We start from the raw sequence: 56959 nt of genomic DNA, 5'->3' as shown, positions 1-56959 counted from the left end.
TCTATCACCTGCTGTCGCCGACGAAGAACGTCCGCATCCGCGTCAAGGTCGAGACGGACGAGGCAACGCCCGTTCCCTCCGCTACCGGGCTGTTCCAGGGGGCGCTGTGGTTCGAGCGCGAGGCCTACGACCTCTATGGCATTCTCTTCACTGGCCATCCCGACCTGCGCCGGCTGCTGACGGACTATGGTTTCGACGGTCATCCCCTCCGCAAGGACTTCCCGCTCACCGGTTTCGTCGAGGTACGCTGGGACGACGAGGCCAAGCGCGTGGTCTATGAACCGGTGCGCCTCAACCAGGAATTCCGCAACTTCGACTTCCTCTCTCCCTGGGAAGGCACCGACTACGTGCTGCCCGGTGACGAGAAGGCGAAGGCCGGCTGATTGCTTATCGTGCCGACCACGAGTTTGGCCAGTTGGACAAGTTTGGGAACGAGATGAACGACCAACCGCACCTGCGTAATTTCGCCATCAATTTCGGGCCGCAGCATCCGGCGGCCCACGGTGTGTTGCGCCTCGTCATGGAGCTGGACGGCGAAGTGGTCGAGCGCGTCGATCCGCATATCGGCCTGCTGCATCGCGGCACCGAGAAGCTGATCGAGGCCAAGACCTTCATGCAGGCGATCCCTTACTTCGATCGCCTCGACTACGTCGCCCCGATGAACCAGGAGCATGCCTATTGCCTGGCCATCGAGCGCCTGCTGGGCATCGAGGTTCCCAAGCGCGGCCAGCTCATCCGCGTGCTGTACTCGGAAATCGGCCGCCTGCTCTCGCATCTCCTGAACGTCACCACGCAGGCCATGGACGTCGGTGCGCTGACGCCGCCGCTATGGGGCTTCGAGGAACGCGAAAAGCTCATGATCTTCTATGAGCGCGCGTCCGGCAGCCGCATGCACGCCGCCTTCTTCCGCGCCGGAGGCGTCCACCAGGACCTGCCGCCTGAGCTGATCGATGACATCGAAGCCTTCTGCGATCCGTTCCTGAAGGTGTGCGACGACCTCGAGGGCCTGCTCACCGACAACCGCATCTTCAAGCAGCGCAATGTCGACATTGGCTTCGTCAGCCTGGAGGACGCGTGGTCCTGGGGCTATTCGGGTGTGATGGTGCGAGGCTCGGGCGCGGCCTGGGACCTTCGCAAGTCGCAACCCTATGAATGCTATGCCGAACTAGACTTCGATATCCCGATCGGCAAGAACGGCGATAATTTCGACCGCTACTGCATCCGCATGGAAGAGATGCGGCAGTCGATCCGCATCATGAAGCAGTGCTGCGCCCTGCTTCGCAGTACATCCGGACCGGTCTCGACGGCGGACAACAAGGTGGTGCCGCCCAAGCGCGGCGAGATGAAGCGTTCGATGGAAGCCCTCATCCACCACTTCAAGCTCTACACCGAAGGCTACCATGTCCCTGAGGGCGAGGTTTACGCCGCGGTGGAAGCACCCAAGGGCGAGTTCGGCGTCTATCTCGTCTCCGATGGCGGGAACAAACCCTATCGCTGCAAGATCCGCGCGCCGGGCTTTGCCCATCTTCAGTCGATGGACTGGCTGTGCCGGGGCTACATGCTGGCCGACGTGTCGGCCATTCTCGGCTCGCTCGATATCGTGTTCGGCGAAGTCGATCGTTGATTTGATGTGTACGTTGCGGCCGAGTCTCTTTCGGTCGCGGGACAGGAAAGAGGATAGAGCGCATGTCCGTTCGCAGGCTCGCGCCCCAGGAACTCCAGCCGGCAAGCTTTGCCTTCACGCCGGAGAACGAGGCCTGGATCGATCAGCAGATCGCCAAGTACCCGCCCGGGCGACAGGCCTCCGCCGTGATTCCGCTGCTCTGGAAGGCGCAGGAACAGGCCGGCGGCTGGGTTTCCCAGGCGGCGATCGAGGTGATTGCGGCGCGCCTCGGCATGGCCAAGATCCGGGTCCTGGAAATTGCGACCTTCTACACGATGTTCGCGCTCGAGCCGGTCGGGAAGTATTTCATCCAGCTCTGCGGAACGACGCCATGCCAATTGCGGGGCGCCGAGGCTCTCAAGGACGTTGTGCGCAAGCGCATCGGACCGCAGAGCCACGTCACGGAAGACGGCAATTTCTCATGGCTGGAAGTCGAGTGCCTGGGTGCGTGCTGCAATGCGCCGATGGTGCAGATCAATGCCGATTTCTATGAGGATCTTACCCCGGAGAGCCTCAACAGGCTCCTGGACGACCTCGCAGCCGGCAAGGAAGTGAAGCCCGGCCCGCAGAACGGCCGCTTCTCGTCCGAGCCGGAAGGCGGTGCCCGTACGCTCACCGATCCCTCGCTCTACGACGGCTCGGTCATCGGCTCCTGGAAGAAGCGCTTCGAGGAAGAGAAGGCCAAGCAGGAGGCCGCCAAGGCCGCTGCAGCCGAAGCGGCAAAGGCCGCGCCGGCTGCAGCACCTGCCGCTGCCGCTCCAGTACCTGCCGCCGCTGCGCCGGTGCCTGCCAAGCCAGCGCCCGCTCCGACCGCCGCTCCCGCTCCGACCGCCGCTCCCGCTCCGACCGCCGCTCCCGCGCCGGTCGCTGCTGCCCCGGCGAAGGCGGAGCCGGCTGCTGCGCCCGTGTCCGACGAGCACAAGCCCGCCTTTCTGACGGCGGCGCGCGAAGGCGGCCCGGACGATCTGAAACTGATCTATGGCGTTGGTCCCAAGCTGGAGGAAGTGCTGCACCAGATGGGGATCTATCACTTCGATCAGATCGCTGCCTGGAACATGAACAACCTCGCCTGGGTCGACCAGAATCTCGGTGCCTTCAAGGGCAGGGCGATCCGGGATGAGTGGATCGAACAGGCCAAGAAGCTTGCTACCGGCTGGCGGCCCGAAAAGCCGACCGGCGACAAACCGGATTGAGAGTGGGGAGGGGCGGCCTTCCGGGCCGGTCTTTCATCCAGATATTGTTATGAAGTTCCTTTACCGACAGGTTCGCCATGCTTGCTGATCGCGACCGCATCTTTACCAATCTCTACGGCCTCCAGTCGCCGGGGCTCCAGGCCGCCATCAAGCGCGGCTCATGGGACGGCACGAAGCAGATCCTGGAGATGGGCCAGGACTGGATCATCAACGAGATGAAGGCGTCCGGTTTGCGCGGGCGCGGCGGAGCAGGCTTTCCCACCGGCCTCAAGTGGTCCTTCATGCCGAAGAAGTCGGATGGCCGGCCGAGCTATCTGGTCGTCAATGCCGACGAGTCCGAACCAGGCACCTGCAAGGACCGCGAAATCATGCGGCATGACCCGCATCATCTGGTGGAAGGATGCCTGATCGCCTCCTTCGCGATGAATGCGCATGCCTGTTACATCTACATTCGCGGCGAATATATCCGCGAGCGCGAGGCCCTTCAGCGCGCAGTCGACGAAGCCTATGAGGCCGGCCTGATCGGCAAGGGCAACAAGCATGGCTGGGATTTCGATCTCTACGTGCATCACGGCGCGGGCGCCTATATCTGCGGCGAGGAAACGGCTCTGCTCGAGAGCCTCGAGGGCAAGAAGGGAATGCCGCGCATGAAGCCGCCATTCCCGGCCAATATGGGCCTCTATGGCTGCCCGACCACCGTCAACAACGTCGAATCGATCGCCGTGGCCCCCACCATCCTGCGCCGTGGCGCCGGTTGGTTCTCCTCGATCGGCAATCCGAACAATGTGGGTACCAAGCTCTTCTGCATCTCGGGCCATGTGAATACGCCCTGCAATGTCGAAGAAGCGATGGGTATCACCTTCCGGGAGCTTATCGAGCGCCATGCCGGCGGCATCCGCGGTGGGTGGGACAACCTGAAGGCCGTGATCCCCGGCGGTTCGTCGGTTCGCATGGTCCCGGCCGAGCAGATCATCGACACGCCGATGGAGTTCGACTCGCTGTCGAAGCTCCGTTCGGGTCTGGGTACCGCCGCCGTGATCGTGATGGACAAATCCACCGACGTCGTGGCGACCATTGCCCGCCTTTCCTATTTCTACAAGCACGAGAGTTGCGGCCAGTGCACCCCTTGCCGCGAGGGCACGGGATGGATGTGGCGGGTGCTGACCCGCATGGCCGAAGGCCGCGCCCAGAAGCGCGAGATCGACATGCTGCTCGATGTTACCAAGCAGGTCGAGGGGCACACCATCTGCGCCCTCGGCGACGCCGCCGCCTGGCCGATTCAGGGTCTCATCACGCATTTCCGTCATGAGATCGAAGCCAAGATCGACCAGTATGCCGCCAATCCGCATTCGGATCCGGTGCTGCAGGCGGCCGAGTAGTTTTTCCGGCGCGTGCCGGTCGAAGAAGTTTTGCCGGGAATGGTGGTCCATTTCCGGCAGGTCACAGCGCCGAATTTTCGCACCGCAACAGTTGATCGCGGCGCGGAATTTTGCGAAGTCGAGTTTGGAAAGAGTCTGGACTGCGTTCCGTGGTCCCGGCCTGATCGTCAAGGTTATCCATGGCCAAGTTGATCGTCGACGGACAGGAAATCGAGGTTCCGGCGGAGTATACGCTCCTCCAGGCCTGCGAGGTTGCGGGGGCCGAAATCCCGCGTTTCTGCTTCCATGAGCGCCTGTCCATTGCCGGCAATTGCCGCATGTGTCTGGTCGAAGTGAAGGGAGGGCCGCCCAAGCCCACCGCTTCCTGCGCCATGGCCGTGCGCGACCTGCGTCCCGGCCCGAACGGCGAGCCGCCCGTCGTGCTCACCAAGAGCCCGATGGTGAAGAAAGCGCGCGAGGGGGTGATGGAATTCCTCCTCATCAACCATCCCTTGGATTGCCCGATTTGCGATCAGGGCGGTGAGTGCGACCTGCAGGACCAGGCCATGGCCTACGGCGTCGACAAGAACCGCTACGCCGAGAACAAGCGCGCCGTCGAGGACAAGTATATCGGCCCGCTCGTAAAGACGGTGATGAACCGTTGCATCCATTGCACGCGTTGTGTCCGCTTCACGACCGAGGTGGCGGGCGTCTCCGAGCTCGGCGCGATCGGCCGTGGCGAGGATATGGAGATTACGACCTATCTCGAGAAGGCGATGACGTCGGAGCTTCAGGGCAATGTGCTCGACCTCTGCCCGGTCGGCGCGCTGACCTCCAAGCCCTACGAGTTCCATGCCCGGCCTTGGGAATTGTCGAAGACCGAGTCCGTCGATGTGATGGATGCGGTCGGATCGGCAATCCGGATCGATGCCCGCGGCCGTGAAGTCATGCGCATCATGCCGCGTACGAACGATGCGGTGAACGAAGAGTGGATCTCCGACAAGGCCCGGTTCATCTGGGACGGTCTGCGCACGCAGCGCCTCGACAGGCCGTATCTGCGCGTTGATGGCCGCCTGAAGGCTGCGACCTGGCAGGAAGCCTTCGCGGCCATCGCTGCAAGGCTCAAGGTGGCCAAGCCGGAGCGCATCGGCGCCATTGGGGGCGATCTCGCGGCCGTGGAGGAGCTCTATGCCCTCAAGGACCTGATTACCCGCCTCGGTTCGAAGAACATCGATGCTCGTCAGGACGGGGCCAGGATCGATCCCTCGCTTGGTCGCGCGAGCTATCTCTTCAATCCGACCATTGCCGGGATCGAGGAAGCCGACGCCATCCTTCTGGTCGGCACGAACCCGCGCAGGGAAGCGGCCGTGCTCAACGCCCGCATCCGCAAGCGCTGGCTGCGTGGCACCAAGGTCGCCCTGATCGGTGAACAGGCCGATCTGACCTACACCTATGACTATCTGGGCGCGGGTGCCGACACGCTGGCCGACCTTGCTGCCGGCAACGGCGCATTCGCCGAAGTTCTGAAGAATGCGGCCAAGCCGATCATCATCGTCGGTGCCGGTGCCTACGCCCGTGTCGACGGCGCCGCGCTGCTCTCGCTCGCTGCCAAGGCTGCCGGCGCGCTCGGCGTTGTCAAGGACGGCTGGAACGGTTTCGGCGTGCTGCACAATGCCGCCTCCCGTGTCGGCGCACTCGATATCGGCTTCGTGCCGGGCGAGGGCGGTCTCGACGTGGCCGGCATGACGAAGGCCGGTGTGCTCGACGTGCTGTTCCTGCTCGGTGCCGATGAGGTCACGGTCGAGCCGGGCGCCTTCGTCGTCTACCAGGGCAGCCATGGCGATCGCGGCGCCCACCGCGCCGACGTCATCCTGCCGGCCGCCGCCTATCCGGAGCGCTCGGGCCTCTACGTCAATACCGAAGGTCGCGTTCAGCTTTCCAACCGGGCGGCCTTCCCGCCCGGCGAGGCGCGCGAGGACTGGGCGATCCTGCGTGCGCTTTCCGAGGTGCTCGGCGTCAAGCTCGGCTACGACTCCCTCGGCGCGCTGCGGAAGACCCTCGTGGCTGCATTCCCGCATTTCGGTGCGGTCGATCAGGTCGTACCCGGCGATCCGGCTGCAGTCGCCAAGCTGGCCGATGTCGGCGGTACGCCCGACAAGGCTGCCTTCGCGGTGGCGATCAGCGATTTCTATCTGACCAATCCCATCGCACGCGCATCGGCGGTGATGGCGCAGTGTTCGCAGCTCGCCTCAGGCGCTCTGCCGTTGGCTGCGGAATAAGGGGCGAGCGAAAGAATGACGCTTTACAGCTTCCTCGTCACCGTGGGCCTGCCGCTGATCTACAGCCTGGTACTGCTGGTCTGTCTCCTGGTCTTCATCGCCTACTACCTGCTGGCGGACCGCAAGATCTGGGCTGCGGTGCAGCTTCGCCGCGGCCCGAACGTAGTCGGGCCCTTTGGCCTGTTCCAGTCCTTCGCCGACCTTCTGAAATTCGTGCTCAAGGAGCCGGTGGTCCCGGCCGGCGCCAACAAGGGCGTCTTCCTGCTGGCGCCGCTGGTGACCTGCGTGCTTGCGCTGTCGGCGTGGGCGGTGCTGCCGATCACTTCGGGCGTGATGATTGCCAACATCAATGTCGGCATCCTCTACGTGTTCGCCATCTCCTCGCTGGGTGTCTACGGCACCATCATGGCGGGCTGGGCCTCGAACTCGAAGTACCCCTTCCTCTCGGCTCTGCGCGCAGCCGCCCAGATGGTGTCCTACGAAGTCTCCATCGGTTTCGTGATCATCACGGTGCTGCTGTGCGCCGGTTCTCTGAACCTCACCACGATCGTCGAGGCGCAGCAGACCCGGGGTCTCGCCAGCCTGCTTGGCGTGCCGTGGCTGACCTTCCTGAACTGGTACTGGCTGCCGCTCTTCCCGATGTTCATCATCTTCTTCGTCTCGGCCCTCGCCGAAACGAACCGGCCGCCCTTCGATCTGGCCGAAGCCGAGTCCGAACTCGTGGCCGGTTTCATGGTCGAGTATGCTTCGACACCGTACCTCTTGTTCATGCTCGGCGAGTACGTGGCCATCATGACCATGTGCGCGCTCACCACCATCCTGTTCCTGGGTGGCTGGTCGGCACCGGTGTCGTTCCTGCCGTCCTGGGGCATCTTCGGCTTCGTCTGGTTCTTCCTGAAGGTGAGTTTCGTCTTCTTCATGTTCGCGATGGTGAAGGCCTTCGTGCCGCGCTATCGCTACGACCAGCTGATGCGTCTCGGCTGGAAAGTGTTCCTGCCGCTGTCGATCACCATGGTCGTGATCGTCGCCGGCTTCCTCCAGATTACCGGGTGGGCGCCATGACGACTACCAATGCGAGCCGTCCCAGGGTTGGCCTCGACCAGGCTGCCAAGTCGCTGTTCCTCAAGGAGTTCGTGTCGGCCTTCTTCCTGTCGATGCGCTATTTCTTCAAGCCGAAGGCGACGCTGAACTATCCGTTCGAGAAGGGCCGCCTTTCGCCGCGTTTCCGTGGCGAGCACGCCTTGCGTCGCTATCCCAACGGCGAGGAACGCTGCATCGCCTGCAAGCTGTGCGAGGCGATCTGCCCGGCGCAGGCCATCACAATCGAGGCCGGTCCGCGCGGCAATGACGGCACCCGCCGCACGACGCGCTACGACATCGACATGGTGAAGTGCATCTATTGCGGCTTCTGCCAGGAAGCCTGCCCGGTGGACGCCATCGTGGAAGGTCCGAACTTCGAGTTCGCGGTCGAGACGCGCGAGGAGCTCTTCTACGACAAGGAGCGCCTGCTTTCGAACGGTGACCGCTGGGAGCGGGAAATCGCCAAGAATATCGCCAAGGACGCGCCTTATCGTTGAGGGGCGTCCGGTTCCCGAGAGGGAGCCGAAGACAAATTAGGCCCCCGGCCGATCCGGGGCGGTACGATGTAGACGGCGCGGAGACGGGCCGGAGAGGGGTTTGAACATGAATGTGGCGACAGCCTTTTTTTACCTGTTCGCCTTTGTTTGCGTGGCATCGGCCTTGATGGTCATCCTGGCCCGCAACCCTGTGCATTCGGTGCTCTATCTGATCCTGGCCTTCGTCAATGCGGCGGGTCTGTTCCTGCTGGCCGGGGCGGAGTTCCTGGCGATGATGCTGATCGTCGTCTATGTCGGCGCGGTCGCCGTGCTCTTCCTCTTCGTGGTGATGATGCTCGACGTTGACTTCACCGAGCTGCGCCAGGGCTTCCTGCAATATCTGCCGATCGGCTTCTTGGTCGGCCTGATCGTGCTGATCGAGCTTCTGATGGTGGTCGTGAGCTGGGTGATCTCGCCCGGCGTGGTACCGAACCCCGCCACCAGGATCGACACGTCGGTCACCAACACCGAGGCGTTCGGCCACGTTCTCTACACGCAGTATGTCTTCTTCTTCGAAGGGGCGGGCCTGGTGCTGCTGGTCGCCATGATCGGCGCCATCGTGCTGACCCTCCGACACAAGGAAGGCGTCAAGCGGCAAAATCCGGCTCTGCAATCGGCGCGTACCAAGGCGCAGTCGGTTGAGGTCATCAAGGTTCAGCCAGGGCAGGGGATCTGACAATGGCCGTCGATCTTTCCAATTTTCTTGCCGTTGCAGCCGTTCTCTTCACCATCGGCGTGCTGGGCATTTTCATCAACCGCAAGAATGTCATCGTCATCCTGATGTCGGTGGAGCTCATTCTCCTGTCGGTGAACATCAATATGGTCGCCTTTTCGGCAGCGCTGCACGACATTACGGGCCAGGTGTTCACCCTCCTGATCCTCACCGTCGCCGCCGCCGAGGCCGCGATCGGTCTGGCTATTCTCGTGGCGTTCTACCGCAACCGCGGCTCGATCGCCGTCGAAGACATCAACGTTATGAAGGGCTGAGGGCGTGTATAACGCAATTGTCTTCCTGCCGCTCCTCGGCTTCCTGATCGCCGGCATCGCCAATATGCTCACCTGGCGGCTGGCCCCGGCCAACGCCGCCGAGACCTCGGGCCACGGCCATGACGACCATGGTCATGGCGGTGACGATCATGCCGCCGACGCGCATGGCCACGATGATCATGGCCATGACGACCATGCGGTCGAGCCGTCTCCTCACTCCGACGGCAAGATCCGCTTTGCCGAATACCTTACGACGGGCCTGCTCTTCGTCTCCTGCCTGCTCTCCTGGATCGCCTTCTTCAACGTGGGCTTCGCTGGCAATACGGCCACGGTGCCGGTACTCGACTGGATTCATGTCGGCAAGCTGCAGATCGACTGGGCGCTGCGCGTCGATACGCTCACGGCCGTGATGCTCGTCGTCGTCACCACGGTGTCCTCACTCGTCCACCTCTACTCCATTTCCTACATGGAAGAGGATCCGTTCCGGCCGCGCTTCTTCGCCTATCTGTCGCTGTTCACCTTCGCCATGCTCATGCTGGTGACCTCCGACAATCTGGTGCAGATGTTCTTCGGCTGGGAAGGCGTGGGCCTGGCTTCCTACCTGCTGATCGGTTTCTGGTTCAAGAAGCCCTCCGCCAATGCCGCGGCGATCAAGGCCTTCGTGGTCAACCGGGTCGGCGACTTCGGCTTCTCGCTCGGCATTTTTGCGGTCTTCGTGATCTTCGGCCAGGTTGGCTTCGAGGGCATTTTCCACGACGCCGCGTCCAAGGCTTCGACCACGATCCATTTTCTTGGCCATGACTTGCCGGCACTGGAAGTCGCCTGCTTCCTGCTCTTCATGGGCGCGATGGGCAAGTCGGCACAGTTTCTGCTGCATACGTGGCTGCCGGACGCCATGGAAGGCCCGACGCCGGTCTCCGCCCTCATCCATGCGGCGACCATGGTCACCGCCGGCATCGTGATGGTGGCCCGCCTCTCGCCGCTGTTCCAGCATGCGCCGGAAGCCCTAACGTTCGTCACCTTCATCGGTGGCACCACCGCCTTCTTCGCCGCCACCGTCGGCCTGGTGCAGAACGACATCAAGCGCGTCATCGCCTACTCGACGTGCTCTCAGCTCGGCTACATGTTCGTCGCGCTGGGCGTCGGCGCCTATAATGTCGGCGTCTTCCACCTCTTTACCCATGCCTTCTTCAAGGCGCTGCTGTTCCTTGGTGCCGGCTCGGTCATCCATGCCATGCATCATGAGCAGGACATGCGGAAGATGGGCGGTCTGAAGGAAAAGATCCCGCTCACTTATTGGGCGATGATCATCGGCACGCTGGCGCTGACCGGCTTCGGCATTCCCTTCACGCAGATCGGCTTTGCTGGCTTCAACTCCAAGGACGGCATCATCGAGGCTGCCTGGGCCGCCTATGCGGAGAGCGGAGGTCTCGTGCCGCTCTATGCCTTCTGCATGACGGTGATCGCCGCGCTGATGACGTCGTTCTATTCATGGCGCCTGATCTACATGACGTTCCATGGCGAAACGCGCGCCGATCGTCATGTCTATGATCATGCCCATGAATCTCCGATGCCGATGATGATCCCGCTGGCAGTGCTTTCGCTTGGCGCCGTCCTCGCCGGCATGGTCTTCCACTATTCCTTCGCCACCACGGAGGGCTTGGAAGGCTTCTGGCGCGAGGCGATCTCGGTGGGCGAGGGCGAGAAGATCCTCGAGGGCATGGAGCACGTTCCGTGGCTTGTGCATCTCGCGCCGTTCGTGATGATGGCGGTCGGCTGGGTCACCGCTTGGTACATGTATCGCGTCAACCCATCGGTGCCGGCCCGTATCGCCGAGCGCAATCCGGTGCTCTACCAGTTCCTGCTCAACAAGTGGTACTTCGACGAGATCTATGACTGGGCCTTCGTGCGCCCGGCCAAGTGGCTCGGCCGGTTCCTGTGGAAGAAGGGTGACGGCGCCACCATCGACGGCCTTGGCCCGGATGGTATCTCGGCCCGCGTCGTCGACGTCACCCGCGGTGTCGTCAAGCTGCAGTCGGGATACCTCTATCACTATGCCTTCGCCATGCTGATCGGCATCGCGGCCCTGTTCACTTGGTCCATGCTCGGAGGCACGCACTGATGTCCTGGCCGGTTCTTTCCGTCACGACGTTCCTGCCGCTGGTCGGTGTCGTCCTCATGCTGATCCTTCGGGGCGATCCCGAGGGCATCAAGCGCAACTCCCGCATCATCTCCCTGTGGACCACGCTGGCGACTTTCGTCGTCTCCTTGTTTCCGCTGTTCGCCTTCGATCCCTCGAACACCAACTTCCAGTTCGTCGAGACGGCCAACTGGCTGGGCGGCACCACCGGCGGGGCGATCAGCTACCGAATGGGTGTGGACGGCATCTCGCTGCCCTTCGTTGTGCTGACGACCTTCCTCATGCCCTTCTGCATCCTCGCCTCCTGGCGTTCGATCCAGACGCGCGTGCGTGAATACATGATCGCCTTCCTGGTGCTCGAAACGCTGATGATCGGCGTATTCTGCGCCCAGGACATCGTGCTGTTCTATCTGTTCTTCGAAGGCGGCCTGATCCCGATGTTCCTCATCATCGGCATCTGGGGTGGCCAGCGCCGCATCTACGCCAGCTTCAAGTTCTTCCTCTATACGCTGCTCGGCTCGGTGCTGATGCTCGTCGCCATCATGGCGATGTACTGGCAGGCAGGGTCTTCCGATATCGCGGTGCTGCTCAAGCACCAGTTCCCCGCGCATATGCAGACCTATCTCTGGCTGGCCTTCTTTGCCTCCTTCGCGGTAAAGATGCCGATGTGGCCGGTGCATACCTGGCTTCCGGACGCCCATGTGGAAGCGCCGACGGCAGGCTCCGTCATCCTGGCCGGCATCCTGCTGAAGATGGGCGGCTACGGTTTCATCCGCTTCTCGCTCCCGATGTTCCCGGCGGCATCCGAGTATTTCGCGCCGCTCGTCTTCACGCTCTCGGTCGTCGCCATCGTCTACACCTCGCTGGTGGCGCTGATGCAGGAGGACATCAAGAAGCTTATCGCCTATTCGTCGGTCGCCCATATGGGTTTCGTGACGATGGGTCTCTTCTCGATGAACGAGCAGGGCGTGCAGGGCGCGATCTTCCAGATGATCTCGCACGGCATCGTCTCCGGCGCACTCTTCCTGTGCGTGGGCGTGGTCTACGACCGGATGCACACCCGCGAGATCGCGGCCTATGGCGGCATCGTCAACCGCATGCCCTGGTATGCGCTGGCTCTGATGGTGTTCACGATGGCCAATGTGGGCCTGCCCGGCACTTCCGGCTTCATCGGCGAGTTCCTTACCCTGGTCGGCGCTTTCTCGACCAATACCTGGGTCGCCTTCTTCGCGACCTTCGGCGTGATCCTGTCGGCTGCCTATGCGCTCTGGCTCTACCGCCGCGTCGTCTACGGCGCGCTGGAGAAGCCGAGCCTGGCCGGCATCGCCGACCTGACGTGGCGCGAATTCGCCATTCTCACTCCGCTCGTGCTGCTCACTATCTATTTCGGCATCTACCCGAAGCCGATCCTGACGATGAGCGAGGCGGCAGTCACCAATCTCATCCAGGCGGCCAAAGCTGCCACCGTAGCGCTTAACTGATCCGAAGGTCCGCCATGTCTGCCACTGAAATCGCAACGGCCCTTCCCGAGATCGTCCTGGTTCTCGGCGCCATCGCGCTCCTGATGATCGGGGTGTTCACCGCTCCGCGCGGCTACGGCATGGTGAGCGTGCTCTCCGTGCTGGTTCTCCTAGTGGCCCTCGTCCTCACGGCGACGGGCCATGACGGCAAGGCCTTCAACGGCTCCTTCTCGGTGGATGCCTTCTCCCGCTTCACCAAGATCCTGGTGCTGATCGGTGCCGGTGCCGCCATCCTGATGTCGAGTGACTTCCTCCGGGCCAAGAACATCGAGAAGTTCGAGTATCCGGTGATGATCTTGCTGGCCACGACCGGCATGATGATGATGCTGTCGGCAAACGACCTGATCGCGCTTTACATCGGGCTCGAACTGCAGTCGCTGGCTCTCTATGTCGTGGCTTCGATCCATCGCGACGATCTGAAGTCCACCGAAGCCGGCCTGAAGTACTTCGTCCTCGGCGCTCTCTCGTCAGGCATGCTGCTGTATGGCGCCTCCCTCATCTATGGCTTTTCCGGTACGATCACCTTCGATGGCATCGCCCTGGCGGTGAAGGATCACGTTGGCCTCGGCCTGGTGTTCGGCATCGTCTTCCTGATGGCGGGGTTGGCGTTCAAGATCTCGGCCGTGCCTTTCCACATGTGGACGCCGGACGTCTATGAGGGCGCCCCGACACCCGTGACGACGCTGTTCGCGGGCGCGCCGAAGATCGCCGCCATGGGCCTGCTGGTGCGCGTGATCATTACCTCCTTTCCTTCGGCGCTGGCGCAATGGCAGCAGATCGTGGTGTTCATTTCCATCGCCTCGATGGCGCTGGGCTCCTTCGCCGCCATCGGCCAGAGCAACATCAAGCGACTGATGGCCTATTCCTCGATCGGCCACATGGGCTTCGCGCTCGTGGGGCTCGCTGCGGGGACGGTGGAAGGGGTGCAGGGCGTCCTGACCTATCTGGCGCTCTATCTGGGCATGACCCTCGGCGTCTTCGCCGTAATCCTGTCGATGAAGCGCAACGGCGTTTACGTCGAGAACATTTCCGATCTTGCCGGCCTTTCCAGTTCGCGCCCGGCTGTGGCCTATGTACTGGCCGCCCTGATGTTTTCGCTGGCGGGCATTCCCCCGCTTTCCGGCTTCTTTGCGAAGTGGTACGTCTTCGTCGCGGCGGTCCATGCCAATCTCTATTGGCTGGCCGTGCTCGGCGTGCTTTCGAGCGTGGTGGGGTGCTACTACTATCTGCGTATCGTGAAGGTGATGTTCTTCGATGCTCCGGCGCCGGATTTCGAGCCCATGCCGAACATCTTGAAGGCCGTGCTGGTGGTTGCCGCCATTTCTCTCGCCTTCGTGCTCTATCCCTCGATCGTCAACGCGCCCGCTGCCGCGGCGGCTGCTTCCCTGTGGCCGGCGGGTTGATTTCTCCGAGGCAATGAAACTAGGCTCTGGGGCACAGGCGGCAGGCTTCCGTCACCTTCATCTCGACATGGCTGGGTCAACCAATGTCGAGGCCTTGGCGCGCGGGCACGAGGACCGGCTCTGGGTCACTGCCCGCGAACAATCGGCAGGCAAGGGACGTCGCGGCCGAGCCTGGACATCCCCGCCCGGCAATCTCTATGCCTCGCTCGTGCTGGTAAACCCTGCCGAGCCCAGGCGCGCGGCAGATCTTTGCTTCGTCGCCGCGCTGGCACTCAGTGACGCCGTCTTTGCCACCGCGCCGCGTGCCGCTGTCGGCATGGCGCTCAAATGGCCCAACGATATCCTGATCGAAGGGGCCAAGGTGGCCGGTATCCTCGTTGAAGGCGCGCATGCCGGAGACCGCTTCACGGCCGTCATCGGCTGTGGCGTCAACATCGCCAGCCATCCCGGATCGACTCCCTACCCGGCCACCCATCTGGCGGCCAGCGACACGTCGCTGAATGTGGAGAACTATTTCTCCGCTTTGTCCGACGCCTTTGCGGCGCGTCTGGAGATGTGGCAACGCGGGGCGGGCTTTGCCGAGATTCGCAGGGCCTGGCTCGCGCGCGCGGCCGGGCTCGGGCGGCGTATCGTGGTCCGCCTGCCCTCGGGAGACATCCACGGTGTCTTCGAGGCGCTCGACAGCGAAGGCGCGCTGATCCTCCTGGACGATGCCGGCCATCGACGCCCGGTCTCGGCCGGCGAGATTTTCTTCCCGGGACTCGTTCCAAGTTCCATCGATTTATGAATGCGGTGGCTGCAGACCCTGCGGCGCGAAGTGAATGGCGCCTTGCGCCTTGTTAGGAGCCTGTGATGGCACGCGATACCACCGATCTCGTCTTCTGTGCCCTTGGCGGCATAGGCGAGATCGGTATGAACATGGCGCTCTATGGTTACGGACCGCCGAACAAACGCCAATGGCTCATGGTCGATTGTGGCGTCTCCTTCGCCGACGAGAACCTTCCGGGCGTCGATCTCGTGATGCCGGATACCCGTTTCATCGAGGCACAGCGCAAGAACCTCACGGGAATCGTGCTGACGCACGCGCATGAGGATCATTTCGGCGCGCTCGTCCATCTCTGGCCGAAGCTGCAGGTGCCCGTGTACGCCACGAAATTCACGGCGGCCCTGCTGGAGGCCAAGCGCCTGCATGAGCCCGATGCCCCGCAGATCGATATCCGAGTCATCCCCTCGCAAGCCCGGTTCACGCTCGGCTCGTTCGATATCGAACTCATCAACGTGGCTCATTCCATTCCCGAATCGAATGCCCTCGCTATCCGAACCCCGGCCGGAATGGTCGTGCATACGGGCGACTGGAAGATCGACGAGACACCCGTCATTCCTCCCTTGACCGATGGGGAAAAGCTGAAGGCCCTGGGTGACGAAGGCGTGCTGGCGCTGGTGTGCGATTCCACCAATGCCATCCGCGAGGGCCGTTCGCCTTCGGAGCGCGATGTCGCCAAGAGCCTTGCGGAAATCATCGCCTCGAAGAAGGGCAGGGTGGCGATCACCACCTTCGCCTCGAATGTCGGCCGCATCCGTTCGATCGCGGAGGCGGCGATGCAGAACGATCGCAGCATCGTCATCGTCGGTCGTGCCATGGAGCGCGTCTGCCAGGTCGCTCGGGAATGCGGCCTGCTGGACGGTATCCCGGATTTCCTGAGCCCGGAGAATTACGGCTTCCTGCCACGCGAAAAGGTCGTCGCCGTGCTCACCGGCAGCCAGGGCGAGCCGCGTGCGGCGCTGGCACGTATCGCCCGTGGAGAGCACCCCGAGGTGAGGCTCGCGAAGGGTGATACGGTGATCTTCTCCTCGCGCACCATTCCGGGCAACGAGAAGGCGGTCGGTAACATCATCAACGGCCTGGTCAAGCAAGGGGCCGAGATCGTGACGGACCGCAACCAGCTCGTGCATGTTTCCGGTCATCCCCGCCGGGGCGAACTCACGGACATGTATCACTGGACGCGCCCGAAGATCGCCATTCCCGTGCATGGCGAAGCCTGGCACCTGTCGGAACACGCCGAACTCGCCCGTTCGCTGGGTGTGCCCGAAGTGATCGCCGTCGGTGATGGCCAGATCATTGCACTCCGCGCCGGGGATACCAGGGTTGTCGACGAGGCACCGACGGGCCGGCTGTGCCTGGACGGCGATATTCTGGTCAACGCGGGAGAGGAGACAATCCCGCAACGCCGGCGCCTGTCCTGGTCCGGTGCGGTGACGGTGGCGCTGGCCTTGTCCGAGAAGGGCGACATCGTCAGCGAGCCGGACGTGAAGTTTTCGGGCCTGCCGCTGAAGGTTGGCGATGGCCGGTCGATGGACGACGTCATCGCAGATGCCGCGCTCCTCGTGCTCGAAGGCTTGCCCAAGCCCAAGCGCCGCGATCCCGATGCCGTGGAACTGGCGGTCGAGCGGGCTGTCCGCTCGGCCGTCAACGCGGTCTGGGGCAAAAAGCCGGTCTGCCACGTGATCGTGCTGGTGGTATAGCGCCTGCGTTCCTGAAGGGCCGTGCTCTCCAGGAACGGCTTGCCTTCCAGCCGCGAGAGGCCCATATACGGACCCTTGTCCGACTTATTTGATATATGCATAGAGAAGAACCATGCCTGCCTATCGTTCCCGCACAACCACCCACGGCCGCAACATGGCCGGTGCTCGCGGCCTCTGGCGCGCGACTGGTATGAAGGATGGGGACTTCGGCAAGCCGATTATCGCGGTCGTAAACTCTTTCACGCAATTCGTGCCAGGGCACGTCCACCTGAAGGATCTGGGCCAGCTCGTGGCGCGCGAGATCGAACAGGCGGGCGGCGTCGCCAAGGAGTTCAATACCATCGCGGTGGATGACGGCATCGCCATGGGCCATGACGGCATGCTCTATTCGCTGCCCTCGCGCGAACTCATCGCCGACAGCGTCGAGTACATGGTGAACGCCCATTGCGCCGATGCAATGGTGTGCATCTCCAATTGCGACAAGATCACTCCTGGCATGCTGATGGCGGCGCTGCGCCTCAACATTCCCGCCGTGTTCGTCTCTGGCGGCCCCATGGAGGCCGGCAAGGTTGTGCTCGGTGGCAAGCAGAAGGCCCTCGACCTGGTCGACGCCATGGTCGCCGCGGCCGACGACAAGGTTTCAGACGCCGATGTGAAGGTCATCGAGCGTTCAGCCTGCCCGACCTGCGGCTCATGCTCCGGCATGTTTACCGCGAACTCGATGAACTGCCTTACCGAGGCCCTTGGCCTGTCGCTGCCCGGCAATGGTTCGACGCTGGCCACCCATGCCGACCGCAAGCGCCTGTTCGTCGAAGCCGGCCACCTGATCGTCGACCTCGCCCGTCGCTACTACGAGCAGGATGACGAGAGCGTGCTGCCGCGCAACGTCGCGAATTTCGGTGCCTTCGAGAACGCGATGACGCTTGATATCGCCATGGGCGGCTCGACCAACACCGTGCTGCATATCCTCGCGGCGGCCAACGAAGGCGAGATCCCGTTCACGATGGACGATATCGATCGTCTCTCGCGCCGCGTGCCCGTGCTTTGCAAGGTGGCACCTGCCGTCTCCCACGTGCATATGGAGGACGTGCATCGCGCCGGCGGCATCATGGGCATCCTGGGCGAGCTCGACCGTGCCGGCCTCATCAACCGCGACCTTCCGACCGTCCATTCGGCCAGCATGGCCGAAGCACTGGACCGTTGGGATATTGCCCGCACCAAGAGCGAGAGCGTGCGCGATTTCTTTCGCGCCGCGCCGGGCGGGGTGCCGACGCAGACTGCCTTCAGCCAGGAGCGCCGCTGGGACGAGGTCGATCTCGATCGCGAGAAGGGGGTCATCCGCGACGCAGAGCACGCCTATTCCAAGGACGGCGGCCTCGCTGTGCTCAAGGGCAACCTGGCCCTCGAAGGCTGTATCGTGAAGACAGCAGGCGTGGACGAGTCGATCCTCAAATTCTCCGGCCCTGCGGTGGTGTTCGAAAGCCAGGATGCGGCTGTCGATGGAATTCTCAACGGAAAGGTGAAGGCGGGCGACGTCGTCGTCATCCGTTATGAGGGACCCCGCGGCGGGCCGGGCATGCAGGAAATGCTCTATCCCACCAGCTATCTGAAGTCGAAAGGCCTCGGCAAGGCCTGTGCGTTGATCACCGATGGCCGCTTCTCCGGCGGTACGTCGGGCCTTTCGATCGGCCATGTCTCTCCTGAAGCGGAAGAGGGCGGGACGATCGGGCTGGTGGAGCCGGGCGATTTGATCGAGATCGACATCCCCAACCGCAAGATCGTGCTGGCGGTTCCGGAGGAAGAGCTCGCCCGGCGTCGTCAGGCCAAGGGCAACGGGCCGTGGCGCCCGGCTGCGCCGCGCAAGCGCAAGGTAACGGCTGCACTTCGCGCCTATGCGTCGATGGCAACGAGCGCCGCGAAGGGTGCCGTGCGCCAGCTGCCTGAGTATTGAGCCGCGGGCACGACCGTCCGGTCTGAAATAGTCAATCCTGGATAAGGGGCGCAGCCATCGTGGCTAGCGCCCCTTCTTTTCGGAATTGTCGCCCTGCGTGGGGGGACGACGCGGCGACATTCGCGGAGCATGCCCGCGATGCCCTTTTTCGCGGCGCTCGCTGCCGAAAATATGCCCCCGTTCCACTTTGACAGCGCTTTTGAAAGCATGCGAGAAACATGAACTGCCGGTAATGTTTTCCGGCGGGCCGCATTCATTTTTCCAGTATTCACCGCGACGTCATAGGAGCGCATTCCCGTGAAAAAGACCCTGTTCGGCTTGTCCCTGGCCCTCTCCATAGGCTTGGCGGCGCCCGCCATGGCTGCGACGTCCGTCGCCATCGGCATCAGTGGCTGGACCGGCTTTGCGCCGTTGACGCTTGCCAAGGCGGCCGGCATTTTCGAGAAGCACGGGCTTGATGTCACGATCAAGAAGGTGCCGCAGGCCTCTCGCCCCCTGGCGATTGCGTCCGGGGATCTGCAGTGCGCCGCCACCACGGTCGAAACGTGGATTGTCTGGAACGCGAACGGCGTCGCCACCAAGCAGATCTTCCAGCTCGACAAATCCTATGGCGCCGACGGCATCGTGGCGCGCGGCGACATCAAGACCGTCGCCGATCTCAAGGGCAAGAAGGTGGCGAGCTCGGCACCCGGCACTTCGCCCTATTTCCTGCTCGCCTGGGTGCTGAACAAGAACGGGCTGAGCACCAAGGACGTCACCGTCGTCAATCTTGAGCCGGATGCGGCTGCGCAGGCCTTCCTGGCCGGACAGAACGATGCGGCGGTGAGCTATGAGCCCTACCTCTCCGCGGTGCGCGACAAGCCCGATCAAGGCCATATCCTGACCACGACGCTCGACTATCCCATGGTGATGGACACGCTCGGCTGCACTTCCGCTTTCCTCGATGCCAATCCCGACGCCGCGAAAGCACTGGCAGACAGCTATTTCGAGGCACTAGACATGATCAAGGCCGATCCCGGCAAGGCCAACAAGATCATGGGCGCCGATGTGAAGCAGTCTGCGGCCGAATTTGCGGATTCGGCCAAGTATCTGCGTTGGGCCGGCCGGGACGACAACAAGAAGTTCTTCAACGACGAGTTTCAGAGCTTCTCGAAGACTGCTGCCGATCTGCTCGTCCAGATGGGGCTGATCAACGCTGTGCCCGATGTCTCGACCCTTGCCGATACGCGTTTCGTGAACTGAGGGGAGTATTTTCTCCGCTCAAGGGGACCTGGCACATTCGGTCGAAGGGCGCGGGCAAGTCCTTTCCCATTGAGGGGAGGGACAGGCCTCGCTCTTTTCCGGCTGATTGAACTCGGCACGCAGCGAGGCGCGTTCGCTTTCGTTACTCCTCCATCTCGCACGGAACCCTATAATTGCGTCCACTCGAACCCATTGGAACGACACTCCGGATTATCCTGGGCATCTCGTTCTTCATCTTGTTCGTCGCCTTCTGGTCATGGCTGACCTTCGGCGGTCATGTCGCGCCGATCTTCCTTGCCAATCCGCTCAAGATGCTCGGCGACGGATGGGAACTGCTGACGCGCGAGAACTTCCTGCTCGATATCCTCATCACCGTCTGGCGCGTGGTCGGAGGCTTCCTGCTCGCCGCTGTCGTAGCCGTGCCGCTCGGCATTCTGATGGGCGCATGGAAGCCCGTGGAGGCTTTCCTTGAGCCCTTCGTCTCGTTTGCCCGGTATCTGCCAGCCTCCGCATTCCTGCCGCTGCTGATCCTCTGGGCCGGTACGGGCGAACTCGAGAAGCTGCTCGTGATCTTTCTCGGTTCGGTCTTCCAGATCATCCTCATGGTGGCCGTGTTTGTAGGCAATACGCGACGCGACCTGGTCGAAGCCGCCTATACGCTCGGGGCCGGCAGCACTAGCATCGTCAGGCGGGTGATCATTCCCGCCAATGCTCCCGATATCGCCGAGACGCTTCGCCTGGTTCTCGGCTGGGCCTGGACCTATGTCATCGTGGCCGAACTGATCGGGGCCTCCTCTGGCATCGGAAACATGATCATCTTCAGCCAGTCCAAGCTCGCTACCGGGCGTATCATTTTCGGCATCATCATCATCGGCCTGATCGGTCTCGTCTCCGACACCCTGTTCAAGTTCGTGAACCGCCGGCTCTTCGCCTGGAGGCTGGCATGAGCATGGTCAATATAAAGGGCGTCTCGCGCAGCTTCGCAGGCCGCGACGGCGGCGCGCCGGTGAAGGCGCTCCAGCCGATCGACCTCGCCATCGAACGAAATGACTTCATCACCATCCTCGGCCCATCGGGCTGCGGAAAGTCTACGCTCCTGCGCATCGTGGCCGGCCTCGATCGGCCGACGATCGGCTCAGTGGCGGTAAACGGCCATCCGGTCAAAGGGCCAGGGCGGGACCGGGGCATGGTATTCCAATCCTACACGCTCTTTCCCTGGCTGACCGTGGCAGAAAACGTCGCCTTCGGCCTTCATGAAAGCGGCATTCCCAACGAGGAGCGCCGTGCCATCGTGGCGCAGTGGCTGGAACGCGTTGGCCTTCAGAGCTTCGCGCAGCACTATCCAAAGCAGCTTTCCGGGGGCATGCAGCAGCGCACCGCAATCGCGCGCGCGCTCGCGAACAGTCCCGACATGCTGCTGCTCGACGAACCCTTCGGCGCCCTCGACAACCAGACGCGCAGCCTGATGCAGGAATTGCTGCTTGGCATATGGGAGAGAGAGGCCAAGACCATTCTCTTCGTGACGCACGACATCGAGGAAGCCATCTTCCTCGGCTCCCGCGTCGTGGTGATGTCGGCTCGGCCGGGACGCATCAAGACGATCCTGCCTGTGGATCTGCCGCATCCGCGCCACTACACGCTAAAGACGACGCCGGAGTTTTCGGAGCTGAAGCGCCGGCTTACGGAGGAAATCCGAGCCGAGGCGGTGCTGGCGGCCAACGAGCATTGACCGCCGGACGGCGGCTCTATGCGAGCGGCGCGTAGGCGATCGCCTCGATCTCCACCTTGCAGTCCACCATCATATCGGCCCGCACGCATGATCGGGCGGGCAGGGCGGCGCCAAAGTACTCGGTGTAGATCCGGTTGAAGCTCCAGAAGTCGCGAGTGTCGGCCAGCCAGGCCGTGACCTTGACCACGTGGCTGAGATCAAGTTCCGCCGTGGCAAGGGCCGCCTTCACGTTCTCGATGGTCAGGCGGGTCTGCTCGACGATTCCGCCGTCCACGATCTCGCCGTCCGGCCCCATTGGCACCTGGCCTGACACGAAGACGAAATCGCCGGCACGCACCGCCTTCACGAAAGGCAGGGCCTTGCCGCCAGCGCCGCTGCCGGCCGATCCGAAACGTTCGATACTCATCGCTGTTCTCACTTGTTGTGTAGGGGGAGGCGTTCAGTGGCGGGCGCTGCCGAGAAATTCCGCTAGCCGCTTGCTCTTGGGATTGCCGAAGATCTCGGAAGGCGGACCCTGCTCGGCGATCAATCCCTTCTCCATGAAGACGACGCGGTGAGAAACGTCGCGCGCAAAACGCATTTCGTGTGTGACGAGCAGAAGCGTGGCGCCCTCGGCAGCAAGGGCTTTCACGGTGTTCAGCACTTCCTGCACGAGTTCGGGATCGAGTGCCGAGGTGATCTCGTCGAGCAGCACGAGCTTCGGGTTCATGGCAAGGGCCCGCGCGATGGCGACACGCTGCTGCTGGCCGCCGGAAAGCTGGCTTGGATAGTTGTCCATGCGCTCTCCGAGCCCGACTCGCCGGAGCCAGGTTTCGGCGATCGAGCGAGCTTCGTCCTTCCCGAGCTTCTTCACCTTGCGCAAGCCCAGCATGACGTTTCCGGCGGCGCTCAGATGAGGGAACAGGTTGAAGTTCTGGAAGACCATGCCGGTCATCGACCGCTGGCGCGAAAGTTCCCGGTCGCCCAGACGCCGACGCTTGCCGCCGTCCTGGCGATAGCCGATCGACTCGCCATCGAGCAGTACTTCGCCCGCATCGAATTCCTCCATCAGGTTGACGCAGCGCAGAAGCGTGGTCTTGCCTGAACCGCTCGATCCGATGATCGAGACCACTTCCTTCTCATGCACGTCGAGATCGACGCCCTTGAGCACCTCGACCTTGCCGAAATGCTTGTGAAGCGCCTTGATTTGCAACAGCGGTTGCATGTTCGTCTCCTTCAACGGAATGCGACGCGGCGCTCGACGGCCTTGCCGAGACGTTCGATGGCGAAATTCAGGATGAGATAGATCCCGCCGGCTATCAGATAGAACTCCATCGTCATGGAGTTGCGGGCGATGATCTCCTGTGTCTTGAGCAGGAGTTCACCAACGCCGATGACGGAGAGAAGGGTCGATGCCTTGACGAGTTCCACGCCTGTATTGATCCAGGGCGGCAACATCGAACGCATCGCCTGGGGCAGGAGCACGTAGAGCAGTGTCTGAGGGAATGTAAGGCCGATGGAGCGGCCCGCCTCCGCTTGTCCGCGAGGGATGGCCTGCAGGGCCCCTCGCAGGATTTCTGCCACATGCGACCCGCAGAATAGCGTCAGCGCAATGATGCCGGCAACAAAGGAACCGGTCTTCAAGCCGAGCACCGCCGGCATGTAGAAGGTCGCCAGCACGAGAACGAGCACGGGCGTGCCGCGCATGATGTCGATATAGATGCGACAGAGATAGCGGATGAGCAGCGGCCCGTAGACGAGCGCAAGGCCGACGATGGTGCCCAGCAGCGTGCCGAGGACGATCGCCAGTACGGAGATCTCGATGGTGTTCGCCGCGCCCTGCAGAAGAGGAAAGCGGGCAATCCAGATTTCGTTGAGAACGGACGACATGAATGGCCCTCGCACTCAGAACTTCGGGAACCGGCGCTCCAGGCCGCGTAGCGCAGCGGCCATGAGCAGGCAGGTCGCGATGTAGAGGGCGCTGGCCACCGTCCAGGTTTCGACGATGCGAAAGCTCTCCACGTTGATCTTGCGGGCCTGGTACGTCAGTTCCGGCAGGGATATGGCCGCCGCAATCGACGTATCCTTGAACAGGGAGATGAAGGTGCTGCCGAGAGCAGGCAGGGCATTGCGGATCATGATCGGTGCCACGACGTAGGCGTTGGTCTGAAGGCGAGTGAGGCCGATGGCCCGTGCGGCCTCGACGACACCCTTCGGCACGGAGATGAGGCCGGCCCGGAAGACCTCCGCGAGATAGGCACCCGAATAGACGGTGAGAGCGGCGATGAAGCTGGGAACCTTGTCCAGCCTGATGCCGGCCTGAGGCAATGCGAAGTAGATGATGAGCACGATTACCAGGATCGGCATGTTGCGGATGATGGCGACATAGCCGGCCACCAGCCTGCGGGCGAGCGGCGAGGGGCCGACGCTTGCAAAGCCGCAGACAAGGCCGATCACCGCGCCCAGTGCGACCGACGCGATCGCGAGGCCGATGCCAAGGGCGAGGCCCCAGAGCAGCTTGTCGAAGCTGGCCCAGACCACCGAGAAGTTCAGCGTGTAACCCATTACCCGCGTCCCCAGTCCTTCCAACTGTCACGCGATGGCGTGACGGGGCGGCAGCGGAGAGCCGGAAGCGCTCCGCCGCTCATGCAATCAGCGCATCTCGGTGGGAAAGCCGGGGGCCGGAGCCGGCGGTGTGACGCCGAACCATGTCTCGAAGGACTTCTTGTAGTCGGGGAAATCGACTCCGGTCATTGCTTCACGCAGGGCCGTGTTGACGAATTGCAGCCAGTCGGCATCGCCCTGCTTGACGGCGCAGGAATAGGTCTGGGGATTCCAGGCGTAGCCGGCGTCGACATATTTGTCGGGGTTCTTCTTCATGAACCAGCGCAGGGAGGAAAGGTCTGTCGCCGCGGCGTCCGAGCGGCCGGAATTGAGAGCCTGATACATGAGGTCGAAGCTGTCATACTGGTCGACCTTGGCATCTGGCAGCGCCTGGTGGACCATGTCTTCGGCATAGACATTCTGCAGTACGGCGACCGTGATGCCCGATCCGGCCGCCTTCAACGCGGCGTAGTCGGCATACTTGCCGCCCTTCGGCAGGAGCAGGCCGACACCTTCGCGATAGTAGGGGATCGTGAACGCGACCTGCTGGGCTCGGGGAGCGGTGACCGTCATTGCCTGGCAGGTGATGTCCACCTGGCCGGTCGTGATGTTGGGGATGCGGGCATCGGAGGACTGGGTGACGAATTCCACCTTGCTGGGATCGTTGAACAGACCCTTGGCGAGGATATGGGCGATATCGATGTCGAAACCGACGAGCTCGCCCTTGTCGTCCTGGAAGTGCCAGGGAGGATTGGTGCTGCCGGTGCCGACGATGAGCTTGCCACGTGCAAGCACCTCCTGGAGTTTGCCGTCAGCCTGGGCGCCGCCGATGGCGGACAGGCAGAGTGTCGCCGCGCCAAGGCTGGCGACAAGCACTTTCATGAAGCGGTTCATCTGTTTTCCCTCTGTATGCCTGTTGGCTAGTTGTCTCGTATTTAAGACAATAGTCTTTTATGCAGGACATGGTGACGCTATACGGGCCGACGTTTTTGTGTCAAGAGGGGCTGTTGCGGAACTGGAAGAAGAGAATGGATGAGCGGGTCAGTCAGTCGAAGCCATCTCCTGCCACGCTGACGGACCGTCAGCGTGGCATCGATCGCGTCATCGATGTCCTTGAGGCGCTGCTGCGCTTGCGCCAGCCAACCAAGGTGGGGGATCTCGCCCGCAAGATCGGGGCGCCGCGCTCGACACTTTATGCCATCGTCAATCGCCTGGTGGAAGCCGAGATGCTCGAACCGGTGGGCGAGGACGGCTACATCTATTTCGGCAAGGCCATGCATCTCTACGGGCGCGCCTATGCGGAAGCCAACCCGTTGCATCGGCGCTGTCGTGCGGTGTTGGACCGGCTGGCGGCCGAAACCAGCGCCACGGCGCAGCTCTGCGCCTTGCGTGGGCATAAATATGTCGTGGTGGATTCCAGCGACGGTTCAGGTCTCTTCAGGATCACCACGGATATCGGAGTCGAAGTGCCGCTGCCCTGGACGGCCTCGGGGCGCCTCTTGCTGGATCACATGTCGGCGGGAGAGGTCCGTGCCTTCGTGCCCCCGGATGACTACAAGCTACCGGATGGGCGCCTGCTGGATCCGGAGGAGTTCGTCGCAGGCGTGGCCCAGGCGCGGCGCGAGGGGCGTTGCATGACGACGAGCCTTTCCGATCGCTTCACTTCCTGCCTCGCCGCGCCAATCAGGGACAGGCGCGGGGTTGCTGTTGCGACCATCTGCCTGGTCGTGCCGGCCGATACGGCCGAGAGCCGCAAGAGTGAACTCCTCGATCGCATCGTCGCTTCAGGTCTCGATCTTTCGGATCGCCCCTGAGCCTCAGGCCCCGTCTGCCAGCGTTTCGAGAGCCTCGCCCGTCAACCGGCAGCCGATCCATTCCTTGCGTAGGATGGCGCCGTGCTTCTCGTAGAAGCCGATGGCGGGTTCGTTCCAGTCGAGGACCGACCATTCGAGGCGGCCGAGTTTCTCCGACATGCAGTGCCTGGCGAGATGGCGCAGCAGAGCCTTGCCGATGCCATGGCTGCGGAATTTCTCGCGGACATAGAGATCTTCGAGATAGACGCCATGACGTCCTAGGAAGGTCGAATAGTTGTAGAACCACAGGGCGAAGCCGGCGGTCTCGCCGTCCCATTCGGCGATGTCGCAGAAGACGCGTGGCTGCTCGCCGAACAATGTCGTCGCGATATCCGCTTCCGTGGCGATCACCTCATGCGCCAGCTTCTCATAGACGGCGAGTTGCCGGATGAGGTCGAAAATGGCGGCCGTATCCTTCGGTTCCGCCCGGCGAATGGTTAGCGACATGGCCTCTCCAGCAAAAAGCCCGCCGGCGAGGCGGGCTTGAAACAAAGCTCCGATCCAGGTTTCAGGCAGCATCGATCTCGTTGAGGCCGAGCCGCTTGTCGAGATAGGCTGAGCAGGACGCGATGAGTTCGTCGGTCTTGTTGTCGAAGAAATGGTTGGCGCCCGAGATGACCGACTGCTCGATGACGATGCCCTTCTGCGTCTTCAGCTTGGAGACCAATGTCTCCACATCCTTGAGCGGAGCGACGCGGTCGGCATCGCCATGCACGATCAGGCCCGACGAAGGGCAGGGGGCAAGGAAGGAGAAGTCGAAGCGGTTGGCGGGCGGAGCAACCGAGATGAACCCCTCGATCTCCGGGCGGCGCATCAGGAGCTGCATGCCGATCCATGCTCCGAAGGACACGCCCGCGATCCAGCAGGACTTCGCCTCCGGCGTCACAGCCTGCACCCAATCGAGCGCAGAGGCAGCATCCGACAATTCTCCGGCGCCGTGGTCGAACGCGCCCTGGCTGCGGCCGACACCCCGGAAATTGAAGCGCAGGGCCGAAAAGCCTCGCTGCACGAAGGCGTAGAACAGATCGTACACGATCTTGTTGTTCATCGTCCCGCCAAACTGGGGATGGGGATGCAGGACGATGGCGATGGGCGCTCCGCGCTGCTTGGAGGGCTGGAAGCGTCCTTCGATACGGCCTGCCGGGCCGGTGAACGTAACTTCGGGCATAGATAAAAGTGCCTTTTCGTGTGCCTTGAACCCCGCGCTCCGGCCCTGACGACTGGCCTTGACGGCTGATGCGGGAAGGAGTAGTTCTTTAGAATAATTCTAAAGAGGTCGTCGCCTCGGCGACGCGCTCCGGTCCCAGCGCCGATAAGGACGCAATGCACCCAGCCCGCGTTCGGGTAGCGCTTCTTAGCACAAAGAGCGGGGCGTTTTGCAAGCTTTTCCGTATCGATGGCTGCCGAAAATGACGGATACTTAAAGTTTGATGAGATCGCGCCTCTATCTGGACCATAACGCGACCACGCCGTTGCGGGCAGAAGCCCGTGACGCGATGCTCGCAGCCATGGACCAGTGCGGCGCAGCGTCCTCCATACATGGGGATGGACGCGGCATGCGCAAGCGCCTCGAGGCTGCACGGCAGCAGGTTGCCGCCCTGGTCGGAGTCCAAGGGAAGAACGTGGTGTTCTGCGCTTCGGCGACCGAGGCCAACAATATGGCGCTGACGCTCGGCTGGCAGCGCGACGGCAAGCCGGTCGCACGGCGCATGGCCGTGTCCGCCGTGGAACATGCCAGTGTCCTGAACGGTACGCATGCAAGCGATCCGCCCGTCCTTCTGTCGGTTGGTGCGGAAGGTGCCGTCGACATCGCGCATGTGAAGGCCGTGCTGGCCCGCTGGCGGGCGGAAGGCGCCGCGGGATTGGTATCCGTGATGCTCGCCAACAACGAGACTGGGGTGATCCAGCCTGTGGCCGAAATTGCTGCGCTCGTTCACGAAGCCGGCGGCATCCTTCATTGTGATGCGGCACAGGCGGCAGGCAAGATTCCGTTTTTCCTCAAGGATATAGGTGCGGATCTTCTCACGCTTTCAAGCCATAAGATCGGCGGTCCTCTCGGTGCCGGAGCCCTCGTCCTGGGGAACGATGCCCTGCATCTGCCTCATCCCCTGATCCGGGGCGGTGGCCAGGAAAAGGGCATGCGGGCCGGAACCGAGAATGTGCCGGCGATTGCCGGCTTCGGCGCCGCAGCGGAGGCGGCACAGCATTGCTTCGGCGTTTTTGGCGGTCATGTGCTCGCCCTGCGTTCCGAGCTCGAGCTGCGTTTGCGCGCCAGTTCACCGGATCTGGTGGTCTTCGGAGAGGGGCGCGAGCGTTTGCCCAACACGCTCAACTTCGCCGAGCCGGGGATGCCGGCCGAAACGGCATTGATTGCGCTGGATCTTGAGGGTATTTCCGTTTCGTCAGGATCGGCCTGTTCCTCGGGCAAGGTCAAAGTCAGCCACGTGCTGACGGCCATGGGTGTGACACCGGCACTCGCGAGCTGCGCGCTGCGCGTATCGCTGGGGCGCGAAACCACATTCCAGGAGATCGAGTTTTTCATCGCGGTCTGGACAAGGCTGCGGAAGAACATACATGACAGAAAGCGGGGGCGGGCAGCTTAAACGCTTGTTCGTTCTGTACAATTTGCCGCTCTCGGGCGGCGCCGAAGTGTCTCGTGGCTCGACGTCGCAAGACATCCAAACAGGAGGCTGGAGCAAGCTGATTTTCATCGAAAATTGTTTTGCTCTTGGAGACTAGTATGCCTGCAGTTCAGGAAACCGTCGAACAGGTCCGGGCGATCGACGTCGACCAGTACAAATATGGCTTCGTCACGGACGTCGAGATGGAGCTTGCGCCCAAGGGCTTGTCCGAGGAGATCGTACGCTACATCTCGGCCAAGAAGGGCGAGCCTGTCTGGATGACGGAATGGCGCCTGGAGGCCTATCGCCGCTGGAAGACCATGCAGGAGCCGACCTGGGCGCGCGTCGAGTATCCGAAGATCGACTACCAGGATCTCTATTACTACGCTGCGCCGAAGAAGAATGCGGCGCCGAAATCGCTCGACGAGATCGATCCCGAGATCCTCAAGACCTATGAGAAGCTTGGGATCCCGCTGCGCGAGGTGGAAGCGCTGGAAGGCATCGCTCCCAAGAACCGCATCGCCGTCGATGCGGTGTTCGATTCCGTGTCCGTGGTCACCACCTTCAAGGACGAATTGGCCAAGGCGGGCGTGATCTTCTGCTCGATTTCGGAAGCGCTGCGCGAACATCCAGATCTGGTGAAGAAATATCTCGGCACCGTCGTGCCGGTTACCGACAATTTCTTCGCCACGCTCAACTCGGCCGTCTTCTCCGATGGATCCTTCGTATACGTGCCCCCAGGCGTGCGGTGCCCGATGGAACTGTCGACCTATTTCCGTATCAACGAGGAAAAGACCGGCCAGTTCGAGCGCACCCTGATCATCGCAGACAAGGGCGCCTACGTTTCCTATCTCGAAGGCTGTACGGCCCCGCGACGCGACGAGAACCAGCTTCACGCCGCGGTCGTCGAGTTGATCGCGCTCGAGGACGCCGAGATCAAATACTCGACCGTGCAGAACTGGTATCCAGGCGACTCCGAGGGCCGGGGCGGCATCTACAACTTCGTGACCAAGCGCGGCGATTGCCGCGGCGCACGCTCGAAGATTTCCTGGACGCAGGTCGAAACGGGGTCGGCCATCACCTGGAAGTACCCGTCCTGCATCCTGCGCGGCGAGGGTTCGCAGGGCGAGTTCTACTCGATCGCGGTTTCTAATGGTCGCCAGCAGGTCGACAGCGGCACCAAGATGATCCATCTGGGCAAGAACACCAAGAGCCGTATCATCTCCAAGGGCATCTCGGCCGGCCATTCCAACAACACCTATCGCGGCTTGGTTTCTGCTCACCGCAAGGCTTCCGGCGCGCGCAACTTCACCAATTGCGACTCGCTGCTGATCGGCGAGCACTGCGGGGCACACACCGTTCCCTACATCGAATCGAAGAATTCCTCGGCCGTGTTCGAGCATGAGGCGACCACGTCGAAGATCTCCGACGACCAACTGTTCTACTGCCTCCAGCGCGGCCTTTCCGCCGAGGAGGCGACGGCGCTGATCGTCAACGGTTTCGTCAAGGATGTGCTCCAGCACCTGCCGATGGAATTCGCAGTCGAGGCGCAGAAACTCATCTCCATCAGCCTGGAGGGCAGCGTCGGCTGATCCGGCGCCCTCCCGACAAAATGCAGCGCTGTGAAGCGCGGACCAATTCAGGAACGACATAAATGCTCGAAATCAAGAACCTCCATGCCGAGATCGACGGCAAGCCGATCCTCCAGGGGCTGAGCCTCAGGGTGGCCGACGGCGAGGTTGCGGCCATCATGGGTCCGAACGGCTCCGGCAAGTCGACGCTGTCCTACATCCTGGCCGGCAAGGAGGATTACGAGGTAACTGCGGGCGAAATACTGCTCGATGGCGAGAATATCCTGGACGTGCCCGTGGAGGAGCGTGCCGCCCGTGGCGTGTTCCTCGCCTTCCAGTACCCGCTCGAGATTCCCGGTGTCGCCACCATGACCTTCCTCAAGGCTGCGCTGAATGCACAGCGCAAGGCGCGCGGGGAGAGTGAATTCTCGACGCCCGAGTTCATCAAGCGCGTGAACAAAGCTGCTGATGAGCTTAAGATTTCTAAGGAAATGTTGCGGCGTGCTTTCAATGTGGGCTTCTCCGGCGGTGAAAAGAAGCGCATGGAAATTCTGCAGATGGCGCTGCTGCAGCCGAGTCTCGCCGTTCTCGACGAAACCGATTCCGGTCTCGATATCGACGCCCTGCGCATCGTTGCCGACGGGGTGAACGCCCTTCGTTCGCCCAAGCGTTCCTTCATCGTCATCACTCACTATCAGCGCCTGCTCAACCATATCGTGCCGGACAGCGTGCACGTGCTCTCGAAGGGCCGCATCGTAAAGTCGGGCGGCAAGGAGTTGGCGCTTGAACTCGAGGCCAATGGCTATCGCGATTACGAGGAAGCTGCGTAACCATGGCGAATATCATCACAGTCAAGACCACCGCCGAGACGGCGCTGGACGAGGCTTTCGACGGCCTGCGCAACGCGCTGCCCGGTGAGGGGGCCGTGCACGATCTGCGCGAGGACGCGATCGCCAAGTTCCGCCGGAGCGGCTTGCCGCACCGGCGTGTCGAGGAATTCAAATACACCGACCTGCGTGCGCTGATGCGCGATGCAAATCCCGTTTCGACCGGACCGAAGGGCTCGCCGTCTTCGGCCGGCAAGGCAGAGGATTTCCTGGAAGGCATCGATCACGTCCGCCTCGTCATCGTGGATGGGGCCTATTCACGTGCGCTTTCGAATATGGAGAGCCTGCCGAAGGGCGTGCACGTGATCTCCTTGGCCGAAGCTCTCGCTTCGGGCGATGCCGAATTGGTTGCCGAACTAGGCGCCGGCGTGCCCGACAACGTCGTGCTGGACCTCAACACGGCCTTCATGAGCGATGGCGTCGTCGTGATGGTCGACCCCGGCGTCGAACTGGAGAAGCCACTGGCGATCGAGACGCGTCATAGTGCCGAAACCGCGCAGGCGACCTTCACGCGTTCACTTCTGGTGCTGGGTGCCCATGCCAAGGTGACGCTGATCGACAGCTATGAAGGGCCGGAGAGTGTCGCTCACCAGACCAACGCCGCGCTGATCGTCAAGATCGGCGAGGGAGCGCAACTTCGTCGCCTCAGCTTCCAGGCCCAAGGCCTTGAAGCGCAACATCTTTCCTCACTGCTTGCCAAGCTCGGCAGGGATGCGCAATTCCAGAGTTTCGCTCTCGAAGCAGGTGCCGCCGTTTCGCGCAACCAGCTCTTTGTTGCCTTTGAGGGGGATAATGCAAAGGCGTTGCTGGGCGGCGCCACGCTCCTGGCTGGATCCCGTCACGGAGACACCACGTTGGTGGTCGATCATCAGGCTCTGGGAGGCGAGAGCCGCGAATTGTTCAACGCAGTCATCGACGGCGAGGCCCGTTCGGTGTTCCAGGGCAAGATCGTCGTCCGCCACGGCGCTCAGAAGACCGATGGGCGCATGATGAGCCGCTCGCTTCTGCTCTCCGAGACGGCGGAGGCCAACGCCAAGCCGGAACTCGAGATCTTCGCCGATGATGTGCAGTGTGCCCACGGGGCTACATGCGGCGCGTTGGACGAGGACCTGCTTTTCTACTGCAAGGCCCGCGGGATTCCGCAGGCCGAGGCCGAGGCAATCCTGGTTCAGGCTTTCGTCGGAGAAGCGATCGAGACGGTCGAGAATGAGGCCTTGCGTGAACGCCTCAACGCCCTGACGGAGCGTTGGCTGGACCGGCGCGTATGAAGAGAAAGCGGCAGGATCCTTGCCTGCCGCTGCCTCAATGCGTTGAACAGGGCCAGCGTCGCCAGCAATGGCGGCGGCGCCATCATGTTCTGGGTATGGCAGAGCCCGTGGAAGGAATTGAACCGTGAACAAGCCCGTTGCCGACGTCCCCTACGATCTCGCCAAGGTGCGCGCCGATTTCCCGGCATTGTCCCTGCAGGTCTACGGCAAGCCGCTCGTCTATCTCGACAACGGAGCGTCGGCGCAGAAGCCACAGGCTGTGCTCGACCGCATGATGCATGCCTATACGCATGAATATGCCAATGTTCATAGAGGCTTGCACTATCTTGCCAATGCTGCGACCGAAGCCTACGAGGCCGGTCGCGAGAGCGTGCGAAAGTTCCTCAACGCGCCGTCCACCGACCAGATCATCTTTTCCCGCTCGGCCACGGAGTCGCTCAATCTCGTGGCGGCTTCGATGGGGCGGCTGCTGAAGATCGGCGAAGGTGACGAGATCGTGCTTTCGATCATGGAGCATCATTCCAACGTGGTGCCCTGGCATTTTCACCGCGAGCGTTCGGGTGCGGTGCTGAAATGGGCGCCGATTCGCGACGATGGTTCCTTCGATCTCGAAGCCTTCGAGAAGTTGCTGACGCCGCGCACCAAGATCGTCGCCATCACCCACATGTCCAATGTGCTGGGTACGGTCACGCCGCTCAAGGAGATCGTGGCCATTGCCCATGCCCGTGGCATTCCCGTGCTCGCGGACGGTAGCCAGGGGGCGGTGCATCTCGATGTCGACGTCCAGGATCTCGATGTCGACTTCTACGTTTTCACGGGCCACAAGGTCTACGGGCCGACGGGCATCGGCGTTCTCTACGGCAAGAAGGAGTGGCTGGTCGAGATGCCACCCTTCAATGGCGGCGGCGAGATGATCGGCGAGGTGACCGAGGATCATATCACCTATGCCTCGCCTCCCCACCGCTTCGAGGCGGGGACGCCGCCCATCGTCCAGGCCATCGGGCTGGGAGCCGCCGTCGAGTACATGATGGCCCTCGGGCGGGCGAACATCCGTGCCCATGAGGAGAAGCTCCTGCACTATGCCCAGGAACGTCTCTCCAAGCTCAATTCCATCCGTATCTTCGGCACGGCGCCGGGCAAGGGCGGCATCGTGTCCTTCGAGTTGAAGAATGCCCACGCGCATGATGTCGCGACAGTGCTCGACCGGTATGGTATTGCAGTGCGAGCCGGGACGCATTGTGCTCAGCCGCTTTTGGCGCGATATGGCGTAACATCGACATGCCGCGCATCCTTCGGGCTTTATAATACGCCCGACGAGGTGGATGCCCTGGCAGAGGCGCTGATCAAGGCGCAGACATTTTTTGCATGACGGAGGCATTGATGGCCGACGGAAACCTGGCCGATACGCGGCCCAATGAACCGGCGGTCGCCAAGGCGAGTGCCTTGCCGCCCGAGGAGATCGATCGGCTCACCGATGGTATCGTTGCTGCTCTCAAGACGGTCTTCGATCCGGAAATTCCGGCTGATATCTACGAACTGGGCCTGATTTATCGCGTCGAGATCAGCGATGAGCGCAAGGTCACCATCGACATGACGCTGACCGCGCCGGGTTGTCCGGTCGCGGGCGAGATGCCGGGCTGGGTGGAGAACGCCGTCTCCTCCGTGCCGGGTGTGTCGGAAGTGCAGGTCAACATGGTCTTCGATCCGCCGTGGGACCAATCCCGCATGTCGGACGAAGCCCGTGTGGCGCTCGATATGTGGTGAGGCAAGCCGCTATCGGGCAGGCTGGTCTCAAGACCGGTGCAGCAAACCCTCGCATTTGTGAGGATTCGCACTTATGTTTGTATGGTGTTTTCCGAGCGTGGGGCCTTGAACCCGGCGTTGTTGGAGTGATCCCGTGAGCAAGATTCGTCCCCAGTTCAAGGTCGTGACGCTGACCGACGCGGCCGCCGAGAAGATCAAGGCCATCATGGCCAATGCCGACCGGCCCTTCGAAGGCGTGCGCGTAGGCGTTAAGAACGGCGGCTGCGCCGGCATGTCCTACACGATGGAATATGCCGAGGCCGTCAACCCGCTCGACGAGGTCGTGGAGGACAAGGGCGTCAAGGTCCTGATCGATCCAAAGGCGGTCCTGTTCCTGCTCGGCACGCAGATGGACTACGTGACCGACAAGCTTGCGGCACAGTTCGTCTTCAACAATCCCAACCAGACTTCGGCTTGTGGTTGCGGCGAGTCCGTCGCGATTACGCCTGCTTCGCGGGAATCGCTGGAAGCAACGGCCTGAGGCAGGCGGCGGATGGATCACGAACATCTTCGCGATCTTTTCGCCGGATTGCCCCATCTGTCGATTCGCCGCATGTTCGGTGGTGTGGGCCTCTATTCCGAAGGCATCGTCTTTGCCCTCGGAGCCTTCGACGAAATATGGATCAAAGCCGATGCTGAGACGATGCCGCTTTTCGAGGCGGCGGGATCGCGACGCTTTACGTATCAGAACCAGGATCGCAAGATTCAGCTGCCCTATTGGAGCCTGCCCGACTCAGCGATAGACGATCCCGAAGAGGCGTTGAGATGGGCTAAGCTCGGCGTCGCCGCCTCCTTGCGGGCGCCTAAATCGGCGCCTAAGAAACGCAGATCGAAACCGCAGGCTTGATCCCTCCCATGTCACCCGTGCTTTGCATCGCGCTTTATTTCGTCATCTGGTGGATGATCTTGTTTGCCGTGCTGCCGCTCGGGGTGAGGAGCCAGTTCGAGACCGGCGAGGTGGTGCCCGGTAGCGAAGGCGCCGCACCGCAACAGCCGATGCTCCTGAAGAAGGTGGCCATCACCACGGTGATCGCCACTATCGTCTTCGCCATCGTCTATCTGGTGGTCACCAGGCATCTGATGCCACATCAGATCTTTGATCTCACGCCGAATCTCAATCAGTAATAGGGGGAGCGGATATCCTGTCCGCATCCGCAACCTGACATGCGCTCCACCACTGGAGATCGCCGGGAGTCTGCCGCCCATGGCCGCGTTGACGCGTGACATCGAACCACAAGATCATGTGAAGGGAAGCGCCGATGCTCCCGTTACGCTGGTCGAATACGGCGATTTTGAATGCCCCTATTGCGGGGAGACGGTCGGGGTCATCGATAGTGTTCAGTTGCTGATGGGAGAGCGGCTGCGTTACGTCTTCCGTCACTTTCCGCTCATCGAACCCCATCCTCATGCGCTTCACGCCGCCGGGATCGCCGAGGCGGCGAGCGAGATCGGCCGTTTCTGGGAGGCGCATCGCATTCTGTACGACAATCAGTACGCCCTGGACGATCGGTCCCTGCGCAATTACGGGCGCCGGCTGGGCTTGAGCGCTGAAGCGATCGATGCGGCGCTGTCCGGACACTATGCCGGTCGGATCGATGTCGATTTTCGCAGCGGGATCGAAAGCGGGGTGAACGCGACCCCGACGCTCTTCATCAATGGCCGTCGCTATGACGGCCGCCGCGATGTGAGAGGGGTCCACGCGGCATTGCTTGCCGCGGCCGGGTAAAGCCGCGAGGGCGGCCATTTCGCGCCGGCCCGTGTTTGGAAAAACCTGTCCCCCAGTCCGCTACTTCTTCTTCTCCATCCATTTGATGATCGCCATGGCCGGAAAGATCCAGGCGATGCCGAGGATGGCATACAGCGGCAGTTGCAGCCACGGCGGAGCTTCGGTGATGCGGCCCTGCGCGAAAGCGGTGGCGACCAGGGCATACACCACGACGAGGATCAGCATGGCGATCACGCCGACTAGCTTGCGCAGGGAAGGGGCCTTGTAGTCCTGGGCCATGCGTTGGGGCTCCGTCGCGGCCGAACTGCGACGCGAGCGCGCGTTGCCGATGGCCGATGTCTTCTATATCTGTGCGCCTTCTAACGCATCGCGTAGAAAAGTGCAGGTCATTCCGGCGGCGCGGTGCGGGTTATTTGCGAAGGGCGAACAGCGTGACGGCAATCGCGGGCAGCGGCATGAGGGCCGGCAGCACCGGTAATCACTATGGCATCATCCGGGCGTGGCTGATCCTGGTCGCGGTGATGGTGGTCGGCATGGTGGTGCTGGGCGGGGCCACGCGGCTGACGGGTTCGGGCCTCTCGATCACGGAGTGGAAGCCGATCCGAGGCACCATCCCACCGCTGTCGGATGCGGACTGGGCGGCCGAGTTCGAGCGATACAAGCAGATTCCGCAATATGTGAAGCTGAACCTCGGCATGTCGCTCGACGAGTTCAAGTTCATCTATTGGTGGGAATGGACCCATCGGCTGGTGGGTCGCCTGATCGGCTTCGTCTTCTTCCTGCCCATGCTGGCGTTCTGGCTGAAGGGGTGGCTTTCTCGCGAACTCGCCTGGAAGCTCGTCGGGCTGTTGCTCCTGGGAGGAAGCCAGGGTGCGCTCGGCTGGTGGATGGTGGCTTCGGGGCTGGTGGATCGCACCGAAGTTTCCGAATATCGCCTGGCCATGCACCTGACGCTCGCCTGCATAATCTTCATGGCAATCGTCTGGGTCGCTTCGTCGCTGACTCGGAGGCCTGATACCGGCTCCCTGCCTCGTCTCGCAAAGGGGATCGCGGCTGTGCTGGTGCCGCTCGTCCTCCTGCAGATCTTCATGGGCGGCCTGGTGGCGGGGTTGCGCGCCGGGCTCGCCTATAACACCTGGCCGCTGATGGACGGACATCTCATTCCGTCTGCCGGCAATCTCTATGTCATGGCGCCAGCCTGGGTGAATCATTTCGAGAATACCCTGACGGTGCAGTTCCAGCATCGGATGGTGGCCTACGCCATTGTGATGCTTGCCTTGCTGCAGGGCTTCCTGGCCATGCGCGGCGGCAGCGGTGAAGCACGCAGCCGCGCGGTGTTGATCGCCCTCGTTGCGCTGGCCCAAGCCGGCATCGGCATCATGACGCTGGTGCTGGTGGTGCCGTTATGGTCGGCCATCCTTCACCAGCTTGGCGGCGTCACCCTGCTCGCAGCCGTGACCGTGCATGCGCAGAGGCTGACTGCCGTACCCGGCCGAGCCGTCCTGGCAAGATAGAACTGCGGCTTTCCTGTCATCACCCCGGAGCGCGGGAAATGACAGGAAGCAGGACCCTTCATGATCCTGCGCCAGTCGTTCGCAACGACGTCTTCCGGTGCCTCAGACGCCGGCAAGAGCCTGGTCGAGATCGGCAATGATGTCCTGCACATCTTCGATGCCGACGGAAATGCGTACGACATCCGGACCCGCGCCGGCGGCACTCTTCTGGGCATCCGACAATTGCCGGTGCGTGGTTGAAGCCGGATGGATGATCAGCGAGCGCGTATCGCCCACATTGGCGAGATGCGAGAACAGCTTCACATTGGAAACCAGCTTCACGCCGGCTTCGTTGCCCCCCTTGAGGCCGAAGGTGAACACTGCGCCCGCGCCCTTGGGGCAATATTTGCGGGCCAACGCGTTGTAACGGTCGGTATCCAGGCCGGGATAGGAGACCCAGGATATCGCCGGGTGCTCGGCGAGATAGCCTGCGACTTGCAGCGCGTTGTCGGAATGCCTCTGCATGCGCAGCGGGAGGGTCTCAATGCCGGTCAGGATCAGGAAGGCGTTGAAGGGCGACAAGGCGGGACCGAGGTCGCGCAGCCCGAGGACGCGCAGGGCGATGGCGAAGGCGAAGTTCCCGAAGGTCTCCCCTATGACGATGCCACCATATTCGGGCCGGGGCGAGGAAAGGAAAGGGTAGCGGCCGGAAGACAACCAGTCGAATTTGCCCCCGTCTACGATGACACCGCCGATTGAATTGCCGTGGCCTCCGAGGAATTTCGTCGCCGAGTGCACCACGATGTCGGCGCCGAACTCGATCGGGCGGCACAGATAGGGCGAGGCCAGTGTGTTGTCCACGATCAGCGGAATACCCGCCTTCTTGGCGACGGCCGCGATCGCTGCGATATCGGTGACGATACCGCCAGGATTGGCGATGGACTCGATGAAGATCGCCTTGGTCTTAGGGGTAATGGCAGCTGCGAAACTCGAGGGATCGTTGGCATCGGCCCAGCGCACGTTCCAGTCGAAGGAACGGAACGAGTGGTTGAACTGGTTGATCGAGCCGCCATAGAGCTTGTTCGAAGCGATGAACTCGTCGCCAGGCTGCAGCAGAGCGTGGAAGACCAGCAACTGCGCCGCATGGCCCGAGGCCACGGCGAGGGCCGCAGTACCGCCCTCGAGCGCCGCCACGCGCTCCTCCAGCACGGCGTTGGTGGGATTGCCGATGCGCGAGTAGATGTTGCCGAATGCCTGCAGCCCGAACAGCGAGGCCGCATGGTCAACGTCGTCGAACACGAAAGATGTCGTCTGGTAGATCGGGGTGGCGCGTGCGCCGGTCGTCGGATCGGGCTGAGCGCCCGCATGAATCGCAAGCGTCGAAAAGCCCGGTTGCTGCTCGGCCGACATCATTTCCTCCTGGGATTGTGTTTTCGGGATGTATTCGTCTGATTAAACGGCGCGCCGTCAAGGGATTCCGAGGGCAGCACGGGCATCCTGTCCGTTTTCCCTCGTCATGGACATGGCGCTGCGAGAACGGACAGGTTGCCCGCGCCCGGGCCTACTCGCGCAAGCCGAGGCGCTGGAAACCGCGCGTGTCCCGTGTAGCGCGCTTGGATGAAAGCGCGCGTGAATTCACCCCCGCCCAGCCGATCTCGCCCGAAAGGCGGCCATATTCGATCTTGGGGCAACGGTTCATCACGACCTTGAGGCCCGCGGCCTCGGCTTTCGCGGCGGCGGCATCGTTGCGCACCGTAAGCTGCATCCAGATGACCTTGGGCGGCACGGGAAGAGCGAGCGCTTCGTCGACCACCGCGGCAGCAGCTTCCGAGTTCCGGAAGATGTCGACCATGTCGACCGGATGCGGCAGTTCCGCAAGGCTCCCATAGACGGGCAAATCGAGGATCGTCTTGCCTGCGAGGCCAGGATTGACGGGATACATCTCGTAGCCGCGCAGCTTGAGATATTTCAGGACGAAATAGCTTGGCCTGACTTCGTTCGCCGATGCGCCGACCATGGCGATGCTCCGCACGCTGCGCAGGATATCGTTGATGTAATCGTCCGAGTAGGAATCGTGGTTCATGCGCAGTCCATCGGTCAATCAGTTGGATTCGGCTATCGGCCTCAGCTTGTCGAGATAGGGCCTGACCGCTTCCGTATTGCCCGGGAGCGGCGTGGAGTCCTGCAGCGAGGCATACTGGTCCTCGATCTGCTGCAAGGCTTCCTTCTTCTTCTCGGGCGTCAGGCTGGCGTCGGCTTCGACGTCCGCCTTCGCCTTGGCCTTTTCGGCATCGAGATCCACTTGCGAGCCGTTGGGCGTGCCCTGATCGCCGCCACTGTCGGGAACGTCCGCCTGATAAGCGAGCATCACCGAATTGGTGACGATCTCGAACTCGTCGAAGTCCTTGAAATGATATTTGGCGAGTAGGGCCGCGGTACGAGCCTTGGCATCGGCGACGTCGTCGAAGGCAGGCAGGGATGCGACGGGATCGTCGCCGGGGGTCTCGGAGCGGTCGCCGTATTTCTTGACGAACTCGGCCGCCAGTGTCGCGAGTTCGCCGTGGGCGGCGATGAAATTCTCGATGATGGGGCCTGAAAGCTTGATCTGATCATCCTGCGCCCAGGCGGGAACTGCATGTCCCGCTACCGGAAGAATCAGGCCGGAGGCCAGACAGAGGACGCGGAGGAGGCGCATGGCGGCTACCAGTCGAATTGTTCGCGCAGGATGCGCTCGTCGAGCGAATGCCCGGGGTCATGCAGCATGACGAGATCCTGCGACGAATCCATGGCTATCTCGACCCTGTGCACGTCCTTCACCTCGAAATTATCGGCAACGGCGTTCACCGGACGCTTGGCCGGTTCCAGCACTTCGATCGTGACATGGGCGCGCTGCGGCAGGATGGCGCCGCGCCAGCGTCTCGGCCGGAAGGCGGAGATCGGCGTGAGCGCCAGGAGCGGAGCGTCCAGCGGCAGGATGGGGCCGTTGGCCGAGAGGTTGTAGGCCGTCGACCCGGCGGGGGTGGACAGGATCAGGCCATCGCAGATCAGGGTCTCCAGCCGGACGTGCCCATCGATCGAGATGCGAAGCTTGGCGGCCTGGAAGTTGGCGCGCAGCAGCGAAACCTCGTTGATCGCGTAGGACCTGGTGCAATGGCCATGGACATCGGTGGTGTTCATGGAGAGGGGGTGCACCACGCTCTTGCGTGCCTTTGAAAGGCGCGCATGCAGGTCGTTTTCGCGGAACTCGTTCATCAGGAATCCCACGGATCCCCGATTCATACCGTAGATCGGCACCTTGCGGCCCCGCTGCCTGTGCAAGGTCTGCAGCATCAGGCCGTCGCCGCCGAGAGCCACGATGACGTCGGCCTCATCCGCCGGCACGTTGCCATAGCGGGTGGTCAGCGCCTTCAATGCCCTGCGGGCGGATGGCGCGGTACTCGAGACAAAGGCGATCTTGTCAAAGTGATGTTTGCTGGTCACGGGCGCCAACGAGGGGCTTTGTGTTGAGACATCAAAGGGCATCGCGCGGCTTCCTCACCTGGATGGGGAATATCGCAAGGCCCCCTGCCACGAATCTAGCTTGAAAGAGCGTCGCCTGCCAATGGCCCGAGACGCGAACGCCGCACTGGGGAACAGCGCGGCGTTCATGATGCGGGCCCGTCAGCCCCTTATTTCTTGGACCACCAGCCAGCTCTCTTTGGCTTCGCGGGATCCACGGCGTCGACATAGACATAGGCCGACGGGTTGGAGATAGCGGCCTCGCGGACCGTGGGGGACGCAGCCTCCTCGGGCACAGGCTCGGGCTCGGGCGCTGCGGCCACGGATTCCGGGAGAGGAGCCGGCTCGGGCGAAGTCTCCGGAGCAGGAGCGCTTTCGGCGGCGGGAGCAATCTCGGGAGCAGGGGCACTCTCCGGGGCAGGAGCGCTTTCGGCTTCCGTAGTGATCGGCACCTGTTTGCGGCCGCGACGCTTGGGCTTGGCGGGCTTCTCCTCGGCAATTTCCACCGGTGCGGCTTCGACCACCGGGACGGCAGCCTCCACATCGGCCGTGACGACCTCGGGTGCAGGAGATTCCGCGGCTTCTGCCGCAGGTGCGGCCTCGTCCTCGGCTCCCCGGCGACCGCCACGGCGTCCCCGGCGACGGCGCTTGCCGGAGTCGGCCTTCTCTTCCTCGGCGGCGGCGATTTCGGCTTCGGCGACAGGCACCGGCTCGGCTTCGCCGACTTCCGTCGGCTCGACGGCCGCTTCCTCCACCTCTTCGTCTCCGCTGGCCTCCTCGCTCGGGCCGGCTGCGATCTGCCCATCGGTCTCGGCATTGCCGTTGCCGCGCCGCCGGCGCCGGCGCCGGCGGCGCTTGCGGCCGCCATCACCACCATCGCCTTCGCTCTCGGCGCGCTGATGATGCTGCTTGCGGCCGCCCTGCGCGACCTCGGCCTCCTCCTCGTCCTCCTCGATCTCGACTTCCTCGACTTCGACGACCTCGTCGGCGGGCGGGAAGGAGTCGACCTGGACGGTCGTCACGGCCGGCCTGGCTTCCTGGGGCGTGGCGAGGTCGCCGCGCTCGATCAGGTAATTCTGGCTACCGACGATGGTTTCATCCGCGCTCACGGTGATCTGCACGCCAAAGCGGGCTTCCAGCGCGTAGAGATGTCCACGCTTGTGGTTGAGCACGTAGAGTGCGGTCGCGGTGCGGGTGCGGAGCACAAGGTTGTGCGTGGCGCTCTTGAGGAGCTGGTCTTCCAGGGCACGCAGGATGTGCAGAGCCACGGAGGTCACAGATCGGACATGGCCGCTGCCGCCGCAATGCGGGCAGACTTCCGTGGAGGATTCGAGCACGCCGGTGCGGATGCGCTGGCGGGACATCTCCATCAATCCGAAATGCGAGATGCGGCCCACCTGGATGCGCGCGCGATCGTTCTTCAGACAATCCTTGAGCTTGCGCTCGACCGTGCGGTTGTTGCGGCTCTCGTCCATATCGATGAAGTCGATGACGATGAGGCCGGCAAGGTCTCGCAGGCGCAGCTGGCGTGATACTTCCTCCGCCGCTTCCAGATTGGTCTTGAGAGCGGTGTCCTCGATATTGTGCTCGCGGGTGGCGCGGCCGGAGTTCACGTCGATCGAGACCAGCGCCTCGGTCTGGTTGATGACGATGTAGCCGCCGGACTTCAGGCTGACCGTCGGCGAGAACATCGCGTCGAGCTGTGCTTCCACGCCGAAGCGCTGGAAGAGCGGAGCCGCCTCCCGGTAGGCCTGCACATTCTTGGCATGGCTCGGCATGAGCATGCGCATGAAGTCCTTGGCCTCGCGGTAGCCTTCATCACCCGCGACGATGACCTCGTCGATATCCTTGTTGTAGAGGTCTCGGATCGAACGCTTGATCAGCGATCCCTCCTCATAGACGAGGGTCGGGGCGGCCGACTTCAAGGTGAGGTCGCGGACGTTTTCCCACAGCCGCAGCAGATACTCGAAGTCGCGCTTGATCTCGACCTTGGTGCGGGAGGCGCCTGCCGTGCGGAGGATGACGCCCATTCCATCCGGCACGTCCAACTCTCCGGCCACGGCCTTCAGGCGCTTGCGGTCGACCGCATTCGTGATCTTGCGTGAAATGCCGCCGCCACGAGCGGTGTTCGGCATCAGCACGGAATAACGGCCTGCGAGCGAAAGATAGGTGGTGAGGGCGGCGCCCTTGTTGCCACGCTCCTCCTTGACGACCTGGACGAGCAGAACCTGGCGGCGCTTGATCACCTCCTGGATCTTGTACTGCTTGCGGGTGCGCACGACGCGCTCGGGGATATCGTCGGCCACATCGCCGCCGCCAAGGGCCTCGACATGCTCCTCGTCGCTGCCGGAGCCGACTTCAACGATGCCACCGGATCCGCCTTCCTCGCCGCCGGTGTCCTCGCCGCCACTGCTTTCCTGGCCAGGCTCTTCGTCCGGAGCCTCGGTCTCGGGAGCAGGTGTCGAGACGGTGGCATCGGTCTCTGCTGCGTCGGCGGCCTCGGTGCGGTTCTGGTTACGATTGCGGCCGCGGCGACGGTCGCGTCCACGTCGGCTCTCACCGCCGCCATTACCGCTGCCGCCCTCGTCCTCGTCGTCCTCGTCGCGATGCGAGCGCTGTTCCTCCGCCAGGAGAGCGAGGCGATCGGCGACCGGAATCTGGTAGTAGTCCGGGTGGATTTCGGAGAAGGCGAGGAAACCGTGGCGGTTGCCGCCATATTCGACAAAGGCAGCCTGGAGCGAGGGTTCAACCCGGGTAACCTTGGCAAGATAGATGTTGCCGCGCAGTTGCTTGCGGTTCGCTGCCTCGAAATCAAACTCTTCGACGCGATTGCCGCGGACCACCACGACCCGGGTTTCTTCCGGGTGGGCGGCATCGATCAACATTTTGTTGGCCATTATTATTTTCTCTCTGGCAAGCGCGGCCATGGACATCCGATCGGCTGCCGGCACTCTCGGCCGGTGCAGCCATGCCGATGAGGCGGGCGCTTGTTCTGTTGGCGGGGACAAGTCTCGATGAAGGGCGACTGGTATGTCCCGACGGCGAAAGCGACAGTGTCCGGGCAATCCCGCAGGGGAGTGCACGCTGTTTCACTTCGTTACGTCCGGGGGATGCTATTTTCTGCATCGCTCCATCACCGGGTTCGGGTCGCAAGAGGGGTCTTGCGAGGGCGCTCCCGATCGATGGGCAGGACGGAATATCCAACTGGCGCTCGCGCCAACCCGGATCGCAAGGCGATCCGCACACCACCGGTGATTCTCCTTATCCTCTGAGGACACATCAGCAGCCGGATGACTATCGGCTAGGCCGGCACCGCATACGATCGTTGCACCTATGTTGTGCAACCGGTCTGCAGGGGCCCTTCTGATGCTCGAATTCGGCATGGTCGGAGAACCATTCGAGAGCGAAAATTGTTTTATCGAGTTCTTGTTCGATTTGGCAAGGATTTCCGTAGCCTGTTGCAGGAAGGACACGGATTTGCAGAGATGGCGTTAACACAAGAGACACGCTTATCGTCGATCATCATTGTTTCGCCACTTCGGCGCGGATATGTGCACGGCTGACGAAAAGGGCAAGCCTTCGGGCCGGCCCGAACCATGGAGATGACGGCTCGGATGAGGCTCGTCGCCACGATAGCCCTAATGCTGGCTGCCGCCGTGTCCTGGCACGGGGCCTGCGCCGCCCCGACTGGGCCTGCGCCGACTCCGGCCCAGTCGGCGGACCCGGCCTCGCCGCCCCAGGCCGGAGCGCTCACTGCCAGCGACGCCCGCCTTGCCGGCGATGAGAAGCGGACCCGCCTGATCGTCGATCTCAACGGTCCGACCGACAAGCTGAACTTCCGCGTCTTCGTCCTGGCAGACCCCTATCGCGTTGTGGTGGACCTTCCGCAGATCGAGTTCAATATCTCGCCCGAGAACGGCAAGAACGGCCGCGGCCTGGTCAGCGCCTATCGTTTCGGATTGATCGCGCAGGGCAAGTCACGCATCGTCATGGACCTGACGGGACCTGTTTCCGTGGACAAGTCCTTCCTCCTCGATGCGATCGACAACCAGCCGGCGCGCCTCGTGATCGATCTCGTCAAGGTCGACCGCTCGGCTTTTCTGCGGACGGTGGCTGCCCAGAAGGCGTCCGACATGACGGCAACGCCGCCCCCTCCACAATTGCCGGAGACGTTGCTCCCGGAAGTTCAATCCGGTCTGCCCATCGTCGTCGTCGATCCTGGCCATGGGGGCATCGACGCGGGCGCGACCTCGCCCACCGGCGAGCAGGAGAAGACCATCGTCCTGGAGTTCGCCAGGAAACTGGCCGAGAAGATCAATGCAACCGGACGCTACCGGGCGGTGCTGACCCGGGAAGGCGATACGTTCATCACATTGTCGGGGCGCATCGAGTTCGCCCGTGCCAATCGCGCTTCGCTCTTCGTTTCCATCCACGCCGATACGCTGCATGATCCGTTCGGGGTGAGGGGCGCGACGATCTACACGCTTTCGGACAAGGCTTCGGACGCCGAGTCGGCTCGTTATGCCGAGAAGGAGAACAAGGCCGACGCCATCGCGGGCGTGGACCTGACAGCGGAACCCGGCGATGTGGCCGATATTCTGATCGACCTGACGCGACGGGAAACCAAGACCTTCTCCAACCGTTTCGCCAAGGTGCTGATAGACGAGTTCCAGGCCGCCGCCACGCTCAACAAGAATCCCCATCGCTCTGCGGGTTTCATGGTGCTGACGGCGCCGGATATTCCCTCCGTCCTGCTCGAACTCGGTTATCTATCGAGCCGGGATGACGTGAAGCTTCTCACGTCCGACGACTGGCGAAATCGCGCCACAGATGCTGTCGTGGCGGCCGTGGATGCGTTTTTTGCCCAGCGCCGCCAGAACCATCCATCCGTTTCCAACGCGGCGGCGCCCTGACATCCTTAATGATATGTTGCGGCCGGGCCGCAGTTTCTCCACAAACGACCTGCAAAAGCGTAGATGTGCCCCTGCCGCCCTTGGGTTCGGTTGCCCGGACATGGTAGAGAAGGGATGAGAGCGCCCTTGCGCGCAGGTGGAACAAGGCCTCGCCCCGGCCAGCCACGAATGGGGACGATATTGCCGATGAAAGCGTTGTAATGAGACTTCTGGTTCGATTCCTTGGATTTTTGTTCACAACGGCATCGATGTTGTTCCTCGTGGGCGGCTCTTTTGTCGCCCTCTACGTATGGGCCAATACCCGCGACCTTCCCGATACCGCCGCGCTCAAGGATTACGAACCGCCGGTGATGACGCGCGTGCACGCGGGCGATGGTACGCTCCTGGCCGAATATGCGCGCCAGCGGCGCCTCTATCTGCCTATTGAGGTCGTGCCGCCGCTGGTGATTCACTCCTTCATGTCCGCCGAAGACAATGATTTCTACAATCATGTCGGCATCGATCCCAAGGGCGTGCTGCGCGCCACGCTGTCCAATCTCAGCCATCACGGCCGCCGCCCCCAGGGCGCATCGACCATTACCCAGCAGGTGGCCAAGAATTTCTTCCTGGCGCCGGACCAGAGCTATGTCCGCAAGATCAAGGAAGCGATCCTCGCCCTTCGCATCGAGCAGACCTATTCGAAGGACAAGATCCTCGAGCTCTACCTTAACGAGATCTATCTCGGCATGGGCAATTACGGCATTGCGGCCGCTGCCCTGAACTATTTCGACAAATCGGTCGACGAACTGACGATCGCCCAGGCTGCCTATCTGGCGGCCTTGCCGAAGGGGCCGAACAACTACAATCCTCTCACCAAGCATGATGCCGCCATCGAGCGCCGCAATTGGGTGATCGGCCAGATGGTCGAGAACGGCTACATCAGCAAGGAAGACGGGCGGAAGGCGCAGTCCGAGCCACTTGCCATCAATCCGCGCATGGTGAATGGCGCACAAAGCTATGCCGCCAACTACTTCACCGAGGAAGTTCGACGCGAGATCGCCGAACGGTATGGCGAGGACAAGCTGTACGAGGGCGGCCTTTCGGTGCGTACCACGCTGGATCCCAAGCTGCAGCGCGAAGCCCGCGCCGCCATGGTCGAGGGCCTGGTACGCTTCGACGAGCGTGGCGGCTATCGGGGACCGGTGAAGAATGTCGACCTCGGTGAGGATTGGGGCCTGATCCTCGGGGCCGAAAAGCGCTTGAGCGATATCGCGCCCTGGCAACTCGCCATAGTCCTCGAATCCGGCGACGCTTCCGCTCGCATCGGCCTGCAGCCGTCGCTCGACCGCTCCGGCAGTGTTTCGCCGGAACGTCCCACCGGTACCGTCGATCTCGACGGCGTCAAATGGGCGCGATGGGCCAGCGGCCCGTTGCGGGGTAAGGCGGTGGGCAAGGTCAGCCAGGTGCTCAAGCCAGGCGACATCATCTATGTCGAGCCGAAGGCCGACGGCGACTATCGGCTGCGCCAGATTCCCGAGATTTCTGGTGCCATGGTGGTGATGGACCCCTATACCGGCCGTGTGCTGGCCATGGTCGGCGGCTTCTCCTACGACCAGTCGGAATTCAACCGGGCAACCCAGGCTCAGCGTCAGCCAGGCTCGTCCTTCAAGCCGTTCGTCTACGCGGCGGCTCTCGACAGCGGCTACACGCCCGCGACCCTGGTGAACGATGCGCCGGTCGAGGTAAACCAGGGCAACGGCCAGGACACCTGGAGGCCGGAGAACTACGGCGGGAAATTCTATGGGCCGGCGACCCTGCGTTTCGGCATCGAGTATTCCCGAAACGTCATGACCGTCCGCCTCGCTCAGGATATGGGCATGCCGCTCGTTGCCGAATACGCTCGTCGTTTCGGTATCTATGACGACCTGCCGCCCTATCTTTCCATGGCTCTCGGCGCGGGCGGCACCACCGTGATGCGCATGGTCGCCGGCTACAGCATGCTCGACAACGGCGGGCGCCTGATCAAGCCGACCTTGATCGACCGCATCCAGGATCGCTGGGGCCACACCATCTACAAGCATGACGAACGGGTCTGCCAGGGCTGCAACGCCGATAGCTGGAATGGTCAGGACGAGCCCAAGCTCGTCAATAATGCCGAGCAGGTCTTGGATCCGATGACGGCCTACCAGGTCACTTCGATGCTGGAGGGCGTCATCCAACACGGCACGGCGCAGATGCTGAAAGCGCTCAATCGCCCGCTTGCCGGCAAGACAGGCACCACCAACGACGAGAAGGATGCCTGGTTCGTCGGCTTCTCGCCGGACCTCGTCTGCGGCCTCTATGTAGGCTATGACGTCCCGCGCCATATCGGCAATGGCATCACCGGCGGCAGCCTGGCCGGCCCCATTTTCGGGGCCTTCATGAAGCAGGCGCTTGCTGACCAGGCGCCCGTGCCGTTCCGCGTGCCGCCCGGCATCAAGCTCATCCGCATCGACCGCAAGTCCGGTATGCGCAGCGGGGGCGGTGGCCCCAGCACCATCCTCGAGGCCTTCAAGCCCGGCACCGCGCCGTCTGACAATTACTCCGTCATCGGCTCTGGCGGGGGCTACAACGGCGGGCCGCAGGCCGGGGGGGGCGGCGGTGGAGCGGTCTCTGCCGGGACCGGCGATCTCTACTGAATGCCGCATGGCGGCCGGCGAGAATTCGCCGGCGTGGCGGCGGAGCGGGAGTGAGCTCCGCACTGGGGAAGATTCACCCTTTCGCTCACTCGATGGCTTGCCTATATGGAGCCCGGCTAAACAATCAACCGGACGATTCACTCATGCGCGCTGAAATCCTGTCCCTCTCGGACGACATCAAGCAGTCTGCCGGACTGCTGAGGAGGCATCTTTGACTGGGATACGTCCTACGCCCGCCTCCAGGAACTGAACCACCTCTCCGAGCAGCCCGACTTCTGGAACGACGCCGAGAAGGCGCAGAAGCTGATGCGTGAGCGCACCGATCTCGACGATCGGCTGTCGGCACTCGTGCGCATCGAAAAGGACCTCGACGAGACTCTCGAACTTGCCGAACTCGGCGAGGCCGATGGAGATGAATCCATCGTCGACGAGGCCCAGGCCGCCCTCGCCGACCTCAAGAAGGAAGTCATCGAACGTCAGTTCGACGCCCTCTTCTCGGGTGAGGCCGACACCAACGACACCTATATCGAAATCAACTCCGGCGCCGGCGGCACAGAGAGCCAGGATTGGGCCAATATGCTGTTGCGCATGTATACGCGCTGGGGCGAAAGGCACCGCTTCAAGGTCGAGTTGATCGACTTCACCGACGGCGAAACCGCGGGCATCAAGTCTGCGACCATCCTGGTCAAGGGCGACAAGGCCTATGGCTGGGCCAAGGTGGAATCTGGCGTGCACCGCCTCGTGCGCATCTCGCCCTATGACTCGAACGCGCGCCGGCACACGTCCTTCGCCAGCGTCTGGGTCTATCCGGTGATCGACGACAGCATCAATATCGAGATCAACGAGTCCGATTGCCGCATCGACACCTATCGCGCCTCGGGCGCCGGCGGCCAGCACGTCAACCGGACGGACTCGGCCGTGCGCATCACCCACATGCCTTCGGGCATCGTGGTGGCCTGCCAGCAGGACCGCTCGCAGCACAAGAACCGGGCGACCGCCTGGGCCATGCTGAAGGCTCGTCTCTACGAGGCGGAACTGAAGAAGCGCGAGGAAGCGGCGATGGCGACCCACGCCGGCAAGACCGACATCGGCTGGGGCCATCAGATCCGTTCCTACGTCCTGCAACCCTACCAGATGGTGAAGGATACCCGAACCGGCTACACCTCCGGCACACCGGGAGACGTCCTGGACGGCGACCTCGATGATTTCATGAAGTCAGCCCTGGCCCAGCGTGTCTACGGCGGCGGACCGGATGCCGTTGAGGATATCGACTGACTCCTGCCGGCGGCCGATGCCGCCGGCACCACATAGCTCCAGGCCAGGTCTTCTCCTGATCCGAGCGGGAATGTCGCAGGCTTGGCGGTATCGTGGAAATGAGGATACAAGGACACGACTCTTCCTTACGACATTCGTCGTAGATTTCCGAATTATCGAAAATTCAAAGGATTATAGAGCGTGTCTGATCCAATCTATCAGCGTTATTCCTTCGCCCACGGCCTCATCAAGGAGGCCGGGCTCCTGGCGCTCGGATATTTCAATGAACTCGGCTCCCTCACGGTCAAGAGCAAGGGCGTCCAGGATGTCGTCAGCGAAGCAGACCTGCAGACAGAGTTGCTGATCAAGAAGCGCATAGCCGAGACCTATCCGGAAGACGCTTTCTTTGGGGAAGAGACGGGGCCCAGCGGCATCGAGAGCAGGCGCGGCATCTGGGTAGTCGATCCGATAGACGGGACACAGCCTTTTCTGAGCGGAATCTCCTGCTGGTGCGTCTCGATAGCCTTCGTCTATGACGGTGAGCTTCAGTTCGGCCTCGTTTACGCGCCGAAGGACGACGAGCTTTTCGCCGGTGGACTGCAGGCACCCGCGACCCTCAATGGCAAACCTATCGAGTTGCAGAAGGGTACCCAGCTGACCGAGGGCGTGGTGAGCCTGGGCTACAACAACAGGATCCAACCCGACACCCTGCTTGCAACCCTGGAGCGTCTTCTCAAGGCGGGCGGCATGTTCCAGCGTAACGGTTCTGGAGCGTTGTCCCTGTGCTACGTCGCTTGCGGGCGCTTGCTGGGCTATGTCGAAAGCCACATCAATTCGTGGGATTGCCTCGGAGCCATCGCCGTCATCCGCGCTGCCGGCGGGCGGACCAACGATTTTCTCGCCAATGACGGCCTGGCGCAAGGCAACGCCATAGTCGCGGGCAATGCTGGAATCTACCCGGCGGTCGAGGCGCTCCTGGCCTGACGGTGCAGAAGGCGCCCGCGCCTCAGGAGTCCTTGAAGCCGAGCCATGGCTCGAGGGCCTCGAATGTGCGATCCATCGCGTAGTAGGCGCTGAGGGGCGACGAGATGTGACCGTAGCGGATGGAAAGCTGCCGCTCGGCCGTTTCCTCGTCGGTCTTGCTGACCGCGGCCAGATAAAGGGCCGAGGCGAGGCCGCTGCGATCCGCTCCCGATTCACAATGGACCAGAATCGGCTTTTGCGCCGTCCGGAAGATATCCACGAGCGTCCGCGCCTGTTCCTGCGTGAGTTCCCGCTTCGCCGACATCGGAAAATCGACATGGGTTATGCCGAACACCTTGGATGCGGCGACCTCGGAATCGTACCAGGGCGTTCCGGGGTTGCTGCCTCGAAGGTTGATGATCGTTCTGATCTGGTAGCGGTTGGCATAGGAGGCGATTTCGCGCGCATCGGGTTGGGCCGAGCGATAGAGTTCTCCCGCGCGCACCTCGTTGAAATTGTTGTTGAGCACGACGTCTGCCGCATAGCCGCCGACGGCGGTCAGCGCCAGCAATCCAAGCCCCGCAATGCCATAGAGCCAGTTTCTGCTCATGGGCGCGCAAGCCCGCGGCCAACATGCCACACGGAACGGTGTGTAATGTGAAGAGAAAACATGGCCATGACGCAACTCGGTCCCGAGGCGCGTCGGATGAGGAGATTCCGATCCTGCGCCGCAGAATGTCCCTAAGTTGCGAGAATTAGAGGCAAATTAGAGCGGCGACGGCGGGCGGTTGGCCAGTGGCATGCGCAGCTCCGCGATGAGGCCCGTCCGATCCTGCCGATTGCGCAGAATGAGGGTCATCCCGTGCCGTTCGGCGATGGAACGGGCAATGGCAAGACCGAGGCCGCTACCTTCGACCTCCTGTCCCGCTACCCGGTAGAAACGCTCGAAGACTCTCTCGATCATCGGCTCGGGAATCCCCGGCCCTTCATCCTGGATCAGCACGCGGATTGCGCCGCCGTCCTGCAGCACTCGGATATCGACCGCGCCGCCTTCCGGCGAATGACGCACGGCATTGTCGACGAGGTTCGAAATCAGGACCCTGAGTTCGCTCGGCGTCGTTTCGACGGGAGGGAGTTCGTCTGCTTCCAGCTTCAGTCTTGTGCCACGGCTCTGGGCGAGGGGAGCGATGGCGGAAATACACTCCCGCGCGAGCATGGTGACATCGGTTGGTTCCGGCGGCGCGGGCAATGCTTCCGCGTCATAGCGGGCCAGCTTCAGGAGTTGCTGCACCAGGGAGGATGCCCTGTTGATACCCAGGTCCACCTCGTCCAGTCGTTCGCTCAGCGCGCGTGTATTGGCGATGCTGCGGACATTGCCGATCTGCAGCTTCAGCGCGGCAAGCGGCGTGCGAAGCTCATGGGCGGCATCGGAAACGAAGCGCCGCTGGCGCTCCATCGAAGCCTGCAGCCGGAAGAGAAGATCGTTGATGGCCCGGATAAAGGGCGCCAGCTCGCGCGGCACATCCTCGAGCGCGATAGGCTCCCTGCTGGTGACCTGCCGCCGGGCGACGTCGCCGGCCAGCCTGTCCAGGCGGCGGCTGAGGCGATCGACCACTAGGCCGAGCAGGAGCCAGGACAGCGGGATGAGGATGACGATTGGTACTGCCGTCCGCATGGCGGCGTAATTGGCGAGTTCGTGGCGCACGTCAAGGCGTTGAGAAACCTGGACGGTGCGCTGAGGATCGACGTCGGCATAGGTTCTCCAGCCCCTGCTGGGCATGTCCACGTCCATGAAACCCGTCTCCGCCCTTCGAGGAATTTCGATCGCAGGGTTGGAGGAGCGGGGTGCCATGTCCCCCGGGAACCAGATCTGAACGAGGTAATTCTCCTCATTCTCATAGGAAGGACTGTTGGGACTGGGGAGAACCTCGCGTGGAGGGTTCTGGCCGATGTAGTGGGCAATCTGGCGCAACTGGTTGTCGAGCAGGATGTCCGTCTGGCGCGCGGCCAGCACATAGGAAGTGACCGTGGTGACGATGCCGATCAGCAGCAGCAGCAGCGAGAGCCATATGAACGCCGTGCGGCGCAGCGATATCATCGCGCTGCCTTGTCGATCATCCAGCCTACGCCCCGCATGTTAAGTATGATGTCCTTGCCGAATTTGCGACGAATATAATGGATCAGCACGTCGATCGCATTGCTCTCGACTTCCTCTCCCCAGCCATAGAGCTGTTCCTCCAGCTGCGCCCGCGAAAAGACGGCGCCCGGCCGCTCCATGAGGGTCCGCACGAGAGCGAATTCCTTGGCCGGCAGGACATGGCTGACATCCCGGTACGTCATCCGGTGGCTGTTGAGATCCAGCGTGATCTCACCATTCTTGAGATCGGATACCGCCCGTCCTCCATGACGCCGGCGCATCACGGCCCGCATGCGGGCCAGCAGCTCTCGCATCTCGAAAGGTTTCACGAGATAGTCGTCGGCCCCGAGGTCCAGACCATCGACACGCCCGTCCAGATCGTCGCGCGCCGAAATGATCACGGCAGGCACTTCCTCTCCCCGACTGCGAAGGTTGCGCAGGAGGTCGAAGCCGCTGCGCCCGGGCAAGCCGATGTCGAGCAGGACGAGCGCGTAGTTGTGCGTGGCAAGGGCATGTTCTGCGTCATTGGCGTTCCGGACCCAGTCAGGCGTCATCGCCTCGTCCGCCAAGGCCGTATGCAGGGCTTTACCGATCATCGGATCGTCTTCGACGATCAGGACACGCATCGAACTTGTCTTCCTCCCAGTGGTGCTGGAATAATCCTCCCGCACCCTAGAGGGTGAGAATTAGATCAGAATGAGGATTTCTCGTCCGCTAAGACAATCCGGTCAAGCCCGAAAACCCACTCTCGCCACGCTCCTAAGGCACCCCTAAGTCAGCTCGAGTATGAAAACAGGGCACTGCAGGAGCGCTCGCATGGAACCGGGACGTGAAACGATCAGATCTGTGGCCTTCGCCATTGGCCTTGTTGGCCTGGCACTGAGCATCGGCCTCTTCCTCGCCGATTTGCGGTCCATGCATCTCGCCATGGCCTTGCGCGTGCTGGCGCCAGCAATTCTTCAGGCCTTCGCCCTCTTCCTTTTTCGTGAGAGCTTCTCGCTCAAGCGCCCGGCTGCCGACAAGCCTGCGGCCGGCTCCGCTCATCTGCCCCGCGTCGGATAAACGGGCAGGGCCGCCGTCATCCCTTCACATAGGTCCCAGGCGCGTCGCCGAGTGGCTTGCGGCGCCCGCCGGGCGCGCGTTTGCCGGCAGGCACTTCCTCCGATGCCTGGTTCTTCAGCCAGGTCAGCCAGTCGGGCCACCAGGAACCGGGATGCTCGGTGGCTCCCGCCAGCCAGTCCTCGTAGGAGCCTGCCGGTTCGCCGCCGAGCCAGTACTGGTACTTCTTGCGGGCGGGGGGATTGATCACGCCGGCGATATGTCCCGAGCCTGAGAGCACGTAGCGTACCGGGCCACCGAAGGCCTGCGCGCCGATGAAGACCGAATTGGGAGGCGCGATATGGTCCTCCCGCGTGGCGAGTTCGTAGATCGGTATCTTCACTTTCCCGAGGTCGAGCCTCTCGTCTCCCACCACCATGCGGCCGTGGGTCAGGTTGTTGTCGAGATAGCAGTTGCGCAGGTAGAAGGAGTGGTTCTTCTGCGGCATCCGCGTGGCATCGGCGTTCCAGTAGAGCAGGTCGAACGGAGTCGGCTGCTTGCCGCGGACATAATTGTTCACGAGATAAGGCCAGATCAACTCCTGGCTGCGCAGCATGTTAAAGGCTGCGGCCATCTTAGCGCCGGGGAAATAGCCATGCTCGTCCATCTGCTTCTCGATGGACTGGATATGGTCCTCGTCCGCGAACACCTTGAGATCGCCGGCATTCTCGAAATCGACCTGGGTGGCGAAGAGGGTGGCCGAGGCGATGCGTGTGTCGCCCTTGGCTGCCATCCAGGCGAGGGTCACCGACAGGAGCGTACCTCCGACGCAATAGCCGATGGCGGAAACTTCCTTCTCGCCGGTGATCTTGCCGATCTCGTCGAGCGCGGCGAGGGGGCCTTCCTTCATGTATTCGTAGAAGCCCTTCTCGCGCTGCCGCTCATCCGGATTGACCCAGGAGATCACGAAGACCGTCAGTCCCTGGTCCACGCACCACTTGATGAAGCTCTTCTCGGGCGTAAGGTCGAGCACATAGAACTTGTTGATCCAGGGCGGGCAGATCAGCAGGGGACGCTTCAACACATTCTCGGTGGTCGGCGTATATTGCAGCAACTCCATCGTCGCATTGCGATAGACGATCTTGCCGGGCGTGGTCGCCAGGTTGATCCCCACCTCGAACTTCGATGTATCGGACTGGCGGATCCTGAGGTCCCCGCCGCCGGCGTCGATGTCCTCCTTGAGCATATGGAGGCCACGCACCAGGTTTTCGCCGTTCTCCGCCAGCGTATCGCGGATCAGGGCGGGATTGGTGGCTATGAAATTGCTCGGGGAGAGCGCCGCGGAAACCTGGCGGACGTAGAAATCGGCCTTGTGGCGCAGATGAGGCTCGAGCCCGTCGGCCTCCTTCACGAGTTTATCGGCCCAGCGCGAGGTGATGAGATAAGCCTGCTTGAGCAGGTCGAAATACTGGTTGTCGGTCCATTCGGGATCGCGGAAGCGGGAATCTCTGGGATCGGGCTCGGCGGCGGGCTTGGTTTCCTCGCCTGTCATGCGCTGCAAGGCGGAGGCCCATAGCGACATGAAGCCGGTGGCGAGGCTCGCTTGCGCCTCCAGTGTGCGCTGGGGGTCGGACAGCCAATATTCGGCGAGGTGACCGAGGGTGTTCACCGCATCGGTCACTTCCTCGGCGAAGTCATTCTTGACTCTTCCGTCTTCGCGAGGCCGCAGATAGGCCGCGAGGGCCTTGCCGCCTTCCTCCACGGCTCTGCCCATGTTGCGCGCAAGCGATTCTATATCGACCGGTCCCAGTGTCGCGGCACTGTCTGAAGGATGGTGCTGGCCTGTTGGCTTATCGTTTTTCATCGGCGCCTATTAGAGCATGTTTTGGCATGGTGGAAATGCCTCTGTGAACCATGGTTTCGAAATGCTCGATTTCCACTATTTGCCGGACGCTCCCGCATCATATAATCCGAACAAGAAAATTGTGAGATGCTTATGCGGTTCCTTGTTGTCGTCACCGCCGCCGTGGCGGCCCTCGCTCTCTCCGGTTGTGCCAGCGATACCAAGCAGGCCGCCCACTCGCTTGGCCTGACGTCGGGGCCCTTGCCCTCGCCGCAGCCATTCGTGGTCGAATCGCGCGCGGCGCAGACGCCGGTGTACCCGGCCGTCGGCGTTACGCCGCCGCCGCGCAGCGACCACGTCCTCAACCAGGATCAGCGCAAGGCTCTGGAGGCGAGCCTCCTGGCGACGCCGGGCCGCCAGCCCTCGCCATCAGAAACCGCGCAGAGCGGCAAGAAGAAGCGCAAGCCCGTCTTGACGCGCCAGGGTCAGAGCTTCCATCTGCCGAAATAGCAGATTTTTTGGCATTTCTTTTGCCATCATTAACGTAGATGCTTTAGAGGTGCTGCCCCCGAAACCCCGAAAGCGCTGTCGCGCGCGAAAGCACTGCTATGTCCGACTTCTATTCAACCCGACGTTTGCCGCCCTATGTCTTCGAGCAGGTCAACCGGGTGAAGGCAGCAGCACGTGCACAGGGGGCCGACATCATCGATCTCGGCATGGGCAACCCTGATCTGCCGACACCGAAATTCATTACCGACAAGCTGATCGAGACGGCGCAGAAGCCGCGCACCAATCGCTATTCGGCCTCGAAGGGGATCCCGGGCCTGCGCAAGGCCCAGGCGAACTATTACGCCCGCCGCTTCGGCGTGAAGCTCGATCCGGATCGCCAGGTGGTCGCGACACTCGGTTCCAAGGAAGGCTTCGCCAATATGGCGCAGGCCATTACCGCGCCGGGCGATGTCGTGCTCTGCCCCAATCCGTCCTATCCGATCCACGCATTCGGCTTCCTTATGGCGGGCGGCGTGATCCGTTCGGTCCCGGCGGAACCCGACGAGGAGTTCTTCCGCTCGGCGGAGCGTGCGGTGAAGCATTCGATCCCGAAGCCCATCGCGGTTATCGTCTCCTATCCGGCCAATCCGACGGCCTGCGTCGCAAGCCTCGACTTCTACCGGGATCTCGTCGCCTTCGCGAAGGCGCACGATCTGTTCGTGCTGTCCGATCTTGCCTATTCCGAAATCTACTTCGGC

General features: G+C 62.5%; 54 protein-coding genes (2 of these 54 cut by a window edge). 37 read left to right on the top strand and 17 right to left on the bottom strand.

Translation table 11 applies throughout. The features are described from left to right. The 18 genes from AC6H34_RS25395 to AC6H34_RS25310 all read left to right on the top strand — a co-directional run. Positions 1-383, top strand: partial view of an NADH-quinone oxidoreductase subunit C gene (locus tag AC6H34_RS25395; RefSeq protein ID WP_497540632.1) — the 3' portion only. Its footprint begins 229 nt before the window's first position; the window shows 383 of its 612 coding nt (coding positions 230-612); the start codon falls outside the window, past its left edge; the stop codon is at positions 381-383. A 53-nt stretch (positions 384-436) separates the two neighbouring features. Next, positions 437-1624, top strand: a complete 1188-nt coding sequence (locus AC6H34_RS25390; RefSeq protein WP_448147723.1) for an NADH-quinone oxidoreductase subunit D — start codon at positions 437-439, stop codon at positions 1622-1624. A 62-nt stretch (positions 1625-1686) separates the two neighbouring features. Further along, positions 1687-2856: an NADH-quinone oxidoreductase subunit NuoE gene (gene nuoE / locus AC6H34_RS25385; RefSeq protein ID WP_497540631.1), complete on the top strand. Its 1170-nt coding sequence runs from the start codon at positions 1687-1689 to the stop codon at positions 2854-2856. A gap of 77 nt (positions 2857-2933) precedes the next feature. Beyond that, on the top strand, positions 2934-4235 hold the full coding sequence (gene nuoF / locus AC6H34_RS25380) for an NADH-quinone oxidoreductase subunit NuoF (protein WP_448147721.1): 1302 nt from the start codon (positions 2934-2936) through the stop codon (positions 4233-4235). Between the two features lie 179 nt (positions 4236-4414). After that, the gene (gene nuoG, locus AC6H34_RS25375) at positions 4415-6493 is read left to right on the top strand and encodes an NADH-quinone oxidoreductase subunit NuoG (RefSeq protein WP_497540630.1); all 2079 of its coding nucleotides are present in this window, start codon (positions 4415-4417) and stop codon (positions 6491-6493) included. A 15-nt stretch (positions 6494-6508) separates the two neighbouring features. Then, a complete protein-coding gene (nuoH, locus tag AC6H34_RS25370) occupies positions 6509-7555 on the top strand; it encodes an NADH-quinone oxidoreductase subunit NuoH (protein ID WP_448147719.1) in 1047 nt (348 codons plus the stop codon). Next, positions 7552-8070 (top strand): NADH-quinone oxidoreductase subunit NuoI, encoded by a 519-nt coding sequence (nuoI, locus tag AC6H34_RS25365; RefSeq protein ID WP_497540629.1) that lies wholly within the window; start codon positions 7552-7554, stop codon positions 8068-8070. Before nuoH ends, nuoI begins: the two co-directional genes overlap by 4 nt. 106 nt (positions 8071-8176) lie before the next feature. Beyond that, positions 8177-8785 (top strand): NADH-quinone oxidoreductase subunit J, encoded by a 609-nt coding sequence (locus AC6H34_RS25360; protein ID WP_448147717.1) that lies wholly within the window; start codon positions 8177-8179, stop codon positions 8783-8785. 2 nt (positions 8786-8787) lie between these two features. Then, on the top strand, positions 8788-9096 hold the full coding sequence (gene nuoK, locus AC6H34_RS25355) for an NADH-quinone oxidoreductase subunit NuoK (RefSeq protein ID WP_284311687.1): 309 nt from the start codon (positions 8788-8790) through the stop codon (positions 9094-9096). 4 nt (positions 9097-9100) lie between these two features. Beyond that, on the top strand, positions 9101-11218 hold the full coding sequence (gene nuoL / locus AC6H34_RS25350) for an NADH-quinone oxidoreductase subunit L (RefSeq protein WP_497540628.1): 2118 nt from the start codon (positions 9101-9103) through the stop codon (positions 11216-11218). Beyond that, on the top strand, positions 11218-12717 hold the full coding sequence (locus tag AC6H34_RS25345) for an NADH-quinone oxidoreductase subunit M (RefSeq protein WP_448147715.1): 1500 nt from the start codon (positions 11218-11220) through the stop codon (positions 12715-12717). The genes nuoL and AC6H34_RS25345 overlap by 1 nt, the downstream gene beginning before the upstream one ends. A gap of 14 nt (positions 12718-12731) precedes the next feature. Further along, on the top strand, positions 12732-14159 hold the full coding sequence (gene nuoN, locus AC6H34_RS25340; protein WP_448147714.1) for an NADH-quinone oxidoreductase subunit NuoN: 1428 nt from the start codon (positions 12732-12734) through the stop codon (positions 14157-14159). A gap of 13 nt (positions 14160-14172) precedes the next feature. Beyond that, positions 14173-14946: a biotin--[acetyl-CoA-carboxylase] ligase gene (locus tag AC6H34_RS25335; RefSeq protein ID WP_497540627.1), complete on the top strand. Its 774-nt coding sequence runs from the start codon at positions 14173-14175 to the stop codon at positions 14944-14946. 65 nt (positions 14947-15011) lie between these two features. After that, positions 15012-16682 (top strand): ribonuclease J, encoded by a 1671-nt coding sequence (locus AC6H34_RS25330; protein ID WP_497540626.1) that lies wholly within the window; start codon positions 15012-15014, stop codon positions 16680-16682. A 112-nt stretch (positions 16683-16794) separates the two neighbouring features. Then, positions 16795-18633, top strand: coding sequence for a dihydroxy-acid dehydratase (ilvD, locus tag AC6H34_RS25325; protein WP_448147711.1), 1839 nt, complete (start codon positions 16795-16797; stop codon positions 18631-18633). Positions 18634-18930: 297 nt separating this feature from the next. Then, positions 18931-19875 carry an ABC transporter substrate-binding protein gene (locus AC6H34_RS25320; protein ID WP_497540625.1) on the top strand — a complete coding sequence of 315 codons (945 nt, stop codon included), beginning with the start codon at positions 18931-18933 and terminating at the stop codon, positions 19873-19875. Between the two features lie 173 nt (positions 19876-20048). Further along, positions 20049-20822 carry an ABC transporter permease gene (locus AC6H34_RS25315; RefSeq protein WP_448147710.1) on the top strand — a complete coding sequence of 258 codons (774 nt, stop codon included), beginning with the start codon at positions 20049-20051 and terminating at the stop codon, positions 20820-20822. Beyond that, complete coding sequence (locus AC6H34_RS25310; protein ID WP_497540624.1) at positions 20819-21604, top strand: ABC transporter ATP-binding protein; 786 nt, start codon at positions 20819-20821, stop codon at positions 21602-21604. The genes AC6H34_RS25315 and AC6H34_RS25310 overlap by 4 nt, the downstream gene beginning before the upstream one ends. A gap of 16 nt (positions 21605-21620) precedes the next feature. On the opposite strand, the gene AC6H34_RS25305 is transcribed toward AC6H34_RS25310, so the two are convergent. The 5 genes from AC6H34_RS25305 to AC6H34_RS25285 form a co-directional block, all read right to left on the bottom strand. After that, positions 21621-22010 carry a RidA family protein gene (locus AC6H34_RS25305; protein ID WP_448147708.1) on the bottom strand — a complete coding sequence of 130 codons (390 nt, stop codon included), beginning with the start codon at positions 22008-22010 and terminating at the stop codon, positions 21621-21623. Positions 22011-22043: 33 nt separating this feature from the next. Next, positions 22044-22808, bottom strand: coding sequence for an amino acid ABC transporter ATP-binding protein (locus AC6H34_RS25300; protein WP_448147707.1), 765 nt, complete (start codon positions 22806-22808; stop codon positions 22044-22046). Between the two features lie 11 nt (positions 22809-22819). After that, entirely contained in the window at positions 22820-23473 is a 654-nt protein-coding gene (locus tag AC6H34_RS25295; RefSeq protein ID WP_497540623.1) for an amino acid ABC transporter permease, read from the bottom strand. A gap of 15 nt (positions 23474-23488) precedes the next feature. Beyond that, entirely contained in the window at positions 23489-24148 is a 660-nt protein-coding gene (locus AC6H34_RS25290; protein ID WP_497540622.1) for an amino acid ABC transporter permease, read from the bottom strand. Between the two features lie 87 nt (positions 24149-24235). After that, a complete protein-coding gene (locus AC6H34_RS25285; RefSeq protein WP_448147704.1) occupies positions 24236-25081 on the bottom strand; it encodes a transporter substrate-binding protein in 846 nt (281 codons plus the stop codon). A 134-nt stretch (positions 25082-25215) separates the two neighbouring features. On the opposite strand from AC6H34_RS25285, the gene AC6H34_RS25280 reads away from it, so the two are divergent. Then, entirely contained in the window at positions 25216-26001 is a 786-nt protein-coding gene (locus AC6H34_RS25280) for an IclR family transcriptional regulator (protein WP_448147703.1), read from the top strand. Positions 26002-26004: 3 nt separating this feature from the next. Here the strand turns inward: AC6H34_RS25280 and AC6H34_RS25275 are convergent, their stop codons facing one another. Both AC6H34_RS25275 and AC6H34_RS25270 read right to left on the bottom strand, forming a co-directional pair. Beyond that, positions 26005-26487, bottom strand: a complete 483-nt coding sequence (locus AC6H34_RS25275) for a GNAT family N-acetyltransferase (RefSeq protein ID WP_497540621.1) — start codon at positions 26485-26487, stop codon at positions 26005-26007. Between the two features lie 61 nt (positions 26488-26548). Then, complete coding sequence (locus tag AC6H34_RS25270) at positions 26549-27208, bottom strand: alpha/beta hydrolase (RefSeq protein WP_448147701.1); 660 nt, start codon at positions 27206-27208, stop codon at positions 26549-26551. A 262-nt stretch (positions 27209-27470) separates the two neighbouring features. Between AC6H34_RS25270 and AC6H34_RS25265 the strand changes: the two genes are divergently transcribed. The 10 genes from AC6H34_RS25265 to AC6H34_RS25220 all read left to right on the top strand — a co-directional run bounded on the left by AC6H34_RS25265 (position 27471) and on the right by AC6H34_RS25220 (position 35916). Then, on the top strand, positions 27471-28643 hold the full coding sequence (locus AC6H34_RS25265) for a cysteine desulfurase family protein (protein WP_497540620.1): 1173 nt from the start codon (positions 27471-27473) through the stop codon (positions 28641-28643). A gap of 137 nt (positions 28644-28780) precedes the next feature. Beyond that, positions 28781-30253, top strand: coding sequence for a Fe-S cluster assembly protein SufB (sufB, locus tag AC6H34_RS25260; RefSeq protein WP_448147699.1), 1473 nt, complete (start codon positions 28781-28783; stop codon positions 30251-30253). A gap of 62 nt (positions 30254-30315) precedes the next feature. Then, positions 30316-31062 (top strand): Fe-S cluster assembly ATPase SufC, encoded by a 747-nt coding sequence (gene sufC / locus AC6H34_RS25255; RefSeq protein ID WP_448147698.1) that lies wholly within the window; start codon positions 30316-30318, stop codon positions 31060-31062. A 2-nt stretch (positions 31063-31064) separates the two neighbouring features. Further along, on the top strand, positions 31065-32387 hold the full coding sequence (sufD, locus tag AC6H34_RS25250) for a Fe-S cluster assembly protein SufD (protein ID WP_497540619.1): 1323 nt from the start codon (positions 31065-31067) through the stop codon (positions 32385-32387). A gap of 124 nt (positions 32388-32511) precedes the next feature. Continuing rightward, complete coding sequence (locus tag AC6H34_RS25245) at positions 32512-33756, top strand: cysteine desulfurase (protein WP_497540618.1); 1245 nt, start codon at positions 32512-32514, stop codon at positions 33754-33756. Positions 33757-33767: 11 nt separating this feature from the next. Continuing rightward, a complete protein-coding gene (locus AC6H34_RS25240; RefSeq protein WP_448147695.1) occupies positions 33768-34151 on the top strand; it encodes an SUF system Fe-S cluster assembly protein in 384 nt (127 codons plus the stop codon). A gap of 142 nt (positions 34152-34293) precedes the next feature. After that, on the top strand, positions 34294-34671 hold the full coding sequence (locus AC6H34_RS25235; protein ID WP_448151288.1) for a HesB/IscA family protein: 378 nt from the start codon (positions 34294-34296) through the stop codon (positions 34669-34671). 12 nt (positions 34672-34683) lie between these two features. After that, positions 34684-35037, top strand: a complete 354-nt coding sequence (locus AC6H34_RS25230; RefSeq protein ID WP_448147694.1) for a TfoX/Sxy family protein — start codon at positions 34684-34686, stop codon at positions 35035-35037. A gap of 8 nt (positions 35038-35045) precedes the next feature. Further along, complete coding sequence (locus AC6H34_RS25225) at positions 35046-35315, top strand: DUF1467 family protein (protein WP_497540617.1); 270 nt, start codon at positions 35046-35048, stop codon at positions 35313-35315. Between the two features lie 79 nt (positions 35316-35394). Further along, entirely contained in the window at positions 35395-35916 is a 522-nt protein-coding gene (locus tag AC6H34_RS25220) for a DsbA family protein (RefSeq protein WP_448147692.1), read from the top strand. 60 nt (positions 35917-35976) lie between these two features. Here the strand turns inward: AC6H34_RS25220 and AC6H34_RS25215 are convergent, their stop codons facing one another. After that, positions 35977-36195, bottom strand: a complete 219-nt coding sequence (locus AC6H34_RS25215) for a DUF2842 domain-containing protein (RefSeq protein WP_448147691.1) — start codon at positions 36193-36195, stop codon at positions 35977-35979. Between the two features lie 152 nt (positions 36196-36347). On the opposite strand from AC6H34_RS25215, the gene AC6H34_RS25210 reads away from it, so the two are divergent. Further along, positions 36348-37430, top strand: a complete 1083-nt coding sequence (locus AC6H34_RS25210) for a COX15/CtaA family protein (RefSeq protein WP_497540616.1) — start codon at positions 36348-36350, stop codon at positions 37428-37430. A gap of 102 nt (positions 37431-37532) precedes the next feature. Here the strand turns inward: AC6H34_RS25210 and AC6H34_RS25205 are convergent, their stop codons facing one another. The 5 genes from AC6H34_RS25205 to AC6H34_RS25185 all read right to left on the bottom strand — a co-directional run bounded on the left by AC6H34_RS25205 (position 37533) and on the right by AC6H34_RS25185 (position 43804). Further along, a complete protein-coding gene (locus tag AC6H34_RS25205; protein WP_448147690.1) occupies positions 37533-38819 on the bottom strand; it encodes an O-acetylhomoserine aminocarboxypropyltransferase in 1287 nt (428 codons plus the stop codon). Positions 38820-38970: 151 nt separating this feature from the next. Continuing rightward, positions 38971-39492: a CoA-binding protein gene (locus AC6H34_RS25200; protein ID WP_448147689.1), complete on the bottom strand. Its 522-nt coding sequence runs from the start codon at positions 39490-39492 to the stop codon at positions 38971-38973. Positions 39493-39510: 18 nt separating this feature from the next. Further along, positions 39511-40104, bottom strand: coding sequence for a hypothetical protein (locus AC6H34_RS25195; protein WP_497540615.1), 594 nt, complete (start codon positions 40102-40104; stop codon positions 39511-39513). 5 nt (positions 40105-40109) lie between these two features. After that, complete coding sequence (locus AC6H34_RS25190) at positions 40110-40931, bottom strand: NAD kinase (RefSeq protein WP_448147687.1); 822 nt, start codon at positions 40929-40931, stop codon at positions 40110-40112. A 146-nt stretch (positions 40932-41077) separates the two neighbouring features. Further along, the gene (locus AC6H34_RS25185) at positions 41078-43804 is read right to left on the bottom strand and encodes an Rne/Rng family ribonuclease (RefSeq protein WP_497541281.1); all 2727 of its coding nucleotides are present in this window, start codon (positions 43802-43804) and stop codon (positions 41078-41080) included. A gap of 717 nt (positions 43805-44521) precedes the next feature. Here AC6H34_RS25185 and AC6H34_RS25180 point away from each other — a divergent pair. From AC6H34_RS25180 to AC6H34_RS25165, 4 genes are all read left to right on the top strand, one after another. Beyond that, entirely contained in the window at positions 44522-45820 is a 1299-nt protein-coding gene (locus AC6H34_RS25180) for an N-acetylmuramoyl-L-alanine amidase (protein WP_497540614.1), read from the top strand. 200 nt (positions 45821-46020) lie between these two features. Continuing rightward, complete coding sequence (locus AC6H34_RS25175; RefSeq protein ID WP_497540613.1) at positions 46021-48477, top strand: penicillin-binding protein 1A; 2457 nt, start codon at positions 46021-46023, stop codon at positions 48475-48477. Positions 48478-48620: 143 nt separating this feature from the next. Then, a protein-coding gene (gene prfB, locus AC6H34_RS25170; RefSeq protein WP_497540612.1) for a peptide chain release factor 2 occupies positions 48621-49752 on the top strand; the annotation gives its coding sequence in 2 pieces (ribosomal slippage) (positions 48621-48689 and positions 48691-49752; 1131 coding nt in all). Positions 49753-49932: 180 nt separating this feature from the next. Beyond that, entirely contained in the window at positions 49933-50715 is a 783-nt protein-coding gene (locus AC6H34_RS25165; RefSeq protein WP_448147683.1) for an inositol monophosphatase family protein, read from the top strand. 22 nt (positions 50716-50737) lie between these two features. Here AC6H34_RS25165 and AC6H34_RS25160 read toward each other — a convergent pair whose 3' ends face one another. From AC6H34_RS25160 to AC6H34_RS25150, 3 genes are all read right to left on the bottom strand, one after another. Then, positions 50738-51304, bottom strand: a complete 567-nt coding sequence (locus AC6H34_RS25160) for a dual specificity protein phosphatase family protein (RefSeq protein WP_497540611.1) — start codon at positions 51302-51304, stop codon at positions 50738-50740. A gap of 156 nt (positions 51305-51460) precedes the next feature. Beyond that, a complete protein-coding gene (locus AC6H34_RS25155; protein ID WP_497540610.1) occupies positions 51461-52792 on the bottom strand; it encodes an ATP-binding protein in 1332 nt (443 codons plus the stop codon). After that, complete coding sequence (locus tag AC6H34_RS25150) at positions 52789-53457, bottom strand: response regulator (protein WP_448147680.1); 669 nt, start codon at positions 53455-53457, stop codon at positions 52789-52791. Before AC6H34_RS25150 ends, AC6H34_RS25155 begins: the two co-directional genes overlap by 4 nt. A 190-nt stretch (positions 53458-53647) precedes the next feature. Between AC6H34_RS25150 and AC6H34_RS25145 the strand changes: the two genes are divergently transcribed. Next, positions 53648-53893 carry a hypothetical protein gene (locus AC6H34_RS25145; RefSeq protein WP_448147679.1) on the top strand — a complete coding sequence of 82 codons (246 nt, stop codon included), beginning with the start codon at positions 53648-53650 and terminating at the stop codon, positions 53891-53893. Positions 53894-53909: 16 nt separating this feature from the next. Here AC6H34_RS25145 and phaC read toward each other — a convergent pair whose 3' ends face one another. Beyond that, entirely contained in the window at positions 53910-55733 is a 1824-nt protein-coding gene (gene phaC, locus AC6H34_RS25140; protein WP_497540609.1) for a class I poly(R)-hydroxyalkanoic acid synthase, read from the bottom strand. 132 nt (positions 55734-55865) lie between these two features. On the opposite strand from phaC, the gene AC6H34_RS25135 reads away from it, so the two are divergent. Together AC6H34_RS25135 and AC6H34_RS25130 are read left to right on the top strand one after the other, a co-directional pair. Next, a complete protein-coding gene (locus tag AC6H34_RS25135) occupies positions 55866-56222 on the top strand; it encodes a hypothetical protein (protein ID WP_497540608.1) in 357 nt (118 codons plus the stop codon). Positions 56223-56320: 98 nt separating this feature from the next. Next, positions 56321-56959, top strand: partial view of an LL-diaminopimelate aminotransferase gene (locus tag AC6H34_RS25130; protein ID WP_448147676.1) — the 5' portion only. The gene runs 579 nt beyond the window's last position; only the first 639 of its 1218 coding nucleotides appear in the window; the start codon lies at positions 56321-56323; the stop codon falls past the right edge of the window.

The organism is Labrys sp. ALF-8, from assembly GCF_059699065.1.
This window is presented reverse-complemented; position numbering and strand designations above follow the sequence as displayed.

Bases quoted from the DNA above. Each gene is read 5' to 3' on its own strand.
- AC6H34_RS25390 (WP_448147723.1), top strand. From the start codon at position 437: ATGAACGACCAACCGCACCTGCGTAATTTCGCCATCAATTTCGGGCCG.
- nuoE (WP_497540631.1), top strand. From the start codon at position 1,687: ATGTCCGTTCGCAGGCTCGCGCCCCAGGAACTCCAGCCGGCAAGCTTT.
- nuoF (WP_448147721.1), top strand. From the start codon at position 2,934: ATGCTTGCTGATCGCGACCGCATCTTTACCAATCTCTACGGCCTCCAG.
- nuoG (WP_497540630.1), top strand. From the start codon at position 4,415: ATGGCCAAGTTGATCGTCGACGGACAGGAAATCGAGGTTCCGGCGGAG.
- nuoH (WP_448147719.1), top strand. From the start codon at position 6,509: ATGACGCTTTACAGCTTCCTCGTCACCGTGGGCCTGCCGCTGATCTAC.
- nuoI (WP_497540629.1), top strand. From the start codon at position 7,552: ATGACGACTACCAATGCGAGCCGTCCCAGGGTTGGCCTCGACCAGGCT.
- AC6H34_RS25360 (WP_448147717.1), top strand. From the start codon at position 8,177: ATGAATGTGGCGACAGCCTTTTTTTACCTGTTCGCCTTTGTTTGCGTG.
- nuoK (WP_284311687.1), top strand. From the start codon at position 8,788: ATGGCCGTCGATCTTTCCAATTTTCTTGCCGTTGCAGCCGTTCTCTTC.
- AC6H34_RS25345 (WP_448147715.1), top strand. From the start codon at position 11,218: ATGTCCTGGCCGGTTCTTTCCGTCACGACGTTCCTGCCGCTGGTCGGT.
- nuoN (WP_448147714.1), top strand. From the start codon at position 12,732: ATGTCTGCCACTGAAATCGCAACGGCCCTTCCCGAGATCGTCCTGGTT.
- AC6H34_RS25335 (WP_497540627.1), top strand. From the start codon at position 14,173: ATGAAACTAGGCTCTGGGGCACAGGCGGCAGGCTTCCGTCACCTTCAT.
- AC6H34_RS25330 (WP_497540626.1), top strand. From the start codon at position 15,012: ATGGCACGCGATACCACCGATCTCGTCTTCTGTGCCCTTGGCGGCATA.
- ilvD (WP_448147711.1), top strand. From the start codon at position 16,795: ATGCCTGCCTATCGTTCCCGCACAACCACCCACGGCCGCAACATGGCC.
- AC6H34_RS25310 (WP_497540624.1), top strand. From the start codon at position 20,819: ATGAGCATGGTCAATATAAAGGGCGTCTCGCGCAGCTTCGCAGGCCGC.
- AC6H34_RS25305 (WP_448147708.1), bottom strand. From the start codon at position 22,010: ATGAGTATCGAACGTTTCGGATCGGCCGGCAGCGGCGCTGGCGGCAAG.
- AC6H34_RS25300 (WP_448147707.1), bottom strand. From the start codon at position 22,808: ATGCAACCGCTGTTGCAAATCAAGGCGCTTCACAAGCATTTCGGCAAG.
- AC6H34_RS25295 (WP_497540623.1), bottom strand. From the start codon at position 23,473: ATGTCGTCCGTTCTCAACGAAATCTGGATTGCCCGCTTTCCTCTTCTG.
- AC6H34_RS25290 (WP_497540622.1), bottom strand. From the start codon at position 24,148: ATGGGTTACACGCTGAACTTCTCGGTGGTCTGGGCCAGCTTCGACAAG.
- AC6H34_RS25285 (WP_448147704.1), bottom strand. From the start codon at position 25,081: ATGAACCGCTTCATGAAAGTGCTTGTCGCCAGCCTTGGCGCGGCGACA.
- AC6H34_RS25280 (WP_448147703.1), top strand. From the start codon at position 25,216: ATGGATGAGCGGGTCAGTCAGTCGAAGCCATCTCCTGCCACGCTGACG.
- AC6H34_RS25275 (WP_497540621.1), bottom strand. From the start codon at position 26,487: ATGTCGCTAACCATTCGCCGGGCGGAACCGAAGGATACGGCCGCCATT.
- AC6H34_RS25270 (WP_448147701.1), bottom strand. From the start codon at position 27,208: ATGCCCGAAGTTACGTTCACCGGCCCGGCAGGCCGTATCGAAGGACGC.
- AC6H34_RS25265 (WP_497540620.1), top strand. From the start codon at position 27,471: ATGAGATCGCGCCTCTATCTGGACCATAACGCGACCACGCCGTTGCGG.
- sufB (WP_448147699.1), top strand. From the start codon at position 28,781: ATGCCTGCAGTTCAGGAAACCGTCGAACAGGTCCGGGCGATCGACGTC.
- sufC (WP_448147698.1), top strand. From the start codon at position 30,316: ATGCTCGAAATCAAGAACCTCCATGCCGAGATCGACGGCAAGCCGATC.
- sufD (WP_497540619.1), top strand. From the start codon at position 31,065: ATGGCGAATATCATCACAGTCAAGACCACCGCCGAGACGGCGCTGGAC.
- AC6H34_RS25240 (WP_448147695.1), top strand. From the start codon at position 33,768: ATGGCCGACGGAAACCTGGCCGATACGCGGCCCAATGAACCGGCGGTC.
- AC6H34_RS25230 (WP_448147694.1), top strand. From the start codon at position 34,684: ATGGATCACGAACATCTTCGCGATCTTTTCGCCGGATTGCCCCATCTG.
- AC6H34_RS25225 (WP_497540617.1), top strand. From the start codon at position 35,046: ATGTCACCCGTGCTTTGCATCGCGCTTTATTTCGTCATCTGGTGGATG.
- AC6H34_RS25220 (WP_448147692.1), top strand. From the start codon at position 35,395: ATGGCCGCGTTGACGCGTGACATCGAACCACAAGATCATGTGAAGGGA.
- AC6H34_RS25215 (WP_448147691.1), bottom strand. From the start codon at position 36,195: ATGGCCCAGGACTACAAGGCCCCTTCCCTGCGCAAGCTAGTCGGCGTG.
- AC6H34_RS25205 (WP_448147690.1), bottom strand. From the start codon at position 38,819: ATGTCGGCCGAGCAGCAACCGGGCTTTTCGACGCTTGCGATTCATGCG.
- AC6H34_RS25200 (WP_448147689.1), bottom strand. From the start codon at position 39,492: ATGAACCACGATTCCTACTCGGACGATTACATCAACGATATCCTGCGC.
- AC6H34_RS25195 (WP_497540615.1), bottom strand. From the start codon at position 40,104: ATGCGCCTCCTCCGCGTCCTCTGTCTGGCCTCCGGCCTGATTCTTCCG.
- AC6H34_RS25190 (WP_448147687.1), bottom strand. From the start codon at position 40,931: ATGCCCTTTGATGTCTCAACACAAAGCCCCTCGTTGGCGCCCGTGACC.
- AC6H34_RS25185 (WP_497541281.1), bottom strand. From the start codon at position 43,804: ATGGCCAACAAAATGTTGATCGATGCCGCCCACCCGGAAGAAACCCGG.
- AC6H34_RS25180 (WP_497540614.1), top strand. From the start codon at position 44,522: ATGAGGCTCGTCGCCACGATAGCCCTAATGCTGGCTGCCGCCGTGTCC.
- AC6H34_RS25175 (WP_497540613.1), top strand. From the start codon at position 46,021: ATGAGACTTCTGGTTCGATTCCTTGGATTTTTGTTCACAACGGCATCG.
- AC6H34_RS25160 (WP_497540611.1), bottom strand. From the start codon at position 51,304: ATGAGCAGAAACTGGCTCTATGGCATTGCGGGGCTTGGATTGCTGGCG.
- AC6H34_RS25155 (WP_497540610.1), bottom strand. From the start codon at position 52,792: ATGATATCGCTGCGCCGCACGGCGTTCATATGGCTCTCGCTGCTGCTG.
- AC6H34_RS25150 (WP_448147680.1), bottom strand. From the start codon at position 53,457: ATGCGTGTCCTGATCGTCGAAGACGATCCGATGATCGGTAAAGCCCTG.
- AC6H34_RS25145 (WP_448147679.1), top strand. From the start codon at position 53,648: ATGGAACCGGGACGTGAAACGATCAGATCTGTGGCCTTCGCCATTGGC.
- phaC (WP_497540609.1), bottom strand. From the start codon at position 55,733: ATGAAAAACGATAAGCCAACAGGCCAGCACCATCCTTCAGACAGTGCC.
- AC6H34_RS25135 (WP_497540608.1), top strand. From the start codon at position 55,866: ATGCGGTTCCTTGTTGTCGTCACCGCCGCCGTGGCGGCCCTCGCTCTC.